The 52,965-nt window shown below is 74.4% G+C and carries 57 protein-coding genes and 1 pseudogene; 26 read left to right on the top strand and 32 right to left on the bottom strand.

Annotated elements, in window-relative coordinates:
- On the bottom strand, window positions 1–1,535 hold a 1,535-nt coding region (locus ABD944_RS37360; protein WP_345185319.1), incomplete at its 3' end, for a hypothetical protein.
- A gap of 155 nt (window positions 1,536–1,690) precedes the next feature.
- Between ABD944_RS37360 and ABD944_RS37355 the strand changes: the two genes are divergently transcribed.
- Window positions 1,691–2,743, top strand: coding sequence for an EamA family transporter (locus tag ABD944_RS37355; RefSeq protein WP_345185316.1), 1,053 nt, complete (start codon window positions 1,691–1,693; stop codon window positions 2,741–2,743).
- A gap of 21 nt (window positions 2,744–2,764) precedes the next feature.
- Here the strand turns inward: ABD944_RS37355 and ABD944_RS37350 are convergent, their stop codons facing one another.
- Both ABD944_RS37350 and ABD944_RS37345 read right to left on the bottom strand, forming a co-directional pair.
- Window positions 2,765–3,607 carry an ABC transporter permease gene (locus tag ABD944_RS37350; protein ID WP_345185314.1) on the bottom strand — a complete coding sequence of 281 codons (843 nt, stop codon included), beginning with the start codon at window positions 3,605–3,607 and terminating at the stop codon, window positions 2,765–2,767.
- Between the two features lie 16 nt (window positions 3,608–3,623).
- The gene (locus tag ABD944_RS37345; protein ID WP_345185312.1) at window positions 3,624–4,571 is read right to left on the bottom strand and encodes an ATP-binding cassette domain-containing protein; all 948 of its coding nucleotides are present in this window, start codon (window positions 4,569–4,571) and stop codon (window positions 3,624–3,626) included.
- A 94-nt stretch (window positions 4,572–4,665) separates the two neighbouring features.
- Here ABD944_RS37345 and ABD944_RS37340 point away from each other — a divergent pair, with 94 nt between their 5' ends.
- The 3 genes from ABD944_RS37340 (at window position 4,666) to ABD944_RS37330 (ending at window position 7,908) form a co-directional block, all read left to right on the top strand.
- Window positions 4,666–5,403: a TetR/AcrR family transcriptional regulator gene (locus tag ABD944_RS37340; protein WP_345185309.1), complete on the top strand. Its 738-nt coding sequence runs from the start codon at window positions 4,666–4,668 to the stop codon at window positions 5,401–5,403.
- 55 nt (window positions 5,404–5,458) lie between these two features.
- Complete coding sequence (locus ABD944_RS37335; protein ID WP_345185307.1) at window positions 5,459–6,805, top strand: hypothetical protein; 1,347 nt, start codon at window positions 5,459–5,461, stop codon at window positions 6,803–6,805.
- Window positions 6,806–6,894: 89 nt separating this feature from the next.
- Window positions 6,895–7,908, top strand: a complete 1,014-nt coding sequence (locus ABD944_RS37330; RefSeq protein ID WP_345185304.1) for an ARPP-1 family domain-containing protein — start codon at window positions 6,895–6,897, stop codon at window positions 7,906–7,908.
- A 256-nt stretch (window positions 7,909–8,164) separates the two neighbouring features.
- Here the strand turns inward: ABD944_RS37330 and ABD944_RS37325 are convergent, their stop codons facing one another.
- Window positions 8,165–9,583, bottom strand: a complete 1,419-nt coding sequence (locus ABD944_RS37325; protein WP_345185301.1) for an APC family permease — start codon at window positions 9,581–9,583, stop codon at window positions 8,165–8,167.
- 55 nt (window positions 9,584–9,638) lie between these two features.
- Between ABD944_RS37325 and ABD944_RS37320 the strand changes: the two genes are divergently transcribed.
- From ABD944_RS37320 to ABD944_RS37310, 3 genes are all read left to right on the top strand, one after another.
- On the top strand, window positions 9,639–10,424 hold the full coding sequence (locus tag ABD944_RS37320; RefSeq protein ID WP_345185300.1) for an arsenate reductase/protein-tyrosine-phosphatase family protein: 786 nt from the start codon (window positions 9,639–9,641) through the stop codon (window positions 10,422–10,424).
- Window positions 10,421–10,798, top strand: a complete 378-nt coding sequence (locus ABD944_RS37315) for a VOC family protein (protein WP_345185298.1) — start codon at window positions 10,421–10,423, stop codon at window positions 10,796–10,798. The genes ABD944_RS37320 and ABD944_RS37315 overlap by 4 nt, the downstream gene beginning before the upstream one ends.
- 96 nt (window positions 10,799–10,894) lie before the next feature.
- Entirely contained in the window at window positions 10,895–11,269 is a 375-nt protein-coding gene (locus ABD944_RS37310) for a YybH family protein (protein ID WP_345185295.1), read from the top strand.
- Here ABD944_RS37310 and ABD944_RS37305 read toward each other — a convergent pair.
- Window positions 11,266–12,408 (bottom strand): alkene reductase, encoded by a 1,143-nt coding sequence (locus tag ABD944_RS37305; protein WP_345185292.1) that lies wholly within the window; start codon window positions 12,406–12,408, stop codon window positions 11,266–11,268. The genes ABD944_RS37310 and ABD944_RS37305 overlap by 4 nt on opposite strands.
- A 69-nt stretch (window positions 12,409–12,477) precedes the next feature.
- Between ABD944_RS37305 and ABD944_RS37300 the strand changes: the two genes are divergently transcribed.
- The 5 genes from ABD944_RS37300 to ABD944_RS37280 all read left to right on the top strand — a co-directional run bounded on the left by ABD944_RS37300 (window position 12,478) and on the right by ABD944_RS37280 (window position 15,544).
- Window positions 12,478–13,338, top strand: a complete 861-nt coding sequence (locus ABD944_RS37300) for a sigma-70 family RNA polymerase sigma factor (protein WP_345185289.1) — start codon at window positions 12,478–12,480, stop codon at window positions 13,336–13,338.
- Window positions 13,339–13,385: 47 nt separating this feature from the next.
- Window positions 13,386–13,655 carry a helix-hairpin-helix domain-containing protein gene (locus ABD944_RS37295; RefSeq protein WP_345185285.1) on the top strand — a complete coding sequence of 90 codons (270 nt, stop codon included), beginning with the start codon at window positions 13,386–13,388 and terminating at the stop codon, window positions 13,653–13,655.
- A gap of 67 nt (window positions 13,656–13,722) precedes the next feature.
- A complete protein-coding gene (locus ABD944_RS37290; RefSeq protein ID WP_345185278.1) occupies window positions 13,723–14,940 on the top strand; it encodes a helix-turn-helix domain-containing protein in 1,218 nt (405 codons plus the stop codon).
- 110 nt (window positions 14,941–15,050) lie between these two features.
- Window positions 15,051–15,290, top strand: a complete 240-nt coding sequence (locus tag ABD944_RS37285; RefSeq protein ID WP_345185276.1) for a hypothetical protein — start codon at window positions 15,051–15,053, stop codon at window positions 15,288–15,290.
- Window positions 15,287–15,544 carry a hypothetical protein gene (locus ABD944_RS37280; protein WP_345185273.1) on the top strand — a complete coding sequence of 86 codons (258 nt, stop codon included), beginning with the start codon at window positions 15,287–15,289 and terminating at the stop codon, window positions 15,542–15,544. Before ABD944_RS37285 ends, ABD944_RS37280 begins: the two co-directional genes overlap by 4 nt.
- Window positions 15,545–15,636: 92 nt before the next feature.
- Here ABD944_RS37280 and ABD944_RS37275 read toward each other — a convergent pair whose 3' ends face one another.
- From ABD944_RS37275 to ABD944_RS37250, 6 genes are all read right to left on the bottom strand, one after another.
- Complete coding sequence (locus ABD944_RS37275) at window positions 15,637–16,872, bottom strand: RNA polymerase sigma factor (RefSeq protein WP_345185271.1); 1,236 nt, start codon at window positions 16,870–16,872, stop codon at window positions 15,637–15,639.
- Window positions 16,869–17,192, bottom strand: coding sequence for a YciI family protein (locus tag ABD944_RS37270; protein WP_345185270.1), 324 nt, complete (start codon window positions 17,190–17,192; stop codon window positions 16,869–16,871). Before ABD944_RS37270 ends, ABD944_RS37275 begins: the two co-directional genes overlap by 4 nt.
- Before the next feature lie 53 nt (window positions 17,193–17,245).
- Complete coding sequence (locus tag ABD944_RS37265; RefSeq protein WP_345185269.1) at window positions 17,246–17,866, bottom strand: dihydrofolate reductase family protein; 621 nt, start codon at window positions 17,864–17,866, stop codon at window positions 17,246–17,248.
- 169 nt (window positions 17,867–18,035) lie between these two features.
- Window positions 18,036–18,548 carry a DinB family protein gene (locus ABD944_RS37260; RefSeq protein WP_345185267.1) on the bottom strand — a complete coding sequence of 171 codons (513 nt, stop codon included), beginning with the start codon at window positions 18,546–18,548 and terminating at the stop codon, window positions 18,036–18,038.
- Complete coding sequence (locus tag ABD944_RS37255; RefSeq protein ID WP_345185263.1) at window positions 18,549–19,586, bottom strand: NADP-dependent oxidoreductase; 1,038 nt, start codon at window positions 19,584–19,586, stop codon at window positions 18,549–18,551.
- Between the two features lie 16 nt (window positions 19,587–19,602).
- Window positions 19,603–20,196, bottom strand: coding sequence for a TetR/AcrR family transcriptional regulator (locus ABD944_RS37250; RefSeq protein WP_345185260.1), 594 nt, complete (start codon window positions 20,194–20,196; stop codon window positions 19,603–19,605).
- A gap of 224 nt (window positions 20,197–20,420) precedes the next feature.
- Here ABD944_RS37250 and ABD944_RS37245 point away from each other — a divergent pair, with 224 nt between their 5' ends.
- Both ABD944_RS37245 and ABD944_RS37240 read left to right on the top strand, forming a co-directional pair.
- On the top strand, window positions 20,421–20,888 hold the full coding sequence (locus ABD944_RS37245) for a YqeB family protein (protein WP_345185258.1): 468 nt from the start codon (window positions 20,421–20,423) through the stop codon (window positions 20,886–20,888).
- A 104-nt stretch (window positions 20,889–20,992) separates the two neighbouring features.
- Complete coding sequence (locus tag ABD944_RS37240; protein WP_345185253.1) at window positions 20,993–21,244, top strand: hypothetical protein; 252 nt, start codon at window positions 20,993–20,995, stop codon at window positions 21,242–21,244.
- 78 nt (window positions 21,245–21,322) lie between these two features.
- Here the strand turns inward: ABD944_RS37240 and ABD944_RS37235 are convergent, their stop codons facing one another.
- Window positions 21,323–21,778, bottom strand: a complete 456-nt coding sequence (locus ABD944_RS37235; RefSeq protein ID WP_345185250.1) for a MarR family winged helix-turn-helix transcriptional regulator — start codon at window positions 21,776–21,778, stop codon at window positions 21,323–21,325.
- Between the two features lie 95 nt (window positions 21,779–21,873).
- Between ABD944_RS37235 and ABD944_RS37230 the strand changes: the two genes are divergently transcribed.
- Window positions 21,874–22,053, top strand: coding sequence for a hypothetical protein (locus ABD944_RS37230; protein WP_345185247.1), 180 nt, complete (start codon window positions 21,874–21,876; stop codon window positions 22,051–22,053).
- Between the two features lie 11 nt (window positions 22,054–22,064).
- Entirely contained in the window at window positions 22,065–22,262 is a 198-nt protein-coding gene (locus ABD944_RS37225) for a hypothetical protein (RefSeq protein WP_345185244.1), read from the top strand.
- A gap of 28 nt (window positions 22,263–22,290) precedes the next feature.
- On the opposite strand, the gene ABD944_RS37220 is transcribed toward ABD944_RS37225, so the two are convergent.
- Window positions 22,291–22,785 carry a DinB family protein gene (locus tag ABD944_RS37220; protein WP_345185242.1) on the bottom strand — a complete coding sequence of 165 codons (495 nt, stop codon included), beginning with the start codon at window positions 22,783–22,785 and terminating at the stop codon, window positions 22,291–22,293.
- 161 nt (window positions 22,786–22,946) lie between these two features.
- On the opposite strand from ABD944_RS37220, the gene ABD944_RS37215 reads away from it, so the two are divergent.
- A complete protein-coding gene (locus ABD944_RS37215) occupies window positions 22,947–23,444 on the top strand; it encodes an aldo/keto reductase (protein WP_345185240.1) in 498 nt (165 codons plus the stop codon).
- A gap of 24 nt (window positions 23,445–23,468) precedes the next feature.
- Here ABD944_RS37215 and abc-f read toward each other — a convergent pair whose 3' ends face one another.
- A complete protein-coding gene (gene abc-f / locus ABD944_RS37210) occupies window positions 23,469–25,103 on the bottom strand; it encodes a ribosomal protection-like ABC-F family protein (protein ID WP_345185324.1) in 1,635 nt (544 codons plus the stop codon).
- A gap of 41 nt (window positions 25,104–25,144) precedes the next feature.
- A complete protein-coding gene (locus tag ABD944_RS37205; RefSeq protein WP_345185236.1) occupies window positions 25,145–25,966 on the bottom strand; it encodes an SDR family NAD(P)-dependent oxidoreductase in 822 nt (273 codons plus the stop codon).
- A gap of 117 nt (window positions 25,967–26,083) precedes the next feature.
- Here ABD944_RS37205 and ABD944_RS37200 point away from each other — a divergent pair, with 117 nt between their 5' ends.
- From ABD944_RS37200 to ABD944_RS37185, 4 genes are all read left to right on the top strand, one after another.
- Window positions 26,084–26,677, top strand: coding sequence for a TetR/AcrR family transcriptional regulator (locus tag ABD944_RS37200; protein ID WP_345185231.1), 594 nt, complete (start codon window positions 26,084–26,086; stop codon window positions 26,675–26,677).
- 62 nt (window positions 26,678–26,739) lie between these two features.
- A complete protein-coding gene (locus ABD944_RS37195) occupies window positions 26,740–29,925 on the top strand; it encodes a DUF4132 domain-containing protein (protein WP_345185229.1) in 3,186 nt (1,061 codons plus the stop codon).
- A gap of 118 nt (window positions 29,926–30,043) precedes the next feature.
- Complete coding sequence (locus ABD944_RS37190; protein ID WP_345185226.1) at window positions 30,044–31,255, top strand: AI-2E family transporter; 1,212 nt, start codon at window positions 30,044–30,046, stop codon at window positions 31,253–31,255.
- Between the two features lie 131 nt (window positions 31,256–31,386).
- Window positions 31,387–33,225: a glycoside hydrolase family 3 protein gene (locus ABD944_RS37185; protein ID WP_345185224.1), complete on the top strand. Its 1,839-nt coding sequence runs from the start codon at window positions 31,387–31,389 to the stop codon at window positions 33,223–33,225.
- A 96-nt stretch (window positions 33,226–33,321) separates the two neighbouring features.
- Here ABD944_RS37185 and ABD944_RS37180 read toward each other — a convergent pair whose 3' ends face one another.
- Both ABD944_RS37180 and ABD944_RS37175 read right to left on the bottom strand, forming a co-directional pair.
- Window positions 33,322–34,362: an alpha/beta hydrolase gene (locus tag ABD944_RS37180; RefSeq protein ID WP_345185221.1), complete on the bottom strand. Its 1,041-nt coding sequence runs from the start codon at window positions 34,360–34,362 to the stop codon at window positions 33,322–33,324.
- A gap of 130 nt (window positions 34,363–34,492) precedes the next feature.
- A complete protein-coding gene (locus ABD944_RS37175) occupies window positions 34,493–35,257 on the bottom strand; it encodes an alpha/beta fold hydrolase (protein ID WP_345185214.1) in 765 nt (254 codons plus the stop codon).
- Between the two features lie 81 nt (window positions 35,258–35,338).
- Here ABD944_RS37175 and ABD944_RS37170 point away from each other — a divergent pair, with 81 nt between their 5' ends.
- Window positions 35,339–36,301: a helix-turn-helix transcriptional regulator gene (locus tag ABD944_RS37170; RefSeq protein ID WP_345185212.1), complete on the top strand. Its 963-nt coding sequence runs from the start codon at window positions 35,339–35,341 to the stop codon at window positions 36,299–36,301.
- 22 nt (window positions 36,302–36,323) lie between these two features.
- Here the strand turns inward: ABD944_RS37170 and ABD944_RS37165 are convergent, their stop codons facing one another.
- The 8 genes from ABD944_RS37165 to ABD944_RS37130 all read right to left on the bottom strand — a co-directional run bounded on the left by ABD944_RS37165 (window position 36,324) and on the right by ABD944_RS37130 (window position 43,321).
- Window positions 36,324–36,893, bottom strand: coding sequence for a GNAT family N-acetyltransferase (locus ABD944_RS37165; RefSeq protein WP_345185210.1), 570 nt, complete (start codon window positions 36,891–36,893; stop codon window positions 36,324–36,326).
- 81 nt (window positions 36,894–36,974) lie between these two features.
- Complete coding sequence (locus tag ABD944_RS37160) at window positions 36,975–37,991, bottom strand: YihY/virulence factor BrkB family protein (protein WP_345185208.1); 1,017 nt, start codon at window positions 37,989–37,991, stop codon at window positions 36,975–36,977.
- A gap of 8 nt (window positions 37,992–37,999) precedes the next feature.
- Window positions 38,000–38,410: a DUF3618 domain-containing protein gene (locus ABD944_RS37155; RefSeq protein WP_345185204.1), complete on the bottom strand. Its 411-nt coding sequence runs from the start codon at window positions 38,408–38,410 to the stop codon at window positions 38,000–38,002.
- Entirely contained in the window at window positions 38,407–38,892 is a 486-nt protein-coding gene (locus tag ABD944_RS37150) for a phage holin family protein (protein WP_345185202.1), read from the bottom strand. The genes ABD944_RS37155 and ABD944_RS37150 overlap by 4 nt, the downstream gene beginning before the upstream one ends.
- Before the next feature lie 132 nt (window positions 38,893–39,024).
- Window positions 39,025–40,149, bottom strand: a complete 1,125-nt coding sequence (locus ABD944_RS37145) for an AAA family ATPase (protein WP_345185200.1) — start codon at window positions 40,147–40,149, stop codon at window positions 39,025–39,027.
- Complete coding sequence (locus ABD944_RS37140) at window positions 40,136–40,921, bottom strand: RNA ligase family protein (RefSeq protein WP_345185198.1); 786 nt, start codon at window positions 40,919–40,921, stop codon at window positions 40,136–40,138. Before ABD944_RS37140 ends, ABD944_RS37145 begins: the two co-directional genes overlap by 14 nt.
- Before the next feature lie 9 nt (window positions 40,922–40,930).
- Entirely contained in the window at window positions 40,931–42,367 is a 1,437-nt protein-coding gene (locus tag ABD944_RS37135; RefSeq protein ID WP_345185195.1) for an MFS transporter, read from the bottom strand.
- 63 nt (window positions 42,368–42,430) lie between these two features.
- Window positions 42,431–43,321: a Vgb family protein gene (locus ABD944_RS37130; protein WP_345185192.1), complete on the bottom strand. Its 891-nt coding sequence runs from the start codon at window positions 43,319–43,321 to the stop codon at window positions 42,431–42,433.
- Window positions 43,322–43,438: 117 nt separating this feature from the next.
- On the opposite strand from ABD944_RS37130, the gene ABD944_RS37125 reads away from it, so the two are divergent.
- Window positions 43,439–44,056: a TetR/AcrR family transcriptional regulator gene (locus ABD944_RS37125; protein ID WP_345185189.1), complete on the top strand. Its 618-nt coding sequence runs from the start codon at window positions 43,439–43,441 to the stop codon at window positions 44,054–44,056.
- A 24-nt stretch (window positions 44,057–44,080) separates the two neighbouring features.
- Here the strand turns inward: ABD944_RS37125 and ABD944_RS37120 are convergent, their stop codons facing one another.
- Window positions 44,081–44,926, bottom strand: a complete 846-nt coding sequence (locus ABD944_RS37120; protein WP_345185186.1) for an alpha/beta fold hydrolase — start codon at window positions 44,924–44,926, stop codon at window positions 44,081–44,083.
- A 108-nt stretch (window positions 44,927–45,034) separates the two neighbouring features.
- Here ABD944_RS37120 and ABD944_RS37115 point away from each other — a divergent pair, with 108 nt between their 5' ends.
- Window positions 45,035–45,487 (top strand): MarR family transcriptional regulator, encoded by a 453-nt coding sequence (locus ABD944_RS37115; protein WP_345185184.1) that lies wholly within the window; start codon window positions 45,035–45,037, stop codon window positions 45,485–45,487.
- On the opposite strand, the gene ABD944_RS37110 is transcribed toward ABD944_RS37115, so the two are convergent.
- On the bottom strand, window positions 45,484–46,761 hold the full coding sequence (locus tag ABD944_RS37110) for an RNA polymerase sigma factor (protein WP_345185181.1): 1,278 nt from the start codon (window positions 46,759–46,761) through the stop codon (window positions 45,484–45,486). The two genes, ABD944_RS37115 and ABD944_RS37110, sit on opposite strands and share 4 nt — an antisense overlap.
- Complete coding sequence (locus tag ABD944_RS37105) at window positions 46,758–47,168, bottom strand: YciI family protein (protein WP_345185322.1); 411 nt, start codon at window positions 47,166–47,168, stop codon at window positions 46,758–46,760. The genes ABD944_RS37110 and ABD944_RS37105 overlap by 4 nt, the downstream gene beginning before the upstream one ends.
- A 184-nt stretch (window positions 47,169–47,352) precedes the next feature.
- Here ABD944_RS37105 and ABD944_RS37100 point away from each other — a divergent pair, with 184 nt between their 5' ends.
- Window positions 47,353–48,897, top strand: coding sequence for an MFS transporter (locus ABD944_RS37100; protein WP_345185177.1), 1,545 nt, complete (start codon window positions 47,353–47,355; stop codon window positions 48,895–48,897).
- A gap of 9 nt (window positions 48,898–48,906) precedes the next feature.
- Here ABD944_RS37100 and ABD944_RS37095 read toward each other — a convergent pair whose 3' ends face one another.
- The 4 genes from ABD944_RS37095 to ABD944_RS37080 form a co-directional block, all read right to left on the bottom strand.
- Complete coding sequence (locus ABD944_RS37095) at window positions 48,907–49,461, bottom strand: carboxymuconolactone decarboxylase family protein (RefSeq protein ID WP_345185175.1); 555 nt, start codon at window positions 49,459–49,461, stop codon at window positions 48,907–48,909.
- Window positions 49,462–49,472: 11 nt separating this feature from the next.
- Window positions 49,473–50,075 carry a TetR/AcrR family transcriptional regulator gene (locus tag ABD944_RS37090; protein ID WP_345185173.1) on the bottom strand — a complete coding sequence of 201 codons (603 nt, stop codon included), beginning with the start codon at window positions 50,073–50,075 and terminating at the stop codon, window positions 49,473–49,475.
- Window positions 50,076–50,173: 98 nt separating this feature from the next.
- On the bottom strand, window positions 50,174–50,836 hold the full coding sequence (locus ABD944_RS37085; protein ID WP_345185171.1) for a response regulator transcription factor: 663 nt from the start codon (window positions 50,834–50,836) through the stop codon (window positions 50,174–50,176).
- Window positions 50,824–51,984 carry a sensor histidine kinase gene (locus tag ABD944_RS37080; protein ID WP_345185166.1) on the bottom strand — a complete coding sequence of 387 codons (1,161 nt, stop codon included), beginning with the start codon at window positions 51,982–51,984 and terminating at the stop codon, window positions 50,824–50,826. Before ABD944_RS37080 ends, ABD944_RS37085 begins: the two co-directional genes overlap by 13 nt.
- A gap of 366 nt (window positions 51,985–52,350) precedes the next feature.
- Between ABD944_RS37080 and ABD944_RS37075 the strand changes: the two are divergent.
- A pseudogene (locus ABD944_RS37075) lies at window positions 52,351–52,965 on the top strand (DNA-directed RNA polymerase subunit beta); the annotation flags it as partial.

Raw genomic sequence — 52,965 nt, 5'->3', positions numbered from 1 at the left:
GGCGGAGCGGCCGGGGGCGGCGCGGGCGCCACCGCGGGCGGCGGGCCCGGGGCCTCCTGCGCGGGCTCGGGGCCCGGCGCGACCGGCTGGTCGGCGCCCGTGGCGGCGCGCTCGGCGGCCATATGGGCGCGGGCCGCCTTGATGATGTCCCACGCCGACAGCTCGTCGGTGGAGGGCGGGGTGTGCATGGCCGGGGACGTCAGCTCCGCCGCGACCGCCTGCGGCACCGCGAACCCCGTCGCCGGAGGCGGCACCTGCGCCAGCCGGCACCAGGTCAGCCCGAGGGTGTAGCTGGTGGCCAGCAGCGCGGCCAGGGCGTCGGAGTCGTCGCTGCGCAGCGCGTCGGGCAGCCGCCCGTCGCGCGGCCACAGCGACCGCAGCGGGTTGGCCGGATCGGTCAGCACCGCCTGCAGCGTGCGGGCGCTGTCGGCGTCCAGCCAGTGCTGCAGCGCCGGCAGCGCGCCCGGCGCGGCCTGCAGGTCGGCGGCCAGCACCGCGATCCCGGCGCGGCGGACCTCGTCGTGGCTGCGGCCCGCCGCGGCCGGGCGCGGCCCGGTCAGCTCCGCGACGATCTCCTGCAGGTCGTACAGGGCCAGGCGCAGGTACTCGCCGGGCGCGGTGTCGCGGACCATCGGGGTGGCGAACTCGGCGGGGCAGCGGCGCCGCCACTCCTGCAGGATCGCCTCCGGCCCGTACCGGACGGTGGCCATGTCCTGGTTGACCATGCGCAGGGACGCCGCGGTCACCGCGGCCAGCGCGTCGGCGCCGGGCCGGAACCGGGGGTCGGCCTGCAGCCCGGCGGCGACCTCGTACATGACGCGGGCGATGTGCGCGGCGCCGCCGCCGTCGCCGGCGCCGAGCCGGTGGACGTAGTAGCCGGCCAGGGTGGCGAAGTCCGGCGGCATCATCCAGTGCAGCTGGTCGGCCGAGGTCGTCAGGAACGGGATGAACGACTCGATCAGCGGGTGCTCGGTCAGCACCACCGGGGACCCGGCGCACCACAGCAGCGCGCCCCACGCGGCGGCGACGGTGCTGGGCGTGCCGGGCTGGAACATCGGGTCGCGCTGGGCGAACTGCTGCGGGTTCACCGCCAGCGCGGTGGTCAGCGCCTGGGAGATGCGGGCGACGACGGCGGTGTCGGGGACGGGCCCGAGGAACCCCAGCGGCGCCACGCGCCCGGCCGACAGGTCCGGGCCGGTGGGGAACAGCTGCGGCGGGACGGGCGGCGTCCCGGCGCCCTGGGGCGCGGGGACGGCGACGCGGCGGTCCTCGAACTGCGCGGGGGGCGGGCAGGGGTGCCAGGTGCCGTCCAGGCCGCACCGGTACCAGCGTCCCCACGCGCCGTACAGCCACCACTCGCCGGCGCCCCACAGCATCCGCGCGGCGATCTGCGCCGCCCGGTCGGCCGGCTGGGCGCTCTGCCACCACGGTGAGGCCACCAGCTCGCGCACGTTGCCCTCGACCGAGGCGAACAGGTCGCCGCTCGGGCCCCCTCCGGTTCCACCGGGCCCCGCCCCGGCCGACTGCCAGCTCATCCGGCGAATAGTAGTGGCCGCGGGTGTCGCGTCCGGCATCGCCCGCATTAAAGGCCGGTATCCCGCCATCGACGTGTAAGGAGTGTTATGGCAGGATGCTCATTAGTCCGCCGGGAGCGGGCTCTGCGGCACACCGCACGACCCGGGGGGTGAGGATGGACGGCGCCGCGCGGACCCGCGCCGGGGGACTGGGCCTGGCGGTGCTGTCCTCGGTGTGCTTCGGCGCGTCCGGGCCGCTCGGCAAGGCCCTCATCGAGGCCGGAATCGGCCCGTTGCAGGCGGTGTGGCTGCGCATCACGGTCGCCGCGCTGGTCCTGGCGCCGCTGCCGTTCCTGCTGCGCGGGCGGGCCGCCGCCCGCGGCCTGCGCCCCCACCTGCCCGCCCTGGCCCTCTACGGCCTGACCGGCGTCGCCGGCTGCCAGGCCTTCTACTTCGTGGCCGCCTCGCGCCTGCCGGTCGGGGTGGCGATCCTGCTGGAGTTCAGCGGCCCGGTCATCGTGCTGGCGTGGCTGCGGCTGGTGCGCCGCGCGCCCGTGCACCGCAGCGCCGCCGCCGGCGTCGCGATCGCCATGGCCGGCCTCGCCCTGGTGGTGCAGGTGTGGACGGGGCTGTCGCTGGACCCGGTCGGCCTGGCCGCCGGGCTCGGCGCCGCCGCCTGCCAGGCGAGCTACTTCCTCATCGTCGACCGGCTGACCGGCGAGGTCGACGCCCTCGTCATCACCTCCGCCGGCGGTGTCGTCGCCGCCCTCGCCCTGACCGCCCTGGCCGCGCCGTGGACGCTGCCCTGGCAGGTGCTGCCCGCCCCGGTGGCCGTCGCCGGGCACGCCGCGCCCGGCTGGGCGCTGGTCGCCTGGATCGGCCTGGTCAGCACCGTCCTGGCCTACCTCACCGGCGTCGCCGGGCTGCAGCGCCTGTCGGCGCAGGTCGGCGGCGCCATCTGCTACACCGAGGCCGTCGCCGCCGCCCTCATCGCCTGGGCCGTCCTCGGGGAGCGCCTCACCGCCGCGCAGATGACCGGCGGCGCGATCGTGCTGGCCGGCGCCTACATCGCCCAGCGCGCCACCGTCACCCACCCCGAGGTCCTGCACGTCACCGCCCCCGCCCCCGCGGACCGCCCGCAGGACGGCGCCGCGAAGGGCGGTGCACGCGACTCCGCGCAGGGCGGCGGGACGGGCCCGCGGCCCAGCCCCGCCTCCCTGCGCCCCTGACCGGCCTCTGGCCGGCCCCGGTCAGGCGTTCTCGCGGCGGAACCGGCGGGCGCCCAGCGCCACCGACGCCGCCACCAGCGCGACCGCCACCAGCGCCCCCTCCGCGACCGCCGCCGTCGCGAAGTCGCCGAGGAACGCCGCCCGCGCCGCGTCCACCATGTACCGGAACGGGGTGAACCGCGACACCGCGTCCAGCCACCCCGGCGCCAGGCTCATCGGCAGCAGGATCCCCGACAGCAGCATCAGCGGCAGCGTCACCGACGTCAGGATCGGCGCGAACGCGTCCTCGCTGCGCGTGCGCAGCGCCACCACGTAGGACAGGGACGCCACGCTCACCGCCAGCGCCACCACCAGCGCCAGCCCGACGGCGATCCCGCCCACCGGGGCCCGCAGCCCCAGCGCCAGCCCGACCGCCACCACCACCACGCCCTGGAACCCCACCACGGCGGTGTCGCGCAGGACCCGCCCCAGCAGCAGCGCGGTGCGGCTGGCCGGGGTGACCCGTAGCCGGTCCACCACCCCCGACCGCAGATCCGCGATCAGCCCGAACCCCGCGAACCCGGCGCCGAACAGCGCCAGCTGGATCAGCACCCCGGGCACGAACACCTGCCAGGCGCTGCCCGCGCCGAACCCGCGCACGTCCACCAGATCCGTCAGCAGCGGCCCGAACAGCACCAGGTACAGCAGCGGCTGCACCGCGCCGAACACCACCGCGACCTTGCTGCGCAGCGTCTGCCGCATGTACCGCAGGAAGATCAGGCGCGTGTCGGAGGCGACCCGCGCGGCAGCGGCCGCCCGACCGGTCGCCGCGGTCGCTCCGGTCGTTTCGGTCGCTTCGACGGAAGCGCTCTGTTCACCAGACATGGGGGGACTCCTCGGTTCAGGCCGCGTCGCGCAGCGAGCGGCCGGTGAAGGTGAAGAACACGTCGTCCAGCGTGGGGCGGGCCAGGTTCAGCGACGCCAGCTCCACCCCCGCGCCGTCCAGCGCGCGGATCAGGGACATCAGCGCCGTCTCGCCGTCCTCGACGGTCAGCCGCAGCGTCCCGCCGGACACCGCGGCCTCGCGGACGGCCGGATGCGCCGCCAGCGCCTTGCGGGCGCCCTCGACGCCGGCGGCCTCGGCCAGCTCCACCGTGACCACGTCCCCGGCGACGCGGCGCTTGAGCTCGGCGGGCGTGCCCTCGGCGACGATGCGGCCCCGGTCGATGATCAGCAGCCGGTCGCACAGCGCGTCGGCCTCGTCCAGGTAGTGCGTCGTCAGGAACACCGTCGCGCCCTCCCGGTCGCGCATGGCGCGGATGTGGTCCCACAGGTTGCCGCGGCTCTGCGGGTCCAGGCCCGTGGTGGGCTCGTCCAGAAACAGGAGCGGCGGACGGTGCACCAGCCCGAGCGCGATGTCCAGGCGGCGGCGCTGCCCGCCCGACAGCGACCCCGCCGGACGCGGCCCGAGGCCCTCCAGGTCCAGGCGCGCGCACAGCTCGGCGATCCGCGCGGACCGGTCGCGCACCCCGTACAGGCGGGCCTGCAGGTCCAGCTCCTCGGCCACCGGGACGCCCGGGTCGGTGCCGCCGCCCTGCGCGACATAGCCGATCCGGCGCCGCACCGCCGCCGGATCGGCGCGCAGGTCGTGGCCGGCGACGGTCGCGGTGCCCGCGGTCGGCGCCAGCAGCGTCGTCAGCATCCGCAGCGTGGTGGTCTTGCCGGCCCCGTTGGGGCCGAGGAACCCGACGACCTCGCCGGGCGCGACCGACAGGTCCACCCCGCGGACGGCCTCGACCGTCCCGTGCCCGCCGGTGAAGGTGCGGGCGAGCCCGCGAGCCTCGATCACGATGACCTCCTTGAGAACGACGGCCGCTAGCGTAACCCCAATTTTGCAGTCACTCCAAGTTTTCAGTGACACCAGGGAAGGTATATTTCCGTGCATGGGTGAGGACCACGTCCCCGGCGTCGAACCGGAACTGGGACTGCGGGAGCGTAAGAAGCGCGAGACGCGGCGCCGCATCGCCGACATCGCCACCGGCCTGTTCATGACCCGCGGGTTCGACAATGTCACCATCGCCGACGTCGCCCGCACCGCCGACGTGTCGGTCAACACCGTCTTCAACTACTTCAGGACCAAGGAAGACCTGTTCTTCGACCGGCAGGACGAGATCATCGAGGCCGCCGGGCGCGACTTCCGCGACCGCCGCCCCGGCGAGGGCGCCGTGGCCCTGTTCCGCCGCCGCTTCTTCGAAGGCCTGGACGCCCGCGCCTACCAGACCGCCTTCCACGAGGGCTCGGAGGTCTGGACCCGCACCGTGCGCGCCAGCCCCGCCCTCATGGCCCGCCAGCGCGAGATCGGCCGCCTCGCCCAGGACCGCCTCGCCGACCTGCTCGCCGAGGCCACCGGCGCCGGCCCCGACGACATCGCCCCCCGCGCCGCCGCCGCCATGATCTTCGCCGTGCAGAACACGCTCGTCGAGCAGATCGCCGACCGCAAGAGCGCGGGGGAGACCCTCCAGGAGATGGCCGAGGACGTCTATGCCGCCGCGGCCCGCGCCTTCGACCTGCTCGAACACGGGCTCGGCCGCTACGCCGCCGCACCCGCCGCCCCGCCCGCCACCGAGCCCCTCGCCGAGCCTCCCGGCACCGCCGGCCAAGCCCCGGCCACCGGAAAATGAGTGTCGACCCACCGCAGATCATTCCTAGACTCCAGGGTTGCGGAGGCCGACAACCATGGACACCCCCACGCTCCTTGCCCACCTGCACCACCACGACACCGCCCTGACCCTGCCCCGGGGCGCGCACCTGCGCTGGGACGACGCGGACCTGCACCGCGCCGCGCACACCGGCGACCCCGAGGGCTACGCCCTGCTCGGCGTGGCCCCCGGCGTGCGGCCCTGGCAGCGCGCCCGCGTGCTGCTGCAGGTCCTCGCCGCCTCCCAGGCCGGCCTGGACGACCGCGCCCGCGCCGTGCAGGCCCGCGTCGCCCGCGTCCTGACCCTGGGCCTGCCGCCCGCCCACGTCATCACCGTCCTGCTCGCCCTGCGGCGGCTGCGCGCCAACCACAAGCACACCACCCGCGCCGCGCTGCGGTTCGTCCTGGAGCACCCCGCCGCCGACGCCCTCATCGCCGCGCGGCGCCCCGCCCTGCGCGACTGCTTCGAGCACGCCCTCGGCACCGCCACCGCCCGCGGCTGCGCCGGCCGCATCGCCGGCGGCGACACCGCCTCCGACTACCTCCAGCGGCGCCTGCTGCGCTTCCTCACCGACCCCGCCGCCGCGCCCGACCGCGTCCAGGCCCTCTACCACGCCGACGACCCGGCGACCCGGCCCACCGCGGGCGACCCCGCCGCGGTCGACCGGCCCGTCCTGTCCGTCGACACCGTCCGACAGCGGCCCGCCACCATCACCGCCACCAACCGCGGCGACATCGCCGCAACCCTCGTCCACCTGTACCGGGGCGGGCCCGCCGAGGACCTCTACGCCGCCCTCGGCCGCCAGGTCGGCGCCGCCGCCGCCGAGTTCCCCCGCTTCACCGGCACCCTCGCCCTGGTCATGGACGCCTCGGCGTCCATGCGCGGCTACGGCGACCGCGAATGGGCCGCCCTGTCCCAGGCCGCCGCGCTGCGCATGGTGCTGTCGCAGGTGTGCGCCCGCCTGGAGGTCATCGAGACCGGCGGCGACGAGCGCGCCCCGCGCGGCGCCACCGACCTGGCCACCGGCGTCCTGGACGCCCTGGGCGCCGAACCCGACCTGGTCGCCGTCGTCTCCGACGGCTACGAGAACGTCTACCCCGGCGACCTGGCCAGGGTCGTGGCGAGCCTGCCGCACGCCGGCATCACCACCCCGGTGGTGTTCTGCCACTCCCAGTTCACCGGCAGCGACGACCTGACCCTGCGCCGCCCCGCCCCCTCCCTGCCGCAGCGCGGCTTCTGGCACCAGGACGACTTCGCCGAACTGCTGCCCTGGATGTTCGGGCACTGCGCCGCCGGCGCCCCCTGGCTGCGCGCCGCCCTCCACGACCGCCTGGACGCCCTCGACCGGCAGGCCGACACCCTCACCGCCCGCATCGCCGCCTGAACCGCCGCCCGAACCGGCCCTCCGCGTGCACCCCGCGCGCCCGCCACGCGCCTGCGCCCGCGCACGCCCAGACCCGAAGGGAGCACCGCATGACCAGCATGACGGCGCTCGACACCCTCGTCCCCGGCCCCCTCAGCCTCGCCGGACACCGCCTGGGCACCCCCCAGCAGGCCGGCGCGCTCACCATGGTCCCCATCGCCGGGCCCGCCCTCCCCGGCTTCGCGCCGCCCCGCACCGGCCTCAAACTGACCCGCGTCGCCGGCTACGGGCAGGTCGAACTCGCCAACCGCGCCGACTCCGGCGTCGCCATCGTCCCCCTGCACATCGGCTACATCCAGGACCGCGCCCAGAACCACGCCCTGTGCCGCTCGGCGTTCCTGGCCGCCGGGCAGACCGTCCGCTTCGACGACGCCTGCTGCGTCCAGCAGAGCCAGGGCGGCTACCTCAGCGAACGCGACCAGTGGTTCTTCGTCCTGCCGCTGGAGCTGCGCGCCCGCGCCCTGGACCTGCGCGGCGTCGCCGGCTACAGCAAGCTGTGGGACGACATCGCCGCCCTCAACGCCCGCCACGGCCTGCCCCGCCGCGGCCACCTGGAGCAGATCCTGTCCCGAAAGCGCGCCGTGCTGACCCAGTTCCAGTCCCGCCTGGAACCGCAGCCCGGCCAGCTCGGCGCCCTGTTCTTCGTCTCCGGCCGCTTCGCCGGCCTGGAGATCGCACCCGACCCCCGCTACTTCGCCGAGATGTGGACCGCGCTGGTCTGCTTCGCCTACGGCGTCGCCGCCTGGCACGCCGAACCCGCCCCGCCCGGCCCCGGCGCCGCCGCCCCCTACGACGGCGTCCAGCACGGGGCGGACCAGCGCCAGTCGGACCAGCACGGGGCGGCGGGGCTCGCCGGGCTGCGCGCCGCCCTGGACCGCGACCGCTCCGCCCGCCTCACCGAGATCGGCGGCTGGCTCGCCGACCTCCCCACCGGCCCCGTCGAACTCCGCGAGGAGGAGCGCTACCTCGACCTGCGGCTGTCCACCGTCACCGGCCCCCACCTGGCCGGGCAGATCGTCACCGACGGCGACCGCACCGTCTACGCGTCCCTGTTCGCCCGCTGACCGCCCGCCCCGTGGGGCGCCCCCCTTGAGAAAAAGGGGTTGCCCCCGGGGCGCGGCGCCCGGTTGAATCAGAACCGCGGGAACTGTGCCGGGCGCGTCAGGCCGAAACCCCGATTCCAAATCCGGGATAACGCGCGATGCTCGAGACATCGTCAAGGCGATTGCAGACCTGACGAGGCGCCGGCCGCCTGTCCCGCCACTCCGTCCAGGTAAGGCTCCCGAACCGACCTCACCTGCGGCGGCGTCTCCCTCATCCTCACCCGCCGTCGGGTACGCCGCCGGACGCGCCCCGGCCCCGCCGCCGCAGCGCCAGCCACCGGCCGCCCAGCCCCACGGCGAACATCACCGCCCCCGCCAGCACCGACGTCCACGGCAACGTCGCCGCCAGCACCACGCACCCCGCGCCGCCGAGCACGTTGAGCGCCCGCGGCCAGCGGCGGTCGGCCGCCGGCTGGGTGAAGGCGCTCGCGTTGGCGACCGCGTAGTACACCAGGACGCCGAACGAGGAGAACCCGATCACCCCCCGCAGGTCCGCGGCCGTCACCAGCGCGCACACCGCCACCGCCACGGCGACCTCGGCGTGGTGCGGCACCCGGTGCCGGGGATGCACCGCCGCCAGCCACCCCGGCAGATCCCGGTGCCGCGCCATGGCCAGCGCCGTGCGGCCGATCCCGGCGATCAGCGCCAGCAGCGCGCCCAGCGACGCCAGCGCCGCGCCCACCCGCACCACCGGCGCCAAAGCCCCCGCTCCCGCCGCCTCGTCCGCCGCCGCCACCGGCGCGGCCGCGTCCGCCAGCACCCGCGGACCCGCCGCCAGCAGCGCCGCCGCCCCCACCACCAGGTACACCGCCACCGCGATGAACAGCGCGACCGGGATCGCCCGGGGGATCGTGCGGGACGGGTCGCGCACCTCCTCACCCATCGTCGCGATGCGGGCATAGCCCGCGAAGGCGAAGAACAGCAGCCCCGCCGCCTGCAGGACGCCGTACAAGCCGCCCTCGCCCACCGCCGCCCACCCGCCCAGGTGCGCCGCGCTCGCCCGCCCGCCCACGGCGATCCCCGCCACCACCACCGCCAGCGCCGTCAGGCTCGCGACCACCAGCACCCGCGTCAGCAGCGCCGTCCTGGTCACGCCCCGGTAGTTCAGCGACGCCAGCGCCGCCACGGCCGCCGCCGCGACCGCGCGGCGCGCCCACCCCGGACCCGGCACCGCGTAGGAGGCGAAGGTCAGCGCCATCGCCGCGCACGAGGCCGTCTTGCCCACCACGAAACCCCAGCCCGCCGCGAACCCCCACCACGGGCCCAGCCGCTCGCGGCCGTACACGTAGGTGCCGCCGGACGTCGGGTACGCCGCCGCCAGCTGCGCCGAGGCGACCGCGTTGCAGTACGCGACCACCGCCGCGACCACCAGCCCCACCAGCAGCCCCGTGCCCGCCACCCGCGCCGCGGGCCCGAACACGGCGAACACTCCCGCCCCGACCATCGACCCGAGCCCGATCAGCACCGCGTCCCCGGTGCCCAGCCGCCGCGCCAGCCGCTCACCTCCGGCGGGCCCCGCGCCCGACTCGGCCCCCGCCGCCCCGGACGCCGCCGTCCCAGACCCGGCCGCTTCGGCCCCGGCCGCTTCGGAGGCGGTCGCCGAAGGCCCGCCCCGGTTCCGGCGCCGGAACGCCATCGCCCACCCCCTCGCCCGCCTACTCCATCAAACTCATTTGATGTATCGTCCGGGCATGGCGTCACCGAGTCAAGCCGCCCCGGCGTTCGTGCGGCTGGCCGCCCACCCGCTGCGCTGGCGGCTGCTGACCGCCCTCGCCGACGGCGACCTGCGCGTCCGCGAACTCACCGACCTGGCCGCCGCGCCGCAGAACCTCGTCTCCTACCACCTGCGGCTGCTGCGCGACGGCGGCCTCGTCACCGCCGCCCGCAGCAGCCACGACGGCCGCGACAGCTACTACCGCCTGGACCTGGACCGCTGCGCCCACGCCCTCGCCGAAGCCGGTACCGCCCTGCACCCGGCGCTGCGGTCCGCCCCCGCGCCCCCGCGCCTCCCCGACGGCCCGCACGATGGAGCCGCCCCGGCCGTGCTGTTCGTGTGCACGGGCAACAGCGCGCGCTCGCCGATCGCCGAAGCCCTCCTGCGCCACCACGGCGGCGGCCGCGTCACCGCCGCCAGCGCCGGCACCCGCCCCAAAGCCGAGATGCACCCCCGCGCCGTCCAAATTCTGCGCGAGCGGTACGGCATCGACATCTCCGCGCAGCGCCCCCGCCGCCTGGACGCCCCGCACCGCCGCTTCGACCGCGTCATCACCCTGTGCGACAAGGCCCGCGAAGCCTGCCCCGACTTCGGCGACCACGCCCGGCACGCCCACTGGAGCACCCCCGACCCGGCCGCGGCGCCGGACGCGCCCGCGGCCTTCCACCAGGTGGCGGCCGACCTCGACACGCGCGTGCGCCACCTGCTGCCGCTCCTCGCCCACACACCACAGCCAGCACCTAAGACGGAGGAACACCCATGACCGGACACGACACGCACGCAGGCGTCCGCTACCTCGTCGACGACGTCCAGGCCGCCGTCGAGTTCTACACCGCCCACCTCGGCTTCACCCTCAACCTCGACGCGGCGCCCGCGTTCGCCGATGTCGTGCGCGGTCCCCTGCGCCTCCTGCTGTCGGGGCCCGCCAGCTCCGGCGCCCGCGCCACCCCCGCGGACGCCGCCGTCGCCGGAGGCAACCGCATCCACCTGACCGTCGACGACCTGGACGCCGAGATCTCGCGGCTGCGCGGCGCGGGCCTGACCTTCCGCAGCGACCTCGTCACCGGCCCCGGCGGCCGCCAGATCCTGATCGCCGACCCCGCCGGGAACCTCGTCGAACTCTTCCAACCCGCATAAGCATCGCTTCTGCAAACCAGAAGAACCATCTCTTGGACTTCTCGGCCTGGGGCGACCACGATGAGAGGTGAAAGCACCAACGACCTGGGGGAAGCCATGACGCAGTACGAGAAGGCCATGCGGCCCGAGGACATCACCCGCCTGTTCGTCGAACGCTCCAACGCCGGCGACGCGGCCGGCGTCGCCGCCCTCTACGAGGAGGACGCGGTGATGGCCTACCCGCCCGGCTCCCAGACCGTGGGGCGCCAGGCCATCCGCGAACTGTGGGAGAAGGTCCTGGCCGCGCGCCCCCGCTTCACGCCCGAGGAGCCGCTGCCCACCCTGATCAGCGGCGACCTCGCCCTCACCTCCACCCCGCCCAAGGACGGCGCCGGCGCACGCGCGCAGGTCGTCCGGCGCCAGCCCGACGGCAGCTGGCTGCGCGTCCTGGACCAGCCCGAGTTCGTCACGCCCCCCGCGGCCGGCGCCTAGGACCCCGCCCACACCGGATAGTCGACATACCCCCGCGCGCCTCCGCCGTAGTGGGTGGCCTCGTCGCCGCCCGCCACGGCGAGGCCCAGCGCGAACCGGGCGACCAGATCCGGATTGGCGATGAACGGCCGCCCGAACGACACCGCGTCGGCGATCCCCGCCTCGACCACCGCGTTCCCCGACTCCCGCCCGAACCCGTGATTGGCGACCAGCGCCCCGTCGAACAGCTTGCGGTAGCGGGCGAACTCGTCCAGGTCCGGCACCGCGCCCGGCCCGGGCAGGGCCCGACCGCGCAGATGCAGATAAGCCAGGGGACGGGTGCTCAACTCCGCCACCAGGGCGTCGTAGGCGGCGAGCGTCGCCTCGCCCGCCGTGTAGGGGTAGTCGGCGCGGCGCGCCTGGGCCGAGGTGTCGCCCACGCTCCACCACGGCGACAGCCGGACCCCGGCGCGCCGCCCCTCCCACGCCGCCGTCACCGCGTCCACGACCTCCAGCAGCAGGCGGCCCCGGTCCGCGCCGTAGGCGTCGGCGCGGCGGTTCAGGCGCGGGTTCAGGAACTGCGCGAGCAGGAACGTGCCGTTCGCGGCGACCTCCACCCCGTCGAACCCCGCCCGCCGCGCCCGCTCGGACGCCGCGCCGTACGCGGCGACCGTCTCCTCGATCTCCGCGAGCGTCATCTCCCGGGGCGTGACCGTCGCCCTCGGGCCCGCCGCCGTCCAGCACACCTCGCCCGGATCGACCGCCGACGGCCCCGCGGGCCGCGCCCCGCCCCGGTGGTCGGGATGGGCATGGGCGCCGGTGTGCCACAACTGCAGCACGATCCGTCCGCCCAGCGCGTGGACGAGACCGGTCACGCGCCGCCACGCCTCCACCTGCGCCTCCCCGTAGATGCCGGGGACGCCGGGGAACCCGATCGCGCGCTCACCCACCCACGCCGCCTCGGCGACGATCAGCCCGGCCGTGGCGCGCTGCCCGTAGTAGACGGCGTGCAGGTCCGTCGGCTCCAGGCCGGGACCGGACGCGCGCGACCGCGTCAACGGGGCCATCACCACCCGGTTCGGCAGCTCCAGATCCCCCAGCGCCACCGGCCGCAGCAGCGGCTGCCCTCCCGGCTCGCTACCCTCGTCGTGTCGGAGCATCTGTCTCCCCACCGTCGTCGTCTCTCGGATGCCACGAAGCAGACGCACCACGGAACGGAAAGGTGACCGATGCACGACCAACTCGCCGAACGCTTCGAGGCGCACCGCGCCACCCTGCGCGCCGTCGCCTACCGGATGCTCGGCAACCCCGGCGAGACCGACGACGCCGTCCAGGAGGCGTGGCTGCGGCTCACCCGCCACGGCCCCGCCGGAATCGACGACCTGGAGGCATGGCTGCGCACCGTCGTGGCCCGCATCTGCCTCGACATGCTCCGCGCCCGCACCTCCCGGCGCGAGGAACCCTACGGATGGCACTCACCCGTCCAGCCCGAGGACGGCGACCCCGAGACCGAGACCGTCCTCATCGAATCGGTCGGCCGCGCCATGCTCGTCGTCCTGGATACCCTCGGCCCCGCCGAACGCGTCGCGTTCGTCCTGCACGACGTGTTCGCCGTCCCCTTCGACCAGATCGCGCCCATCGTCGAGCGGACCCCGGCCGCCGCCAAGAAACTCGCAAGCCGCGCCCGCCACCGCGTCCGCGGTGCCGCCTCCCCGCCGCCTCCCGAACGCGCCGAACAGCGCCGCGTCGTCGAGGCGTTCCTCGCCGCCGCCCGTAGCGGCGACCTCGACGCCCTCCTCGCCGTGCTGGCCCCCGACGTCGTCCGCCGCGCCGACCACGCCGCCCTCACCCCCGGCCGCCCCGCCGTCCTGCACGGCGCCGGCCCCGTCGCCCGCGAGATGCAGATCTTCGGCCGCCGCGCCAGGTACGCCGCGCCCGCCCTCGTCGACGGCACGATCGGCGCCGTCGTCGCCCCGCACGGCCGCCTCCTGCTCGCCCTGGCCGTCACCGTCCACGACGGCCGCGTCACCGGCTACGAGATGATCGCCGACCCCGCCCGCCTCACCGCCCTCGACCTCGCCGTCCCCTGACCGATTCCTACAAGACCGCCCCGCCCCGCCGCGCCTACGTTGGCCCTATGAGCAGCGAACCGTCCGAACTGGCCAACGTGGGACCGGCCGTCGCCGCCTACTTCGACCGCATCGGCATCACCACCGTCGCCCAACTGCCGGGCCGGGACCCCGTCGAACTGTACGAGCGGATGTCGGCCGCCCACGGCCGCCGCCTCGACCCCTGCCTGCTCGACACCGTCATGTCCGCCGTCGACCAGGCCGAAGGAAAGCCCGCCCGCCCCTGGTGGCACTACACCCCCGAACGCAAACGGCTCCTCGCCGACGCCCGCCCCTGAATGCCCGCCGCACCCCGGCGCCGGGCCGTAGCCTGGAGGGCGGGAGCCTCACGAGGAGGTGCGGGCGATGCACCAGGAGACCACCATCGGCGCCCGACTGCGCGCCCTGCGCCGCTGGCGCGGCATGACCCTCGACCAACTCGCCGGACAGGCAGGCTTATCCAAATCCTTCCTGTCCATGGCCGAACGCGGGCAGCGCAGCCTCGACCGCCGCTCCCACATCGCCGCCCTCGCCGACGCCCTCCGCGTCTCCGAAACCGAACTCGTCGGCGGCCCCCACCTCGGCCCCGACCACGGGCAGTCCGACCCCCACGCCGTGATCCCCCCGATCAGGCTCGCCCTGCAGACCAACGACCTGAACGACCCCGCCGTCGAGCGCGCCCGCCCTCTGCCGGAACTGGTCGCCGAGATGGCCCGCGTCGAGCCCCACCACCAGGCCTGCGACTACGTGCGCGTCGGCCACATGCTGCCCGACCTGCTGGACGAGTTGCACCTGCACGCCGCCGACCCCGCCGACGAAGCGGCCCACCGCACCGCCCTGGAGACCCTCGTCGACGCCTGCGTCGCGGCGACCTTCACCGCCAAGGACCTCGGCTACCCCGACCTGGCCCACCTGGCGGCCGTCCGCGCCGAGCAGGCGGCGACCATCCTGGACGACCCCGTCCGGCGCGGCCAGTCCGACTTCCTGCGCATCCACACCATGCCCCGCGCGGGCTCCTGGGACCGGACCCTCCGCGCCACCGAACGCTCCGCGGACCGACTGGAGCCGCACGCCGGAAGTGAACTCGGCGCCCAGGTGCTCGGCATGCTCACCCTGTCCGCCGCCCTCGCGGCGGCGGTCACCCACGACGCCGCACGCGCCACCGACTGGACGGCCGAGGCCGCCCGCCTCGCCCGCACGATGCCCGACGCCCCCGACCAGAACTGGATGAGCTTCTCGGCCAGCAACGTCGGCGTATGGAACGTCGCGGTCAACGTCGAATGCGGCGAGCGAGGCGGCGCCGTCCTCGACCTCGCCCGCGATGTGGACGAGACCAGGCTCACCGGCAGGAAGGGCAGGCACGCCGCCTTCCTCGCCGATGTCGGACGCGGCCTGGCCCGCGACCGCAAAACCAAGGACGAGGCGATCCGCTGGCTCCGCCGCGCCGAGAACACCGCCCCCCAGTGGATCCGCAACAACACACCGGTGCGGGAATCGGTCGCCGTCCTGCTCAGCCAGGCCCGCACCGACGCCGGCGGCCGCGAACTGCGCGGCATGGCCGCCCGCATAGGCCTGCCCCACTGACCCGTCACGGACCAGAGCCGGGCCGCTCGCCACGAGTTCACTCCTGTGAATGGCGTTCCCGTTCACGCCAGTGAACGCACAGTGTGCACGCTGTCTTACTTTCTGTGTTCATGGAGACGACGAACGCACTTCGGGGGCTTGCCGCCGAACTCGACGCGCGCGGATGGCGGACGGCCCTGCGCGCCGGGACCCTCACGGTCACCAACCCTGACGCGCCCCGCCTCACCGACGCCATCACCTGCGACGGGCGCGCCTTCTGGTGGACGTGGGGCCAGGAAGCCGGACCGGCCGACGACGTCGTCGGAGTGGCCGACCGCATCGTCCACGTCCTGCGGACGGTCACGCCATGAACACGGCGACCGGGCCTCGCGAGCGGACGGGCATGACCTACGGTCACCGGGGGAGTGCCCTGCCCGCACCGCGCAGTCCCCGCGTCGTCACCTGGTACGGCAGGGCGACCGGCCGCTGGTGGGCCCTGGTGCCCTGGCCCTCCGAACTCCACGGCGCCTTACTCGTCGAGGCGCCCGACCAGGCCACCCTCAACGAGCACGTCGCCCACCTCATCGCGGCCCTCCGCTCCCGGACGGCCACCCCGCGACTATGAAGGCTCCCGGGCCCTGCGTGGCATCAGGAGGACCAGCGGGGACGCTGACCGACACCGCCGCACGCGCGGGTGGTGTTCGGGATCGGCGGGGGCTACTGCAGTTGGTCGCGGCGGCGGGTCAGGTAGGCGGTCTCGGCGGTGTTGCCCGCCAGCTCGATGGCCCTGTCGTAGGCCGCGCGTGCCTCACTGCCGCGGTGCAGCCGGCGCAGCAGGTCGGCGCGGGTGGCGTGGTAGGCGTGGTAGCCGGCCAGCCTGCTCTCGAGACGGTCGACGGCTGCCAGCGCCACCTGCGGGCCGTCGAGTTCGGCGACCGCGATGGCCCGGTTGAGGGCGACGACCGGGGACGGATCGAGGCGGACGAGCTGGTCGTAGAGGGCGAGGACCTGCGTCCAGTCGGTGTCGCGGACGTCGCGGGCGGAGGTGTGCACGGCGTTGATCGCGGCGAGGATCTGGTAGCGGCCCGGAGCCGTCCCGGCGGCGGCAGCGGCGAGGCGCTCGCGCACCAGCCGGTGCCCCTCGGCGATCAGCGCCGCGTCCCAGGCCCCGCGGTCCTGCTCGGCCAGGGGGACCAGCTCGCCGCCGGCCGAGACCCGGGCGGTGCGGCGCGCCTCGGTGAGCAGCATCAGCGCCAGCAGCCCGGCCACCTCGCCGTCGTCCGGCATCAGGGCGCGGAGCAGGCGGGTGAGCCGGATCGCCTCGGCGGTCAGGTCGTGGCGCACCGGACCGGCGCCGGGGCCGGTCGCCAGGTAGCCCTCGTTGAACACCAGGTACAGGACGGCGAGCACGCCCGTCAGGCGCGCCGGGAGGTCCTCGGCGGACGGCACCCTGTAGGGGATGCGAGCCGCCTTGATCTTGGCCTTCGCGCGCGTGATCCGCCGCTCCAGGGCGGTGTCGGCGACCAGGAAGGCGCGGGCGATCTCCGGCACGGTCAGGCCGCCGACCATGCGCAGCGTCAGCGCCACGCGCGTCTGCATCGCCAGCGCCGGGTGGCAGCAGGTGAAGATCAGCCGGAGGCGGTCGTCGTCGATGGCGCCGACGGGCTCGGGCGGGTCGTCGTCGTACACCCTCTGAGCCTCCTCGTGCTTGTCGTCGCGCTTGTTCTCGCGCCGGATCCGGTCGATGGCCCTGCGGTTGGCGGTGGTGGTCAGCCAGCCGCCGGGGTTGGGAGGCACGCCGTCGGACGGCCACCGCTGCACGGCGGTCGCGAACGCCTCGGCCGCCGCCTCCTCGGCGATGTCGAGGTCGCCGAAGCGCCTGGTCAGGGCGGCGACCACCCGCGCCCACTCCGCGCGGTGGGCGCGGGTGATCGCCTCCTGGACGTCGCTCACTGGAACGGCCGCACTTCGATCTTCCGGTCGCAGACCCTCGACGCCTCGGCGGCGAGCCTGAGCGCCACGTCCAGATCGGGCGCCTCCCACACCCAGACGCCGGCGAGGTACTCCTTCGACTCCACGAAGGGCCCGTCGCTGAACACCGCCTCCTCGCCCCGGTTGTCGACGACCGTGGCCGCGTCGGTGTCCGCGAGTCCGCCCGCGAAGACCCAGTGGCCCTCGGCGATCAGCCGTTCGTTGAACGCGCTGATGGCGGGCTGCCTGTCGGTGCTGCCGGGATTGCTCTTGTCATCGATCACAGAGACCAGATACCGCATGTGAAGATCATCTCCTGTGGCGCCGTGACGGCGCCGTTCGATGGGCGGGGACTTCAGGCCGCGGCGTACTGCGGGCGCCCGGCCGGCCGGTAGACCTGGATCGTCACGCCCTTCGAGTCGACCCGCGACTCGACCAGGTCGAGGGCGAGGTCGCGCCCCGCGTCCGGGAACAGCCGCGCGCCCTGGCCGACGACCACCGGGACGGTGATCAGGGTCATCTCGTCGACCAGGTCGTTCTCCAGCAGCCACCGGGTCAGGGTGCCGCTGCCGTGCACCTGCAGCTCACCGCCCGGCCTGGCCTTCAGCTCCCGGACGGCCGCAGCGACGTCTCCGGACAGGACGGTCGTGTCCGACCACGCCGGGTCGGTGAGCCCGGTCGACGCCACGTACTTGGGCCGTGTGTTCAGGGCCTCCACGACGGACGCCCAGGCGGGGGCGTCCTGGACCGTGAGCTTCCCCCACGAGCCGGCGAACAGCTCGTAGGTCCGCCGCCCGAACAGGAACGCCTCGGCGCGCCGGTAGGTCCGGTTGATGAGCGCGTGGGTCTCGGCGTCGCCCTTCCCCAGGGCCCAGCCGCCGCGCTCGAATCCGTTCCTGCGGTCCTCGTCCGACGCGCCGCCGTTTCCCTGCACCACTCCGTCGACGGTGACCTGGGTGATGGTCGTCAGCTTCATGTTCGTTGTTCCTCGCCTCGGCGCCGCCCCTCGCGGGCGGCCTCACTCCTGCTACGAACACCTCCGCCCCGATCCGACACCGCGTCCCGGAATTCCTCGAAGAGATTTCCGGGACGCCGTCTGCCGGCGGTCCGACGACACGGCAGCTCCGCAGTGAACGGTGCGCCGGTCAGCGTCGTGCGTTGCGAATGATCAGTAGCTGGCCGATCTCGGCGGCGTTCTTCGTGAGTTCGATGTTCACCCACGCGCACATGTCGGCGACGGTGCGGCCCGCCTCTTCGGGCCAGGGGAACGCCGACGGGTCGTCGAGGCGGTCGGTGGCCGACAGCGCCGTCCGCCACGCCTCGTGGATCTCTCCCAGCCATTCGGTGATCGAGGCGCACGTGCCCGGCCAGGCGATGTCTTCGCGTGCGGGGACGTCGGTCTGCTTCAGATGAGCGAGTGCCGTGGACCACCACCAGCCGATGTGCCAGGTCAGCCAGGCGATCGTCGGGGCCGGGACGGGAGTGGGCTCGACGTCGGCGAAGTCGGGGGCCCAACCGCCCTCGACCCGGTGCATGGTCCAGTGCGACGGCGCCGGTTCCCAGAACAGGTCGTCGTCGTGCCACTGCCGCACGTGGTAGTCGAGGAGCGCCCAAGCGGTGTCGAGCTGCTGTTGGAGCACCTGCTTGACCTCGGTCATTCAGTCCACCTTGGTTTCGGCGGCTTTCACCCTGACCAACTGCTTGCCGAGGTTGGCGCCGTCGAAGAGACGCTGCAACGCGGCCGGGGCGTGGGGGAGGCCGTCGATGACGTCCTCGGCCCAGCGCAGGTCGCCCGCCGAGACCCAGCCGGCCAGACGGGAGAGCGCCTCAGGGAACACGGACTGATGATCGTAGAACACGAAACCCTCCATGCGGACGCGCCGGAACGCGAGCTGCATGTAGTTGGCGGGGCCCGCGCCGTATCCCGCGGCCGTGTAGCCGGACGAGATCGACCCGCACAGCGCGATGCGCGCCCGGAGAGCGAGCCGATCCAGCGCGTTCTCCAGCAGCGCGCCGCCCACGTTGTCGAAGACGGCGGTGAGCCCGTCGGGCGCGAACTCGCGCAACGCGTCCGGCACGCTCTCGGCGCGGTAGTCCACACAGGCGTCGAACTTCGCGACCTCCCTCACCCAGGCGACCTTCTCGGCCGAGCCGGCGGTGCCGATCACCCGGGCGCCCAGAAGCCGCGCGATCTGCCCGGCCAGGGAGCCGACGCTGCCCGCCGCGCCCGTGACCAGCACCGTGTCCGCGTCGGTGACGTCCAGGACGGCGGACATGCCGACGAACGCCGTCAGCCCGCTGACGCCGAAGACGGTGAGCATGTGACGCGGATCGATCCCCTCCGGCACCGGGTTGACCCCGAACAGGCCGCCCTCGCGCGCCACGACGTACTCCCGCCAGCCGAGGTCGCCGTAGACCCACTGCCCCTCCGGCAGCGCCGGGTTCCGTGAGGCCACCACACGCCCGACACCGCTGCCGCGCATCACCTCGCCGATGCCGACCGGCGCCGTGTAGGTGGCGCCGGGGTTGAGCCACGTGCGCTGAGTGGCGTCGATACCCAGCCAGACGACCTCGACCAGGGCCTCGCCGTCGTCGAGTACCGGCATGGGGCTGCGCCGCTCAGCGAACGTGCCCGGGGTGATCCCGCCCGTCGGGCGTTCACGGAGCACCATTTCGCGGAAGGTCCGCACGGGCATGACTTCAGCCTCTCGATCAGGGGGCCGAGCGCGTCGCTCGGACGAATGTGGCGATCAGCTCGTCGCCGACGGCGTCGACGGGAGCGCCGTGGGCCACCCGCAGTCCTTCGGCATCGAGGGTGCGGCGCAGCATCGAGGCCATCATCACCAGGTCGAAGCGGCGCAGCTCGCCGCTGCGCTGCCCCTCCTCCAGGAGCGCGACGACGTCGGAGAGCGACGCCGCCACGAGCTCCTCGTAGCCCCCGGCCGCCGTCGCGGTGCGGTGCGCCACGACCGCGACCAGGGCGCGCGTCTCCACCGGCCGCCGCGCGCAGTACAGAAGGAAGCCGCGGACATAGGCCGCGAGCCGGTCCAGGACACCGCCCTGGCCGCGCAGCACGGCGACCAGCTCCGGCCCCACGCTCCCGACCACGTGGGCGACGACGGCGTCGAGGATCTCGTCCCTGGTCTCGAAGTTGCTGTGGTAGGCGCCCCGGCTGTACCCGGCCGCCTCCGCGATCGCCTCGACCGAGGTCGAGGCGACGCCGCGCTCGGCGAACAGCCGCATCGCCGACTCCACCAGCTCCCCGCGCGTGCGCTGCCGGCGCTCGGCGCGCGTCTCCCGTGCCATGCTGCCAAGATACATCACCGTATCCGCATACATCGCCGTATGTGAAAAATCCATGATCCCCTGTCGGCCGAAGCGCTGCCGGAGGGCCGCTGACCGGTCGGATCGGCCGCGACTTTGGTCGCGGGGGAGTCGACCATCGGAGGCTCCGCGGCTCCGCGGACGACGGCAGGCTTGCCGGTATGGACTCCCGTCAACGCCCGACGTCTCCCACGACCGATGTCAGTGTGGTCGCCGATTCCCCGCTGGTCGTCATGCTGGTGTGCATCGTCGGCGGGACGGTCATCGCGGGGCTCGTCGAACTGGTCTGGGAATGGACCGCGGCCCATACCTGGCTGCCGCGAATAGGGCCGATCAAACTCCTGGCCATGCTCCCCGGTCCCTGGTCCGCCGTCGTCGCGGCCGCCGCGGGCGCGGCGGCCGGATTCGTGGTGGGCGCCATCGCCTGCCACGAGGCCCTGACGGTGACCGTGTCGGACGAGCGCGTGATCCTGACCAGCAAAGACGAGCGACAGGAGTTCGCGTCGGAGGAGATCGGCCAGGTGCTCCTGGCCGGCGGGAAGCTCATCCTGCTCGACCGGGACGGGCAGGAGCTCGCACGCCACGACTGCGACCTGGACCGCCGGCGGCTGGTCGACGCCTTCGACCGGCACGGCTACCCGTCCTCGGGCCGCGCGCCCGACGGCACCACCTGAACCGATGCCACCGGCGGGACGTCGGGTCAGCTGCTTGAATTGGGGACGGTCGGATGAACCGACATTCCGACCCTGAGGTGCGAGCTGACCAGTCTGGAGAACGGATGTCCCACGACGAACCGCTGCGCGCCGTCTTCATGCCGGCTCTGGTGGCGGTGCTGCGTGCGGCTGAGCAGGAGAAGAACGCGCCGCTGACGGAAGCGGAGGTGCTCGCCGTCCGCGACAACGCGGTATGTATGACCGTCCCGCTCAGCGTCGCGCACGGCCTTGACCGGTCCCGGGGGTACCCCGATATCTCGCCTGAGGATTGCTGGAAAGAGTGGCGGTCCTTCAGGGAACAGATCACGGCTGAGTGAGCCCGGATCGGCCGGTGCCCGCCGGGCGACGGACCTGACAGATCCGCCGCGGCCGCGCACCGCCCGCGGTGTGCGGCTCTAGTCCTGCTCGCCGGCGGCGGCGATGACGCGGGTCAGGGTGCCGTGGAGGTCCCGCAACTCGTCCATGCTCATGCCCAGGCGCTCCATGATGGTGGCGGGGATCTTCTCGGCCCGCTCCCGCAGGGCCTGCCCGGCGGGGGTGACCGTGACCGCCAGCAGGCGCTCGTCGCGGCTGTCGCGCTCGCGGCGGATGAGGTCGGCGGCCTCCAGCCGCTTGAGCAGGGGCGACAGGGTGCCGGGGTCGAGCTGGAGCAGGGCGCCGAGTTCCTTGACCGACAGCTGCCGGTGCTCCCACAGCGCCAGCATCACCAGGTACTGCGGATGGGTCAGCCCCATCGGCTCCAGGATCGGCCGGTAGTGCGCCAGCACGGTGCGCGAGGCCACCACCAGGGCGAAGCACACCTGGTTCTCCAGTGCCAGCGGGTTGGCGATGTCGCGCAGATCACTGGCCACGAGTCCTCCAGAGGGATGTCTTCGGGGGCACCTGCCAGTTATAAAGAGTACAGCAATGGTTTGTGTACCAACTGTTGGTAGGCAATGGAGGTGTCGTGTTCCGCCGAGCCCCGCTGGAAGAGCGCATCGCCCAGCGTCAGGCCGAGCTCGCGCCGGTGCGCGAGCGCGGACAGCTCGGGCACCCCACCGCGCGGTACCTGTTCATCGCCCTGCTGGCGCTGACCGTCGCCGGTCACGTCATCGGCGGGGTGCTGTTCGCGATCCTGGCGCACTGAAGGAGAGGCCGATGGCCATCAAGCGACCGTCCTTCCTGCCCTCCATCGACGAGCTGGAGCAGCAGGCCCTGAGGAACTCCGACCGGCGCGGCCCGCGCGGCTCCCAGTTCGATCACCCCGTGGCCAAGAACCTGCTCATCGTCGCGCTGGTGGTGACCGTCGCCGCGCACGTCATCGGCGGGGTGCTGTTCGCGATCCTGGCGCTGTGAGCCGCGGTGCGACGGCGCCGGCGGGGCGTCAGCGCCCGGTCGCGCCGTCGATCTGCTCGCGGAGGATGTCGGCGTGGCCCGCGTGCCGGCCGGTCTCCTCGATCATGTGGACCAGCGCCCAGCGGACGCTGGGGGCGGGACGTCCCGGCCGGGGAACGGGCGCGCCGAGGTCGGCGCACCCGTCGAGCACCTCGTTGGCGCGCTCGACGGCCTCCCGGTAGCGGGCCACGATCTCGTCCACGCCGTCCGAGGCCGCGGCCCGGAACGTCGCCTGCCAGTCGGCGACCTCCTCCCCGAGGAACATCGACCGTTCGACGAAGGTCAGGTGGTTGAGCAGGCCCAGCAGGTTCGTGCCCGAGGGCACCGCGGCCGCCCGCACCCGCGGCTCGGGCGCGCCCTCGACCTTCGCGGCGACCGAGGCCCGCAGGTAGTCGAGGAATCCGCGCAGGGTCTCGGCCTCGCCGCCTCCGGTGCGGGGCGGCGGGGTGTCGCGGCGGCGGGCGCGGCGCGTGGTGCTGGGCACGGTGATCTCCTTCTTCGCCGGGGCGGCGGGCCCGCGGTGGGCCCGCCGCCAGTCTCGGCAGGGGCGCCGCGACTCGGCACGAAACCTTGCGGTTCCGGCAAACAGCGGGCGGTCAGGAGGGGCGGGTGTCGTAGACCTCGCGGTTCTCGAGGACCTGTGTCATGTGCGTCTGCGCCCAGGCCGGCCCCCGGCCCGGCTCGCTCGCCGAGGCGTTCGGCGCGCTCGTCGAACTCCAGCGGGAGGGCCTGATCCGCCATCTCGGCGTCAGCAACGCCACCGAGGAGCAGGTGACCGAGGCGCGGGGCGTCGCGCCGATCGTGTGCGTACAGAACATGTACAACCTCGCCCACCGCCACGACGACGCGCTCATCGACCGGCTCGCCGCCGACGGTGTCGCGTACGTGCCCTTCTTCCCCCTCGGAGGCTTCACCCCGCTTCAGTCCTCGGCGCTCTCGGCGGTCGCCGCCCGGCTGGAGACGGCGCCGATGTCCGTCGCACTGGCCTGGCTGCTGCGGCGATCACCGAACCTCCTGCTCATCCCCGGCACGTCATCGACGGCGCACCTGCGCGAGAACGTCGCCGGCGCGGGACTCTCCCTCTCTCCCGAGGACCTGGCCGAGCTGGACGAGATCGGAGCGGGGTCGGCTCCCGCGAACTGAGCCGGACCGCTCGTCCGGCAGGGCCTAGCCGACCGGTGAGGCCAGGCGTCCTTCGGCCAGTTCGAGACGGGCGCCGGTGAACGCGGCGCGCAGGCGCCGGTCGTGCGTGACCACCACGAGCGCGCCCCGGTAGGAGGCCAGCGCCTCCTCCAGCTGCTCCGTGAGCATGGGCGACAGGTGGTTGGTCGGCTCGTCGAGCAGCAGCAGGTCCCGGGGCTCGCTCACCAGCCGCGCCAGCTCGACCCGGCGCCGCTGCCCATGGGACAGCTCCCCGAGGCGAAGGCCCAGGTCCGACGACCGGAACAGGCCCAGGGCGAGAAGGGCGTCCGCGTACTCGTCGGGAGCGCCCGGACGTCCGTGCGCGTAGGCCTGGAGCACGGTCCGGTGCCCCGCGCCGACCGGCCCGTCCTGCCGGAGGAACCCGACCCGTCCGGTCCGGCGCACCTCGCCCGCGTCCGGGCGCAGTTCTCCGGCGATGACCCGCATCAGGGTGGTCTTGCCCGCTCCGTTCGGGCCGGTGACGAGAAGCCGCTCACCGGCGCGGACGGTCAGGGACTCCAGGCGGAGCCGCCCCGGCACCACCACGCCGTCGAGCGCGACCACCTCGCCCCCGGCCGCGCTCGGGGCGGCGGGGACGGCGGTGAAGCGCAGCGGCTCGGGCGGGGGCGCCGCGGGGTGGTCGGCGAGCCACCGCAGCCGCTGCCGGGACTGCCGGATGCGCCCGGCGGCGCCGTGGGTGCGCGAGCGCGCCCGCCAGGCGCCGGTGCCCATGCCCGCCTTGGCCGTCCTGCGCGGGATCTCGGCGAGCCGGCCCGCGTTGGCGGTCACCAGCGCGGCATGCCGGTCCAGCTCCGTCCTCCATTCCTCGTGGGCCCGCGCCTGCGCGGCGCGTTCGGCGGCCTTGGCGGCGAGGAAGCCGGCGTACCCGTCGCCGTAGCGGCGCGCCCGCCCTCCGTCGACCTCCACGACGGCGGTGGTCACCCGCTCCAGGAACATGCGGTCGTGCGTGATCGCCACGACCGTGCCCCGGTGGGCGCGCAGGCGCCGTTCGAGCCAGGCCGTGGCCTGGTCGTCCAGGTCGTTGGTCGGCTCGTCGAGCAGCAGCAGCTCGGGGGAGGACGCCAGCGTGGCGGCGAGGGCGAGCCTGGAGCGCTCGCCGCCGGACAGCGTGCCGAGCGGGCGGCCCCGGTCGAGTCCGGGCAGCCCGAGACCGTGCAGCGCGAGGTCCACGCGGACGTCGGCCTCGTAGCCGTCCCGCGCCTCGAACTCCGCCACCAGTTCCGCGTAGGCGTCCAGGCTCGCCCGCTCGGGCGAGCCCGGTGCGCCGAGCGAGCGTTCGGCGGCGCGCATCCGGGCTTCGAGATCGCGCAGGCCGGCCAGCGCCAGGTCGACGGCGTCGGCGACGGTGGCCTCCGGCGGAAGCGCGAGCGACTGCGGCAGGTATCCGATCCCGCCGGGCGCGACGGCCACGACCTCGCCGCCGTCCGGACGCTCGACGCCCGCCATGAGCTTGAGCAGCGTGGACTTGCCGGACCCGTTGTCGCCGATGACGCCGAGCCGCTCGCCGGGCCTGACGGTGAGCGAGACGCGGTCCAGGACGGCGCGGGTCCCGTAGCGTTTGGTGATCTGGTCGAGGGAGAGTTGGGCAGGGGCGCGCAGAGCGCCACCTCCTTCCGGTCGGTGCGGGCGGGGAGCGGGAGTCAGCCTGGGGCCTTGCGGCTGAGGTGCTCCCAGGCCCGGTACTGCTCGGTGCGTTCCCGGTCCATCTGCTGGACCATGTCGTAGGAGGCGGAGCCGACGATCAGCCGCAGCGGCGGTTCGTCCAGACCGGCGAGCTCCATGACCACCGGGGCCGCGGTGCTCGGGTCGGGTCCGGCGTCCTCGCCCCACATCTCGGCCAACCTGACGCGCAGCGGCTCGTACTCAGGGAGCGGCCGGGTGGCGGTGGTGCCCCGCGTGAACAGCTCCGTGCCGTACCCGCCGGGCTGCACGATCGTCACCTTGATCCCGAAGGGCGCCACCTCCATCGCCAGGGCCTGGCTCAGCGAGTCGAGCGCGCTCTTGCTCCCCGCGTAGAACCCGGCGGACGCGATCCCGCCGCCCGTCCCCATCGTGGTGACCTGCAGGATGTGGCCGGATCCCTGCCTGCGCAGGTGCGGCACCACGGCCTGGGCCACCCAGACCGCGCCGAAGAAGTTGACGTCGAACTGGTCGCGGATCTGCTCCTCGGTGGCCTCCTCCACCATGCCGAACAGCATGGCGCCGGCGTTGTTCACCACGACGTCCAGCCGCCCGAAGGCCGCCGCCGCCCGATCCACCACCGTCCGCACGGCGGCGCGGTCGCGGACGTCCAGCGGCAGCAGGACGAGGCGGTCCGGATGGCCGGCGGCCAGGCCGTCGAGAGGGGAGAGGTCGCGCGCGGCCGCCACGACGCGGTCCCCGGCGGAGAGCGCCGCCTCGGTGAAGGCCCGGCCCAGGCCTCTCGACGCACCGGTGATGAACCATACGCGGGCGGTCGTCATGCACCCCTCCTCGATCACAAGAGACGAGACGGTTCGTCTCGTCGTAGCGAGTATGGGGGCGGACCGCCTCGTTGTCAAGACGGACCGTCTCGTCTCGTTAGGGGTATACTCCCGCCCGTGTCCAGTACCAGAACACCCGATCCCGCACGGCGCAGCGAGCGGTCCCGGCAGGCCGTCCTGGCCGCCGCGCGCGAACTGGTCTCCGAAGTCGGGTACCCCAAGGTGACGATCGAGGCCATCGCCGCGCGGGCGGGCGTCGGCAAGCAGACCATCTACCGCTGGTGGCCGTCCAAGGGCGCGGTGGTCTTCGAGGGGTTCCTCGCGCTGAGTGAGGGGGAGGAGGGCGTCCGGCTGCCCGACACCGGCGACGTCGAGGCCGATCTGAAGACCGTCATGCGCGCGACGGTCGCCGAGTTCGCCGACCCGCGGTTCGAGGCGCCTCTCCGCGCGCTGAACACGCAGATCATCGAGGACCCCGAGCTGGCCGCCCTGTACCGCGAGAAGCTGGCCGACCCCCTCGACCGGGCCAAGAAGGAACGGCTGCGCAGTGCCCAGCGGGCGGGCCAGCTGCGCGCGGACGCCGACCTCGACCTGGTGCTGGAGGTGCTGTACGCCCCGCTCACCCAGCGCTGGCTGCACCGGTCGGGGCCGCTCACCCCCGAGTACGCCGACGCGCTCGTCGACGCCGCCCTCCGCGCCTTCGCCCCCTGATCGGCGTCGGAGCGGCGATGGGCGCCCAGGCCTGTCGGAGCCGGGTCCTACGGTGAGGCGCCATGGACGAGGAGACGTTGGTCATTCCGGCGGCGTGGCGGCGCAGGCTGCATCCGCGGCGGGGCGGCACGCCCGGCACCGCGCTCAGACTCGACCCGGCGGCGGGCGACGCGCTCGCCGGGAAGATCCGCGCGCAGTCGGCCGACATCGACGACGTGCTCCGCACTCCTCAGAGCGAACCCGCACTCGTCGCGGCGGCCCGGCGGTATCTGAGCGGCGGTGACGACCCGCTCGGCGCCGCGGTCGTCGGGCAGATCGCCGTCCGCAAGGAGCCCTGGAAGAAGGATCCCCACACCTGGCTCGTGGACGCGTGGTGCGCCGAGCGCGGGGCCGCGTTCGCCGCCGCCGCCGTCACCGGTCTCATCAAGGCCGAGCCCACGTGGCGGTGGATCGAGAACGGTGAGCGGAGCGAGGCGTGGATCCGGCTGCGGGATCCGCAGGAGCAGTACGGCCATTGGTGGGTGACGCGCGGTGCGCTGCTCCGGATGCGGGCCGTTCTCGCAGCCGCGGATGACGCCGAGTACGAGCGAGCCGTCGCGCGCATGGGGGAGTGCCGCGACAACGCCCTGCTCCGCTCCGTCACCGCCTACCTCGCGCCCACCCGCCAAGACTGGGTCGAGGAGTCTCTGGCCGAACTCGGCGCCCTCCCGGCCCACATGTACTCCTGGATGTTGTGGTGCTCCGTCGCCTCCCCGGCTCAGCTGGCCCGCCTCGGCGACCTGGGCTGGCAGGCGGGGAACGCCGAACTGGTGACCACCGCCGTGGACGGCGTGGGCGCGGCCCTCGCGCCGCTGCTGGTGCACGCCTACGACACCGTGTCCAGCGCAAAGGTCCGCAGGAACACCGCCGAGGCGCTGGCGGTCCTGCCCACCGACGAGGCGTTCCAGGCCCTGGTGGAGCGCGCCGACCAAGACCGCGTCAGGCCCGCGCTGGCGGCTGCGGCGGAACGGTTCCCCGCGCGGGCGGCGCGGCTGCTGAGCGACGCGGCGGCGGGCGCCGGCAAGCCCGCCAAGGTCGCCGCCGAACTTCTGGAGGAACGCCTGCTCACCCGCGAGGGGAAAGCACGCCGGGCGCGCGTCCCCGACGCGCCGGCGCGGGAACTGCCCGCATGCTTGGCCGACCCGCCCTGGAGCCGCCGCCCCCGCGAAGACCGCACCGTGGTGATCGAGGGTCTGGTGCCGCCCGACGTCGACGCCGTCCGCTGGGCGCGCGGCGAACGCGAGTCGTGGTCCGCCTCCGGCATGCGGCGGAACCAGGACGACTGGGCCGCCAGGATCCTGGACCACAAGGCGGGGCGGCTCGCCTACTGGCAGACGCTGGAGCTGTTCTCCGAGGGCCCCGAGGAACTGGTGCGGCCCCTGTTCGCCGAGTGGGCCGCCGGCGACCCGCCCCTCACCTGGCACAAGAAGCAGATCGCGGCCCGCTACGAACTGGACGCCGTCCCACTGCTGATCAAGACCGCCGCGGATGCGCCCGCCTCCGACGGCGAAGTCCTGCTGCCCTTCCTCACCCCGGCCGTCGCCGCGCTCATGGCAGACTGGGCGCTGCGGCTGAAGTCGGCGCGGCCCGTCGCGCACGCCTGGTTCGCCCGCCACCGGACCGCCGCCGCGCTGCTCCTCGTCCCCGCCGCGCTGGGCCCGGCCGGACGGAAGCGCGGCGCGGCCCGGCTCGCGCTCCTGCACATCGCCGGAAACGAGGGTGCGGACGCGGTCGTCGAGGCCGCCCGCGTCCACGGCGACCACGCCGCCGCCGCGATCGCCGACCTGATGACCGCCGACCCGCTCGACCTCGTCCCGCCGCGCCCCCCGACGATCGGCGGCTGGGCCGACCCGGCGCTGCTGCCGCAGATCCTGACCGTCCGGCGCGACCGGGCGCTTCCGGCCGCCGCGACGCGCGCGCTGCTGCTCACGCTCGCGCTGGAGGTCCCCGGCGGCGGGCGCCCCGACCTCGCCGAGGTGCGGAGCGCCTGCGACTCCGAGTCGCTCGCCGCCTTCTCCTGGGCGGTGTTCGAACGGTGGGAGGCGGCCGGGCACCCGGCCAGGGACGGCTGGGCCCTCACCCAGCTCGGCCTGCTCGGCGGCGACGAGGCCGCCCGCCGCCTCACCCCGCTGATCCGCGAGTGGCCCGGCCGGAGCCGCCACAAGAACGCCGCCGCCGGCCTGGACGTCCTCGCCGAGATCGGCACCGACGTCGCCCTCATGCACCTGCACGGCATCTCCCAGAAACTGCGGTTCAAGACCCTCAGGGAACGCGCCCGCCAGAAGATCGACCAGATCGCCGACGGGCTCGGGCTCACCCAGGACGAACTCGCCGACCGCCTCGTGCCCGACCTCGGGCTCGACTCCGCGAGCGCCCTCGTCCTGGACTACGGGCCCCGGCGCTTCACCGTCGGCTTCGACGAGCTGCTCCGGCCCTACGTCCTGGACGACACGGGCAGACCACGCAAGACCCTGCCCAAGCCAGGCGCCAAGGACGACCCTGACCTGGCGCCCGCCGCCTACAAGCGGTTCGCGGCGCTGCGCAAGGACGTGCGCGCCGTGGCGGCCGGGCAGGTGCGCAGGCTGGAGACCGCCATGGTCCAGCGGCGTGAGTGGACCGCGCCCGACTTCCAGCGGCTCCTGGCCGGCCACCCGCTGCTGCGCCACATCGTCCGGCGGCTGGTGTGGCTCACCGGCGACGGCACGGCCTTCCGGGTCGCCGAGGACGGAACGCTCGCCGACTGCGCCGACGACGTCCTCGTCCTGGACGACGCCGCCCACGTCCGCGTCGCGCACCGCCTCGACCTGCCCGCGCGTGACCTGGCCGCCTGGGCGCAGGTGTTCGCCGACTACGAGATCGCCCAGCCGTTCCCGCAGCTGGACCGCCCCCTGCACGCCCTCACCGAGGACGACCGCCGGACAGGGCACCTGGCCCGCTTCGACGGCGCCGAGGTCCCGCTCGGGCGGCTGCTGCGCCTGGAGCACGACGGCTGGGAGCACGAGATGCCCGCCGACGCGGGCATCGTCTGCGGGATGTCGCGCACGCTGCCCGGCGGAGCCACCGCCTGGCTCGGCTTCGAGCCCGCGGTCGCGATCGGCCACCGGGACCCCGACCAGATCGTCACGATCGGCGTCCACGTGACCGGCGCCCTCGACGCCGTCCAGGCCAGCGAACTCCTCACCGAACTGACCGCGGTCACCGAGAAATGACGGCGCGCCGGCATGAGCGGGGGCCTGGGCGCGCCGGGGCTGAAATCCCGGCAAAGCTTGCCCATGCCGCGGTGCGGGACGCCCGGAATGCCCGCCCGGACGCCGTTAACGTGCAGGAATGCCGCAGACGCCCGGCGAGCCGCCCGGCGCCACGCCCGCCCACGAACCGGCCGCCGACCCTCCCCACGACCCCGCCGCCGACCACGACGCCGAGCCCGCCGCGCAGCGGTCGCGCCAGATGCCGCCGTGGCTGCCCCGGGCGTTCGCGCTCGCCGGCGGGAGCGTGCTGGCGTTCCTGGCGGGCCTGTGGCTGCTGGAGCGGCTGCGCGGACTGCTGCTGCTCCTGCTGATCTCGCTGTTCCTGGCCTTCGCGATCGAGCCGGCGGTGAACTGGCTCGCCGCGCGCGGATGGCGCCGCGGCGTGGCCACGGCGGCGATGTTCGCGGTCGTGGGGCTGCTGCTGGCCGGGTTCCTCGGCGGCATCGGATCGCTGCTGGCGGCCCAGGCCAACCATCTGATCAGCGGATTCCCCGGCTACGTCCGCCGGTTCGTCGGATGGGTGAACGCCACCTTCGGCACCCACCTGTCCCAGCGCACCGTCTTCCAGCGGCTCCCCACAGTCACCGACGCGCTGTCGCGGCACCTGTCGGACCTCGCCGCGAACGTGTGGGGCTTCGGCACGACCGCGGTCGGCGTCGTCTTCAACGCCCTCGGCGTCCTGCTGTTCACCTTCTACCTGTCCGCCGAGGGCCCCCGGTTCCGCCGGACGGTCTGCTCCCTGCTGCCTCCGCGACGCCAGCGCGAGGTCCTGCGCGCCTGGGAGATCGCCGTCGACAAGACCGGCGGCTACATCTACTCCCGGGGACTGCTCGCCCTCATCTCCGGCATCGCCCACTACGCCGCCATGGCCGGGCTGGGCGTCCCGTACGCGGCGGCCCTGGCGCTGTGGGTGGGCGTGGTCTCGCAGTTCATCCCCGCCGTCGGCACCTACCTCGCCGGCGCCGTGCCGGTGCTCATCGCCCTGACCAAGTCGCCCAGCACGGCCCTGTGGCTCCTGCTGTTCATCATCGCCTACCAGCAGTTCGAGAACTACCTGCTGCAGCCGCGCATCACCGCCCGGACCCTCGACATGCACCCGGCGGTGGCGTTCGGGCTCATCCTGGCCGGCGCCGCCGTCGGCGGGCCCATCGGGGTGCTGCTGGCGATCCCGTTCGGCGCCAGCCTCCAGGCGTTCGCCGGCGCGTACGTGCGCCGCTACGAGGTGGAGGAGCACCCCCTGACCAAGCCGGACGCGCCCCCCGGCCGCTGGTGGCGGTGGCTGCGGCGCTGACGCTTTACCGGATCGGGGCCGCGTCCTGGACGGATCGTCGAGCATTGCCGTGGACGGGAGCCGCCCGCCGCGGTTACCGTGCCGGGAGGAACCTTGATCATCAGCCAGCTCGGGGGCGGGAGGGAGCCGTCATGTACCGTCCCCGCACGCGCCGCCGCCGGTGGCTCGCCGGCCTCGCGGCCGGAGCCGTCGCGGTGACCGGCCTCGGCGGCGTGGACGCGTCCGCCGCGCAGGCCGCGCCGCACGCCGGCAAGGATCCGCGGCTGATGCGGATCCTGCGGTCGATGTCGCTGCAGGACAAGGCCGCGCAGCTGTTCGTCCTGCAGGTCTACGGCAAGAGCGCCACCACGGCGGAACCCGCCGACGTCGCCGCCAACCGCAGGCTGTACGGGGTCGACAACGCCGCGCAGGTCGTCGCCCGCTACCACCCCGGCGGCTTCATCTACTACGGCGACAACGTCACCGACCCGAAGCAGCTCGCCGCGTTCTCCAACGGCATCCAGCGCGCCGCCGCGGCGCAGCCGCTGCGCGTCCCCGCCACGATCGCCATCGACCAGGAGGGCGGCATCGTCGCGCGCGTCCAGCCGCCCGCGACGCAGTCGCCCGGCAGCATGGCCCTGGCCGCCGGGCGCAGCACCGGCGACGCCCGCGCGCTCGCCCGCATCACCGGGAGCGAACTGCGCGCCGTCGGTGTCAACCAGGACTACGCGCCCGACGCCGACGTCAACGTCAACCCGGCCAACCCCGTCATCGGCGTCCGGTCCTTCGGCTCCGACCCCGCCCTGGTGTCGGACATGGTGACCGCGCAGATCGGCGGCTACCGGGCCGGCGGAGTCACCCCGACCGTCAAGCACTTCCCCGGGCACGGCGACACCACCACCGACAGCCACACCGGCGTCCCGCACATCGACCACACGCGCGCCGAATGGGAGCGGCTCGACCTGCCCCCGTTCCGCGCCGCGATCAAGCAGCGCGTCGACTCCATCATGACCGCGCACATCGTCGTGCCGTCGCTGGACCCCTCCGGCGACCCCGCCACCCTCTCGCGGCCCATCCTCACCGGCATCCTGCGCGACCGCCTCCACTACCGCGGCGTGGTCGTGACCGACGCCCTGGACATGCAGGGCGTCCGCGACAAGTACGGCGACGAGAACATCCCCGTCCTGGCCCTGAAGGCCGGCGTGGACGTCCTGCTGAAGCCGCCCGCCGACGCGCAGGGCAACGGCGTGTTCCCCCGCCAGCTCGCCGCCGTCGTCAACGCCGTCAAGTCCGGCGAGCTGACCGAGAAGCGCATCGACGAGTCGGTCTACCGGGTGCTGGAGCTCAAGCGGCGGCGCGGCCTGTTCCGCGACCCCTACGCCGACGAGTCGAGGATCGGCCAGGTCGTCGGGACCCCCGAGCACCTGGCCGCCGCGCAGCGCGCCGCCGACCGCACCACCACCCTGGTCAAGAACGGCGCCGGCATCCTGCCCCTGCGCCCCGGCGGACGCAAGGTCCTGGTCACCGGATGGGGCGTGTCCACCACCGCGTCCCTCGGCACCGAGATCGCCCGCCGCGGCGCCGTCACCACCATCCGGCAGACCGGCCTCAGCCCCGGCCAGGCCCAGATCGACGAGGCCGTGGCCGCCGCTCGGGACCAGGACCTGGTCGTCGCCGTCACCAACCGCGCCTGGGACGTCAAGCAGGAGCCCGGCCACAACGGGCCCGGGCAGAGCGACCTCGTCAAGGCGCTCCTCGCCACCGGCAGACCGGTCGTCGTCGTCGCCGTCCGCGACCCCTACGACATCGCCTGGTTCCCCGAGGTCACGACCTACCTGGCGACCTACTCCTACACCGCCGAGGCGCTGCGGTCGGCCGCCAAGGTCCTGTTCGGCGAGCTCGACCCGCGCGGGCGGCTGCCCGTCGCCGTCCCCGCCCGCGACGAGCCGGGCACCGTCCTCTACCCGTTCGGGCACGGCCTGGGCTACTGACCCCCGGACCGGGCCGCACGCGCGGCGGCCCGGTTCCGAGGCGGCAGCCGCAGCCGCACCGGAACCGGGCCGGGTTCGTTCCAAGGGGCGCCCGCGTCACACCTTGCGCGCGCCGATCGACTTCATCAGCGTCGGCCACACCGCGCTCGCCTCCCGCACCCACGCCGGCCAGTTGTGCCGGCCGTCGCCGTAGATGTGGGCGGTGTAGGGGATGTTCAGCTGGTCCAGGCGCTTCTGGAAGTCCCGGTTGTTCGCGCCGACCGCGATCTCGCTGAGCAGGCCGATGTCCCACGGCGCCACGTCGGGGTCGCCGGGGCCGGGGCGCCCGGTCGTGCCCGCGGAGAAGAACAGGCCGGTGCCGCGCAGCTTGGGCGCCAGCGAGTACGGGTCGTGCGCCGCCCAGTTGGCGTCGTCGGACCACGGGACGCCCCAGATCGCGAACGGGTCCTGGCCGTTGCCCGCGTTGGTGAACATCAGCAGCGCCGGCATCCCGATCGAGCGCATCGACAGGATCCCGCTCAGCGACGCCGCGTACTTGAACATCCCCGGGTGCCGCGCCGCGTAGGACATCGCCCCGGCGCCGCCGGAGGAGTTGCCGATCACCGCGCGCAGCGCGCCCACGTGGTAATTGCGCTCCATCAGCTGGCGCACCTCGGCGGTGTGGAACGTCTCCCACTTGGGCGTCCCGCCCTTGCCGTAGTTGTACCAGTCGGTGTACGAGCCGTTGTCGCCCTCCGGCATGACGACGATGACGTCGTACTTGGCCGCCCACGCCTCGATGTCGGTGTTGCGCGTCCAGGAGGTGTAGTCGTCCTGGCCGCCGTGGTAGGCGTACAGCACCGGCCACGTCGCCGTCGAGTTCCGCGTCCAGTTCTTCGGCAGCAGGATGCGGGTCTTGACCGCCCTGCCGAGGGCGGGGGAGTCGATGGCGACGTCGACCTCTCGGGAGGCGATCTTCTTCTCCGCGGTGATGCGCGCCCCGTCGTCCGCCCGGACGGGCCCCGCGAGCGCCTGGGCGGGGCCGGCGCCGACCGCGCCGAGGCCGGCCGCCAGGACGACCGTGATCGCCCCGGAGGCCAGCGAGCGCCGCCAGGCCACCCGGTGCGGTCGGCGGCGGACGGTCGGTGTCGTGTGCAAGGCTCACCTCGCGGATCAGGCCCGACCCCCGCGGCCGCGCGACTTCCGCAGAGTGTCCTCGCCCCGGCCGAAATGATCTACGCGGGCGGGTTACAAGATTTCCCGGCGCGGCTGTGGAGAAGTGAGTGATTCAGGCCCCGTCGGCGGCGGCCCCGGCCAGCAGCGCGGCCAGATCGCGGGGCCGGGAGAACATCGGCCAGTGCCCGGTCGGCAGCTCGTGGTAGGTCCAGCCGGGCCCGGTCATCATCGAGAAGACCGGGTGGCCGCCCTCGCCCATCTGCTTGACCGCGGCCAGCGGGATCGTGGAGGCGATGAGCGTGCGAGGCGTGGCCGGCACCGGGTCGGGGCGGGTGAGCGCCTGCGTCACGGTGCCGAACGGCTGGGGCGTCCCGCGCTCGCGCATCGCGGCCAGGTGCTCGCCGGTCAGGCCCGCGAGGTTGGCCGGATCCTGCTCCGGATCGAACGCCGGCACCGGGAGCTTCCAGCCGTCGCCGCGCTCGGCGACGGCCTTCTCCAGTTCCGCGCGCGAGGCGGGGTCGTGGAAGTCGATGCCGGCCAGGCCGGACGGCATGGGGCCGGTGTCGACGTAGACGACCCGGGCGATGCGCTCGGGGATCCGGTCGGCCGCGCCGGTGACCGCCATGTTCGCGCCGCTGTGCGCGACGAGCACGACCCCGGTCAGATCGTCGTCCTCGATGAGCCGCACCAGGTCGTCGACCTGCCCGCCGACGTCGGTCCCGGGCGCGGCTTCGGCGGCCCGCTCGGCCTGCCCGGCCGGCGTCACCGCGCGCACCTCGTGGCCCGCGGCCCGCAGGTCCGCCGCCACCTCGTCCCACGCCCAGGCGCCGAGCCAGTGCCCCGGGACCAGTACGAACGTCGCCTTGCCAGCTGCCATGTTCAGCCGTCCTCTCGGTGGATGTGATCCCACGCTAGGGTCGATACCGGACAAGAACCGCCCGGATTGAGCGAGTGACCCGTGCCACACCCCGCGCCGTCCCATCCGACGACCCGCGTCCTGGCCATGCTGGAACTGCTGCAGGCCAACCCCCGCATGAGCGGGACGGAACTGGCGCGGCGGCTCGGCGTGGACGAGCGGACCGTCCGCCGCTACGCCGCCCGCCTGGACGATCTCGGCGTCCCGGTCGTCGCCGAGCGCGGCCGGTACGGCGGCTACCGGCTCATGCCCGGCTACAAGCTGCCGCCGCTCATGCTCACCGACGACGAGGCCACCGCCGTGGTGCTGGGGCTGCTGGCCGGACGGCGGGTGGGGCTGCCCGGCCAGGCCACCGAGAGCGCGCTCGCCAAGGTGCAGCGCGTCCTGCCCGCGACCCTGCGCGACCGCGTCCAGGCGCTGCGGGACACGCTCGGGTTCACCCTCGCCGCCCGGGACTCCGCCGCGCCCGACACCGGCGCCGTCCTGACGCTCGCGGCGGCGGCGCGGGAGAAGCGCCGGGTCCGCATGCGCTACCGGTCCTGGCAGGGCGCCGAGACCGAGCGCGACCTCGACCCCTACGGCCTGGTCTTCCACTCCGGACGCTGGTACGTCACCGGCCACGACCACCGCAGCGGGGAGATCCGCACGTTCCGCGTCGACCGCGTCGCCGCCGCCGAGCCCGGCACCGCCCGCTTCGAGCCCCCCGACGACCTCGACCCGGTCCAGCACGTCACCCGGTCACTGGCGCGCGTGCCCTACGCCCACGAGGTCGAGGTGCTGCTGGAGACGACCCTCGGCGAGGCGCGGCGCCGGATCCCCGCCACGACGGCGACGCTGACCGAGGCCGCCGGGGGAGTGGTGATGACCACGCGCGCCGAACGCCTGGACGGGATGGCGCGCATGCTGGCGGGGCTCGGCTTCCCGTTCGTCATCCGGCGGCCCGAGGAACTGCGCGGCCATGTCCGCGACCTGGCCCGGTCCCTGGAAGAGCAGGCCGGGCGGTGACCGCCGCCCCGGCGGGGGCCGGTCAGGACCTGCCGGCGCGGGCGTCCCACTCGCGGCGGAGCATCGCGTAGACGACCTCGTCGCTCCACTCGCCCTTCACGATCTCGTTCTGCACCAGGTGCGCCTCACGGCGCATCCCGAGGCGCTCCAGAACGCGGGCGGACGCGGCGTTGCGGCCGTCCAGCCGCCCGCAGACGCGGTGCAGGTCGAGCCCCTCGAAGCCCAGCCGCAGCACCACCTCGGCGGCCTCGGTGGCGAACCCCTTGCCGTGGTAGGCGGGGTTGAAGATGTAGCCGATCTCGCCCTGCCGATGCTCGCGGCTGCGCCACTGGAGGTTGACCTCGCCGATCAGCTCGCCCGTCTCGCGCCACTCCACCGCCAGGACCAGCCAGTCGCCTTCCTTCTCCACGGTGGAGGCGCTCATCTTCTGCTTCAGGAACGACCGCGACTCCTCCAGGGAGCGGGGTTCCCAGTACAGGAAGCGCGCGACCTCGGGCAGGGACTGGTAGGCGTACAGGCCCTCCAGGTCGGTTTCGCGGAACGGCCGCAGGGTCAGCCGCTCTGTCTCGATCGGGTAGGCGGGACGGAGCATGCGATGATCCTATTCAGGGGGTTCGGTCTTGTGCGACCCGTAATTCCCCGGTAGCGCACGCCCGTCCCGCCGTCCCGCGGCCTACAGCCGGTGCGCCCCGTGCCGGTCGTCGGCTTCGTTCTCGGCGCCGCCCTCGGCACCGTCCTCGACGCCGTTCTCGCGGCGCTCCTCCTCGTCGAACGCGCGGGTGTCGCGGAACTCGACGTACGGCTCCTCCTTGGGGGGCTGCCCGCCGGCGATGGCGCGGCTGCGTTCGAGTTCGGCGTCCAGCTCGGCGCCCAGCAGGATCGCCAGGTTCGTGATCCACAGCCACACCAGGAAGATGATGATCGCGGCGAGGCTGCCGTAGGTCTTGTTGTAGGAGGCGAAGTTCGCCACGTACAGCGCGAACAGCCCCGAGGCCACCAGCCACAGCAGGATCGCCAGCGCGCTGCCCGGCGTGACCCAGCGGAAACCACGCTTGGCGTTCGGGGAGGCCCAGTACAGCAGCGAGAACAGGAAGCCGACCACCACCACCAGGATCGGCCACTTGGCGATGCCCCAGACGGTGACCGCCTGCGAGCCGACCCCGAGCATGTCGCCGGCCTTGCGAGCCAGCGGCCCGGACACCACCACCGCGATCACCGACGCCGACAGCAGCACCAGCGTCAGCAACGTGACCCCGATGCGCAGCGGCACCGTCTTCCAGAACGGGCGGCCCTCGGGGACGTCGTAGACGGCGTTGGAGGCGCGCATGAACGCCCCGACGTAGCCCGACGCCGACCACACGGCGGCCGCGAGGCTCAGCACCGCGACGACGCCCGCTCCTCCGGCGCCCCCCTCCAGCTGCCTGATCGAGTTGACGAGCAGGTCCCGGACGGCGCCCGGCGCCAGGCTCCCGACGTTCTGGACCAGGCTGTCGGTGGCCGACTGGCCGGCCAGGCCCACCAGCGACACCACCACCAGGATCGCCGGGAAGATCGACAGGATGGAGTAGTAGGTGAGCGCGGCGGCCCAGTCCGAGAGGTTGTCCTTCTGGAACTCGCCGAGGGTGCGCTTGAGCGTCTGCCACCACGACCGCGCGGGCAGGTCGGTGGGCGCTTCGGGCCGTTTGCTCATGTGCGTCCTCACCGGCGGGTGCGGTGTACCGTGACGGCGCGCTTCTGGCCGGTGCGCATCCGCACCTGCACCGGCGCCTTGCGACCGCGTCCCAGCCGCAGCTGGGGCCTGCTCCGCGAGGTGCGGCGGCGGCGCAGCCAGACCGCGCCCAGCGCGACCGCCCCGGCCGACGCGATGACGACGCCGCCCTGGCGCGCCCTCGCCTTGCCCTCCTCCGAACTCGCGGCCTCCCACGCGGACGCCGCCGTGTCGCGCGCCCTCTCGCGGGCCTGCCCGACCTTCTCCCGCGCCATGGCCTTCACGTCGGCCTTGGCCGCGAGCTGCTCCACCGTCTCACCGAGCTCGTGCCGCGCCCGGTCGACCTCCTGACGCAGTTCCTCGGTGCCCGCCTCGGCGCCGTGCTTGCCCTGCATCGTCATCGGTGCGTCGCCCTCTCCTTCAGTTCGGCCACGGCCAGCTTGGCCTCGTCCATGGCCTGCTCGGGCTTGGCCGGGGTGGCCCGCCTGGTCTGCGCCCGGCCCATCAGCGCCAGGACGCCCGCCACCGCCAGCAGCACCGCGCCGACGATCAGGGCGGCCGCCCACACCGGCAGCGCCACCGCGATCGCGGCCACGACCGCCGCGAGCAGGACCGCCACCCCGTAGAGCGCCACCAGCCCGGCGCCGCCGAACAGGCCGGCTCCGGTGCCGGCGTGGCGGCCCTTGTCCTTCAGTTCGGCCACGGCCAGGCGCATCTCGGCCCGCATCAGGTCCGAGACCTGCTGGGCGGCCTGCCGGACCAGCTCGCCCGTGCCCGCCTCGTGGTGCTCGGCCCGGAACTCCGGTGCGCGCCCGACGTCCTGCCGGTGCACGCCCGTCGTCCCGGCCTGGCCGTCGCCGTGTTGCTGCCGCACGATGCTCATGCCTCCAGGCCCCCTCCATGTTTCGAAACCTGGAAAAGGGCGTTCCCCGTGCGCATGGGCTAAACGTGGCGGTAGCCCGACACGCGGTGACCGGGCGGGGCCCGGGCGGGCCGGACGGCTCCGCCGGGCGGCTCAGGCCGTGCTGAGCCAGTCGACCCGGTGCGCCTCGGTCGGGTCGGGGGTCTCCCACCGCCGCACGAGCCGGTCGATCACCGCGTCCGGGACGGGCGAGGGACGCTCCCGGTTGCGGCCCCGCAGGACCCGCGGCGGCGCCTCCAGCGCGACGATCTCGACCCGGCCCCGGTACCCGGCGACGAGGCCGGTGCACAGCTCGCGCTGCTGGCGGGACACGTTGGTGGCGTTCCACACGAACGACCGCCCGGCGCGCAGGTGGTCGCGGGCCTGCTCATGGGCGGCGGACGCCACGGCACGCTGGTCGCCTGCCGGGTCGACGCCCATCTCGGCGCGGAGCCGGTCGAGGCTGACCACGGGCACATCCGGCCGGTGCGCGGCGATCCAGTGGTCCTTGCCGACGCCCGGCAGCCCCGACAGGACGGTCACGGTGCAGCGCGTGTCGTCGTAGGCGGCGTAGCCGGGGTCGCGGTCGGGCTTGCGGAAGAACCAGAACCGCGCGTGGTCGGAGGGGAACGCGCGCGGCCCGTCCAGGCAGTCCTGCTCGGCGCAGTACTCCCCGTACAGGGCGACGTTCTCCAGGAGCTCCTCGGTGTCGGGGCAGATCCGGCCGAGGATGTCGGCGGACGCCAGCAGGACCAGGTCGTCGTTGCGGGCCAGCAGGCTGACGCGGAACGCGATCTGCCGCAGGTCGGGGCGCTCCAGGGCCCAGAACGGCACCTGGTGGTGGCGGATCAGCGCCGCCACGTGCTCGCGCCAGGCGACCGGCGCGCCCAGTTCCCACAGGATGCGCCGCACCATCAGGTCGCCGCGGCGCGAGTGGCCCCGCGCGGTGATGCGCCCGTCGTCGTCCAGGGCGGTGCAGTGCGGCTTGGCGATGTCGTGCATCAGCACGGCGGTGAACAGGCGGACCCGCTCCCGCGCCGGGCGGGCGCGCCACTGCGGCAGCGCCGCCAGCGCTTCGCACGCCATCCGGGTGTGGGTCTCGACGTCGCCTTCACCGTGGTAGACGGCGTCCTGGGGAACGCCCGCCATGTCGCGCACCCAGCCGAAGGCGTCCCGGATCCGCTCCCACGGGACGGTCCAGTGCGGCGGTGCCGGGCACAGTTCCTCAAACACCCGCATACAGCACCTCCGGGTCGGCCAGGCCGTTGGCGACGATCGGCCGCTCCTGCCAGTGGGTGCCCGAATCGAGGATCGCGGTCAGGAAGCTCGGCCGGACCCACTTGTAGCGGTCCACCGTGTTCCCGTCCTCCTCCACCTTGATGTAGAGGCCCTCCATCTCCTCGGAGGCGTCGGTCTCCTCGACGACGCGGGCGGGGTCGGCGCCGCCGGCCTCGGCCGCCGCGCGCAACGCGTCCCGCCACTGCGGGGTGCGGCAGGTGGAGGGGCCGGCCAGTTTCGTCAGCGCGGCCACGTCCGGCAGCGGGCCCTCGTGCAGGACGGGCACCGACACCACCGGCGTCCCGGCGAGCAGCTCGCGGCGCCGCTCGGTCGACAGGAACGTCCCGTCGGTCTGGTCGAGGACGTCGAACTCGCAGAAGTAGTGGGGGAGCGCGTCGTAGAAGACCGTGTGCTTGGCGTACAGCCATTCCCCGTACAGGACGTACCGGTCCTGCAGGCGCTCGCGGAGGACGTGCTGGACCGACGCCGCCCACGCCTTCAGCGGCCCGAACTGGCGCTCGCGCGGCCCGCCCGTCAGGTAGTGGCCGCGGCTCTGCAGCCGCAGCTCGCCGCCGGAGGAGAAGCTGATGCCGGCGTTGGCGCCGTCGAGCTTCTCCTCCACCACCAGGTACCGCCCGGCGATCGCCCGGAACGGCACGGCGGCCAGGTCGTGGTCGCCCGGTTGGAGCCGGGAGCCCGCGATGTGCCGGGTCCGGGGGTACTTGCGCAGCATGCGACTGTTCTAGGGCTGGACCGCCGGTCCTGCCAACCGGTTTTCCGTCCGCCCGCGGGCCGGGACGACGCGGACGAGGGCCAGCGCGGACAGCCACAGCGCCACGCTCGCCCAGGCCAGCACGTGCAGGCCGGCGGCGAAATCCGGGTGGAGCGCCGGACCGGCGACCGCCCCGTAGACGGCCACGCCGAGCGCCGTCCCGACCTGCCGGGCGGTGTTGTTGAACCCGCCGGCCAGCCCGGCGTGCGCCGGGGGCACGGCGCGCATCGCGGCGGCGACCACCGCGGTGACGATCAGGCCGTCCCCGATCCCGATGCCGAGCAGCGCCGGGAGCAGCGCCGCGTAGCCCCCGCCGGGACCGGGGCCGAGCAGCGACAGGGATCCGGCCGCGGCCACGGCGGCGCCCGCGGCGAGCGGCACCCGCGGTCCGAACCGGGCGGTGAGGCGCCCGCTCACCGGGGCCAGCACCGCCAGCGGCACGGCCATCGGCAGCAGCATCGCCCCGGCGACCAGCGCGGAGCGGTCCCCGGCCTGCTGGAGCCGCAGCGTCGCCACGAACAGCACCCCGTTGGTGACCAGGTTCATGATGAGCGCGATGGCGCCGGCGCCGAGGAACGCCGGGGCCCGCAGCAGCCCGCCCGGGACCATCGGCGCGGCCGCGCGCCGCTCGGCCAGGACGAACGCCGTCCCGGCGGCCAGCGTGAGGACGGCGGTGGCGGCGGCGCCGTCCCGGTGGCCGTGGCCCGCGGCGATGACCGTCCAGACCAGGCCGCCGAGGGTGAGCGGCGCGAGCACCATCCCCGCCCGGTCCGGGGCCGCGCCCGGCCGGGCACGGCGGGGCTCGCGCACCAGCGCGCGGACCCCGCCGATCGCCGCCGCGGCGATCGGCGCGTTCAGCAGGAAGATCCAGCGCCAGCCGATCGTGTCGACCAGCAGCCCGCCCAGCAGCGGCCCGGCCGGCAGCGCCGTGGAGGAGATTCCGGCCCACACCCCGAGGGCCCGCGCCTGCTCGGCCCGTCCGGGATAGTGGGCGGTGATCAGGGCGAGGCTGCCGGGCAGCAGCAGCGCGGCGCCCGCCCCCTGCGCGACGCGCGCGGCGATGAGCGGGCCGGCGCCGGGTGCGGCCCCGCAGGCCAGCGACGCCAGCCCGAACAGCGCGAACCCGGTGAGCGTCGTCCGGCGGTGCCCGACCCGGTCGCCGAGGGCACCACCGCCCAGCAGCAGCCCCGCGATCGCGACCGCGTAGCCGTCCACGACGCCCTGCAGGCCGGGCAGGCCGGTGCCGAGCGCCCGGCCGATGCCGGGGAGCGCGACGTTGACGATCGTCACGTCCAGCAGCACCAGGAACATCCCGGCGCACAGGATCGCGAGCACCGCCCCGCGCCGGGACGCGGGGCCGGTCGGCGGGGCGGCGGGGGGCTCGGTGGCGTGCGTTGGGGAACCCATGCCGCCCACGGTCGCCCCCGGACGCTTCGGCGGGGATCGAACCGTCCGGCCCGCGGCGGCGGGTCAGGCGACGGCGACGCGGGCGAGCGCGCCGATCTCCAGCGCCACCCACAGGGCGCCGTCCGGTCCGACCGCGATGCCGTGCGGCTCGCATCCGGGCGTCGGCAGCGGGTGCTCGTCGATGCGGCCGTCGGGGCTGATGCGGCCGACGTGGGCGGTGGCCCACTCGGTGAACCACAGGTCCCCGCCGGGCCCGGCGACGATGGCGTGCGGGCGGGCTTCCCGGTCGGGCAGCGGGAACTCGGTCACCTTCCCGTCGGTGGTGATCCGCCCGATGTGCCCGGCGCCGATGCCGGTGAACCACAGCGCGCCGTCCGGCCCGGCGGTGATGCCGACCGGCGCGGAGCCCTCGGTGGGCAGGGGATGGACGGCGACCTCCCCGTCCGGCGCGATCCGCCCGACGGCGTTGCCCTGGTTGAGGGTGAACCACAGGGCCTCGTCGGGACCCGCCGCGATCATCGAGGGCATCGCGCCCTCTCCCGGCACCGGAAAGGCGCTGACCTGGCCGTCCACGGTGATCCGGCCGACGTCGCCGGCGTGCATGCGGGTGAACCACAGGGCGCCGTCCGGCCCGGCCGCGATCCCGCACGGCCCCGACCCCGCGGGCAGGGCGAACCGCGCGACCTCGCCCTCGGGGGTGATCCGGCCGATCGCGTCGCCGTGGAACGCGGTGAACCACAGCGCGCCGTCCGGGCCCGCCGTGATGATCATCGGTCCGGCGGGGACGGGCCCGTGCACGGTCAGGCCCCCGTCCGGCGCCAGCCGCGCGATCCGGCCCTCGTGGACGAGCGTGCACCACAACGCCCCGTCCGGCCCGGCGGCGACGCTGTAAGGCCCCGCGTCCGGGCCGGACACCCTGAACTCCTCGATCGTGGCGTGCGAACCCTCTGTCATGGATCTCGTCCCCCCTCGTCCCTCCACTGCTGTTTCCGCCCGAGGACAAAGTTAACGCAATCATTGTTGCGTTAGCATCGGTTGCATGGACAACAGCAGGAACCGCAGGACCGCGCGGTGACCGCCGCCGGGCCCGGGACCGTCCGCCCCGGCGGCCGCACCGCGCGGGTGCGCGACGCCGTCCGGGAGGCGACCCTCGCCGTGCTGTCCGAGCACGGCTACCAGGGGCTCACCGTCGAAGCGGCGGCGGCCCGCTCCGGGGTCCACAAGACCACCGTCTACCGGCGGTGGAAGAACGCCGACGGCCTCATCGCCGACGCCCTCGGGATCGCCTCCGCCGAACCGTGGCCGATCCCCGACACCGGCACCCTCGCGGGCGACCTGCGCGCCCTCGCCCGGCTCGTCGCGGCCGGCTTCGCCGATCCCGTCGAGGGCCCCGTCGCGCGCGCCTTCGTGCTGGCCGCGGCCCAGAGCGGCGACGCCGCCCGATCCCTGCACGCGTTCTTCGCCCGGCGCCATGAGCAGTCCGCCGTCATCGTCCGGCGCGCCGTCGAGCGCGGCGAGGTCCCCGCGGGCACGGACGCGGTCGAGGTCGTCCGGCTCGCCGTCGCCCCCCTCTACTACCGGCTGTTCATCACCGGGGAGCCGGTCGACGAGCGGACGGCCGACCGGGCCGCCGCGTCCGCGGACGCCGCCGCCCGCGCCGGCGCCCTCACGGCCGCGCCGAGCCCGTGACCGCGGCCGGGCCGGAGCGGGAGATCAAGGGGCGCTGAGGGCGGCGCGCAGAGCGGCGGCGTAGGCGCGGGGGTGGGTGGTGTTGCCGTTGTGGCCGCCCGGGAACTCCCGGGGCGCGGTGCCGACGAGGTCGGCCAGCGCGAAGGCGCACCTGCTGTCGAAGACCGTGCGCGGGGTGGTCCGCCCGAAGGCCGGAACGATCCGGGTCGGGGTCCCGGTGAGCGCGGCGACGTCGAGGGTGTCGTTGATGACGGCGGTGAAGTCGTGCTCGACGAAGAAGTCGAAGTTGCGCGCTCGCTGGGGCGTCATGGGGTGCCGGGTGAGGCCGGGCTCGACGTCGGGGCTGGCGGGGTCGATGCCCAGCACGCCGGCGATCGCCGCGAACGTGGCGGCGAGCCCGTCGCGCCGGTGGACGCGCTGGATGTGGGCCAGTTCCCGCTCGTGGCGGGCGCGCTGGTCGGCGGGCAGCAGCCGCGGGGTGACCGGCTCGTGGGCGACGAGCACGCTGATCTGGCCGGGGTGGTCGGCGGCCAGGTGGAGCCCGATGGAGGCGCCGAGGCTGCACCCCAGCATGAGCACCGGCTCGTCCGACAGTTCGGCCAGCAGGCGGTGGACGTCGTCGGCGTGGGCGGCCAGGCTCACCCCGGCGGCGGGGTCGTCCGGCACGCTGCGGGACAGGCCGCGGCGGTCGTAGGTCACCACGGTGTGGTCGGCGACGAGCCGGTCGACCAGGTCCGTGCTGCGCCCGGCGTCCCCCTCGCCGCTCTGGGAGATCAGCAGCATCGGACCGGTGCCGCGCACCTCGTAGTAGAGCTCGGCGCCGTCGGTCCGGAGCATGCCCGCGGTCGTCGGGGTCGTGGCGGTGTCCATCGCAAGGTCCTCTCGGTCGGGGGGCGGTTCCGCCCGTCCGAGACGACCGTAAAGCATCAAATTTGATACATCAAGTCTGATGCATCAAATCTGATGTAAGTTGGCGGCATGGACGGAGTCGAGCTTTTCCTGCTGGGACGGACCCTGATGAAGATCGGCGAGGAGGCCCTGCCCACCGAGGGCATCGGCCGGCACTCCACCAGCGTCCGGACCGTCCTGATCGTCGTGAGCGACGTGCGCGCGCACCCCGGCAGCGCCGTCGGAGAGATCGCCGACCGGACCGGCCTTCCGCAGAGCGCGGTGTCGGCGGCGGTCGCCCGGCTTCGCGACACGGGCGCCGTCGTCACCGAGCCCGATCCCGACGACCGCCGCCGGGTCCGCGTCCGCCCCGCCCCGAAGCCCTCCGCCAGAGTGGAGGAGGTCCGGTCCAGCACCGTCGACGCCGCCCTCGCGGCGGCCCTGGACACCGACGACCCGTACCGGGTCGCCGAGATCGTCGGCCTGCTCGAAGAGCTCGCGCGGCACCTGACCCCGCAGGCGGTCACCCGCCTGCGCGGCTAGCGGCCCGCCGGACGCTCGGGCGCCGCGGCCATCCGCGCCAGGCGGGCGGCGCGGCCATGGAGGTAGCGCTGCTCGGGAAGGCTGTGGGTGCGCTCGGCCGCCGCCAGGTAGCACGCCCGCGCGGCGGCGGCGTCGCCGGACATCTCCAGCAGGTGGGCGCGGACGGCGTGCAGGCGGTGGTGCCCGGCGATCCGCGCGTCGTCCCGCAGCCCCTCCAGCAGGGCGAGCCCGGCGGCCGGCCCGCGAGCCATCGCGACCGCCACGGCGTGGTTGAGCGCCGCCATCGGGTTGGGCGACAGCTCCATCAGCACCCCGTAGAGGGCGGCGATCTGCGGCCAGTCGGTGTCCCGCGCGGTGGCGGCCTCGTCGTGGAGCGCGGCGATCGCGGCCTGCACCTGGTAGGGGCCGGCGGGCCCGTGCGGCAGCGCCGCCGACAGCAGCTCCACCCCCTCGGCGATGTACTCGGCGTTCCACGCGCTCCGGTCCTGCTCGGCGAGCGGGACCAGGACCCCGCCCGGACCCGTCCGAGCGGGACGGCGCGCGTCGGTGAGCAGCATGAGCGCGAGCAGACCGGTCGCCTCGGCGTCGCCGGGCAGCAGCCGGTGCACGATCCTGGCCAGCCGGATCGCCTCGGTCGCCAGCTCGCCCCGGTACAGGTGCGGCCCGGCCGTGCTGGCGTACCCCTCGGTGAAGACCAGGTAGAGGACGCGCAGGACGGCGGCGACCCGGGCCGGCCGCTCGTCCGCGCCGGGCATCCGGAAGGGGACGCGGCTGTCGCGGACGCGCCGCTTCGCGCGGCTGATGCGCTGCCCCATGGTCGCCTCGGGGACGAAGAACGCGCGGGCGATCTCGGCCGTCGTCAGCCCGCCGACCGAGCGGAGCGTGAGCGCGATCTGCAGGTCCGGCGCCAGTACCGGATGGCAGCACATGAACAGCAGGATCAAGGTGTCGTCGCCGTCCTGCGGCGGACGGTCGGCGCCGGGAGCGAGCCAGGCGTCCCGCGGCGTCCACGCGGCCAGGGCGTCCTCCCGTCGCCGGCGGGCCCGCTCGGCGCGCAGCAGGTCGGTCAGCCGGCGGGACGCCACCGTGATCAGCCAGGCGCGCGGGTCGGCGGGAAGCCCCTGCTCCGGCCACTGCGAGGCGGCGGCGGCCAGCGCCTCCTGGACGGCGTCCTCTGCGGCGTCGAAGTGCCCGTACCGGCGCACCAGCGCGCCGAGGACCTGCGGCGCTAGCGGGCGCAGCAGGTCCCAGGCCTCCTCCGGCGGCGCGGTCACGGTTCCAGGTCGGCGCGCCCGTCGACGATCGGCCGCAGGTCCACGTACGCCCGCTCCCGTGCCGCCCGCGGGCCGGGGCACTGCGCGAGCCGTGCGGCGATCTGTGAGGCGCGGTCGAAACCGTCGCACTCGATGACGGTGTATCCGGCGAGGACCTCGGCGGTCTCGGGGTAGGGGCCGTCGGTCACGGCCGGGGCCCCGTCCTTCATGTGGAAGCGACGGGTGTGGACGGGCGCGGCCAGCCCCTGGGCGTCCACGAACTCCCCGGACTCGACCAGGTCCTGGTTGAACCTCTCCATGAACGCGTGCATCCCGGCCAGTTCCTCGGCGGACCAGACGGCCTCGCCCTCGGGCACGTTGCCCGCCATCTCGTCGTAGGCCCGCTGCGACGCGTACAGCATGAGCATGTACTTCACGGTGGTCTCCCCTCCGCCCCGGCGCCCCGGCGGCGCCTCGCAGGGGAGACGTCGGAGCCGTTCAGCCGCCTTCGACACACCTTCCCAGTTTTTTCCCGCGGACCGATGTCGAGAACCGCGCGCCCGCTCCGATCACCCCGTGACACGTGATCCCACTCCGAAGAGGAAGAACGACATGGAGCACAACGGGCAGGACGCCGGGACGCGCCGGTGGCTCGCGCTGGCCGTCCTCGCGCTGCCGTCCCTGGTGATGGCGATGGACATGACGGCGCTGCTGCTGGCGCTGCCGCAGCTGAGCACCGACCTGGGGGCCGGCGGCACCGAGCAGCTGTGGATCAGCGACGCCTACGGCTTCATGGTCGCCGGCTTCGTCATCACCATGGGGACCCTGGGCGACCGGATCGGACGCCGCCGCCTGCTGTTCGCCGGCGCCGCCGCGTTCGCCGTCCTGTCGGCCGTCGCCGCCTACGCCCCCAGCCCGGGCACGCTGATCGCCGCCCGGGCGCTGCTGGGCGTGGCGGGCGCGACGCTGATGCCCTCGACGCTGGCGCTGATCACCAACATCTTCCGCGACGAGCGCGAGCGCGGGAAGGCCATCGCGATCTGGGCCACCTGCCAGTTCGCGGGCGGGGCCTTCGGCCCGGTGCTGGCCGGGCTGCTGCTCCAGCGCTTCTGGTGGGGATCGGTGTTCCTGGTCGCGGTCCCGGTCATGGCGCTGCTGCTGGCGGCCGGGCCGTTCCTGCTGCCGGAGTTCCGGGACCGGTCGGCCGGACGGCGCGTCGACCCGCTCAGCGTCGGGCTCTCCCTGGCCGCCGTGCTGCCGATGGTCTACGGGTTGAAGCAGCTGACGCTCGCCGACGGCCGCGGCGCCGTCCCCGCCGCCGCGCTCGCCGGCGGAGCGGTCGCCGGCGCCGTGTTCGTCCGGCGCCAGCTCCGGCTCGAACACCCCCTGCTGGACCTGCGGCTGCTGCGCAGCCGCCCGCTCAGCGCCGTCCTGGTATCGCTGGTGCTCGCGGGCGTCGCCATGGCGGGGACGGGCCTGATGGTGACCCAGTACCTGCAGGACGTGCTGGGCCGTTCGCCGCTGGCCTCGGCCGTGCTGTTCGCGCCGATGGGGCTGGGCGTCGCGGTGGGGACGATGGCGGCGCCCGCACTGGCCAGGCGGATCCGCCCGGCCACCGCGATCGCCTCCGGACTGGCGGTGTCGGCGGTGGGCTGCCTCCCGCTGACGGTGTCGGACGGGGCCGCGGCCGTCATCGCCGGCATCACCGTCCTGGCCCTCGGCACCGGCCCGCTGTTCGCGCTGGGCACCGGCCTGGTGGTCGGGTCCGTCCCGCCCGAACGCGCGGGTTCGGCGGCGTCGATGTCGGAGACCGGCAACTACCTCGGCGGATCGCTGGGCCTGGCGGTCATCGGCGTGATCGGCGCCTCCGTCTACCAGGCCCGGATGGACCACGTCGGCGGGGCCGCGGCCCGCACCCTGGCCGGCGCCGTCGCCGCCGGCGGCCACCTGCCGCCCGCGCGGGCCGAGGAGCTGCTGGACGGGGCCCGCGCCGCGTTCACCGCCGGCCTGCACCTCACCGGCGCCATCGCCGCCGCGATCTTCGTCGTGCTCGCCGTGCTCGTGGCGGCGTCGGCCCGCAGCGGCGCGGTCGCGAAGCCCGCGCCGGCCGCGGAGACGGCGTCCGGGGAAGCCGGGGCCCGGACCGCCGCGGTGTGAGCGGCTCCGTCAGGAGGGAGCCGTCCACTCCTGCTCCTTCCAGGCCGGGTCGAGCGGCGTGTGGGCGATGTGGTTGGTGTAGTTGGACAGGGTCTTCATGCCGACGCCGAGGACGACGTCCAGGACGTGGCGGCGGGTGTGGCCGGCGGCCAGGAACGCCTCGACGTCCGCGTCGTCCACCCAGCCGCGCCGTGTGACCATGGCTCCGGTGAGGCGGCGGACGGCCTCCAGCGCGGGATCGTCCAGGGCCCGCCCCGCACGCAGCGCCTCCACCACCTCGGCGGGGACGCGGGCCCGCAGCGCCACCGTGGAGTGCGCGGCCACGCAGTACTCGCAGCCGTTCAGCACGCTGGCGGTGATCAGCACGGTGTGCTTGGCGTGGCCCGGCAGCGACGACTTCATGAACTGCTCCGACAGGGCGTTGTAGCCGGCGAGCAGCTCCGGCGACTCGGCCATCACCCCGTTGAGCGTGGTGACGAACCCCATCCGCTTCTTGGCGGCCTCCAGTTGCGGGCGGGCGTCGGCGGGAGCGTCGGTCTCGTCGTAGACGCTGAACTCGGCCATCGTCGTCTCCTTCACGGCTGGTCAGGTGCGGGGGAGAGGGAGCGCAGGGCGGCGTCCACGGTGTCCGCCAGCTCGCCGGGGCCGGCCCCGGCGCGAGAGCGCAGGTTCACCCCGTAGGCCAGCAGCGCCAGCATCTGCGCGGCGGATCCCACGTCCACGTCGTCGCGCAGCTGCCCGTGCTCGCGGGCTGCGAGAAGGGCGGAGCGCATGGCGGTGCACAGTGCCTCATGGTGGGCGTCGAGCACCTCCCGCTCGTCGGGGTCGTCCCCGTCCTGCGCGGCGTGGGCGTTGGAGACCATGCAGCCCCAGCGGGCGTGCTCGCCGGAGCACCGCGCGGCGACGAGCCCGTCGAAGAACGCGGCGATGCCCGGCAAACCCCGCCCGTCGGCGGCGAGCCGGTCGAACACCGGGCGCGACTGCCGCTCGGTGTAGCGGCGCAGCGCCGCCACGTACAGGTCCCGCTTGCCGCCGAACGTCGCGTACAGGCTCGACCGGTTGACGCCGGTCTCGGCCACCACCTCGGCGATGCCCGTCGCGGCGGCGCCGCGACGCCAGAACAGCCGCACCGCCCGGTCCAGGACGGCGTCGGGATCGAAGTGCTTGACGTCCGGCACCGGTCCGCCTCCCCAACTTGGAATGATCGTTCCAAGATTGGCATGCGGCTGCGGCGGCGCGCAAGGGGGGACGGTGCGAAGGTGAGCGGGCGAGCCGGTCAGGCGAGGCCGGCGTCGTGGGCCAGCAGAGCGATCTGGGTGCGGTTGTCCAGGTCGAGCTTGGTCAGGACGCTGGAGACGTGCGCCTTGACCGTGGCCACGCTCATGAACAGCTCGGCGGCGATGTCGGCGTTGGAGCGACCGCGGGCGATCGCCAGGACCACGTCGTTCTCGCGGGGGCTCAGCCGGGCGAGCGCCGCGCGGGCGCGCTGGTAGGCGCCGGCCTCGACCGCGGCGCGGTCCATGAGGCGCCGGGTGACGCGCGGCGACAGGATCGGGTTGCCGGCGGCGACCTGCCGCACGGCGTGGACGATCTGGTCCGGCGGGGTGTCCTTCAGCAGGAACCCGCTGGCGCCCGCGCGCAGCGCGTGCAGGATGTTCTCGTCGGAGTCGAAGGTCGTCAGCACGATGACCTCCGGGGGGCTCGGGCGGGCCCGCAGCCTGCGGGTCGCGGTGATGCCGTCCACGCGCGGCATCCGCAGGTCCATCAGCACGACGTCGGGGGCGTGCGCGTCGGTGGCCGCGGGCACCTCGTCGCCGTCGGCGGCCTCGCCCGCGACGGCGATGCCGCCCGTCCCGTCCAGCATCATCGACAGACCGGCGCGGACGAGGGCGTCGTCGTCCACGATCAGGACGCGCAGGGGACGGGTCACGCGGGCCATGGTAGCCAGGCGCGCAGCCGGAACTCGCCCTCGGCGGCCTGGTGGTCGAGCCGCCCGCCCGCCAGGCGCACCCGCTCGGTCAGTCCCACCAGGCCCGTCCCGCTGCCGGGTGCGAGCGGCCCCGCGCCGTCCTCGGGCAGCGGGTTGCGGATGTCGACCACGAGCCGGGCCCCGGGCCGCCCCTCCAGCACCACCCGGACGGGACGTCCCGCGGCGTGCTTGCGGGCGTTGGTCAGCCCCTCCTGCACGATCCGGTACGCGGTGCGCCCGGCCGCCGCCGGAAGGGCGGACGCGCCGACCGTCTCGTCGCGCAGCTCCACCCGCCCGCCCGCGTCTCGGGACTCCTCCACCAGCCGGGGCACGTCCCGCAGGACGGGCTGGGGCCGGTCCTCCTCGTCGGCGTCCTCGGCGCGCAGCAGCAGGATGACCTCGCGCAGCTCGTCGAGCGCCTGGTGCACCCCGGCGCGGACCACCCCGGCCGCGTGCGACAGCTTCTCCGGCGGGGCGTCCGGCCGGTACTCCAGCGCGCCCGCGTAGGTCGCCAGCAGCGACAGCCGGTGGGCGAGCACGTCGTGCATCTCCCGGGCGATCCGGGTCCGCTCGGCCATGCGCGCCTCGGCGACCCGCCGGCCCTGCTCGGCCTCGGCGCGCCGGGCCCGCTCGCGCAGCGACACCAGCAGCTCCCGGCGCGCCCGCGCCAGCGCGCCCCAGCCGACCAGCGCGCCGTAGCCGAGGGCGATGAGCAGCAGCCACCAGCCGAAGGAGATGCCCCGGTTCGGCTGCCACAGCCCCTGCGCGACGTGCGCCGCGACTCCCGCCGCGCCGACCAGCGTCGCGACCCGGAACGGGCGCCGCTGCGCGACCTGCAGCACGCCGATGCTGGCCGCCGGGGTGGCGGTGGGGGACAGCGCCGCGAGCACGGTCAGCGCCATGGCGACGCCCACCGGCCGCCAGAGCAGAAGCGGTGACAGCAGCCAGCTCGCCAGGGCGACCGCGATGTCGAGGGTCAGGACGGCGCCGGTCACGTCCGCGCTGAAACGGCCCCACAGCGTCAGCGCGCCCAGCGCGCCGGCCGCCGCGGCGACGCAGGCCGCGGACCACAGCAGGCGCCGCGCGCCGTGCCCCGCCTGGTGGAACGTCTCGCTCACGGGCCGAGGCTAGCGGCAGGGGCCGCGCGCCGACACCGACCAAAGTCGGTGCCCGCCCGTACCGTGGACGGACCGGCTCCCATCGGGAATTTCATCCGCGTGGCAGGCGTACTTCTGACCGCGAACTACCCGAACGTTCCTTTCATGGGTCTTCTCCGGTGTGCGGCTTGACGGGGGAGAGGGAAGCGTGTCATCCTGGTCCCGGGATCGAGGTTGACAATTGAAGTAGGTGTGGACATCTGTCTGCATTCTGCTCTATGCTGCCCTTCCGCGCTCGCCTCGACGTCCCCTCCTCCCGTATCGGCCGTGAAGTCGTCCGGCGTGCGCGCCGCCAGTCCGCCGCGAGCCCTCGGAAGGACACACCTGTTGGCAGCCTCGCGCACCGCTTCCGCCGTACCCGCCGGTCCCCGCCGCGTCTCCTTTTCACGCATCCACGAGCCCCTCGAGGTTCCGGACCTCCTTGCCCTGCAGACCAACTCGTTCGACTGGCTGGTCGGCAACGAGCGCTGGAAGGCCCGGGTCGAGGCGGCTCACCAGGCCGGGCGCAGGGACGTTCCCACGCAGTCGGGGCTGGAGGAGATCTTCGAGGAGATCAGTCCGATCGAGGACTTCTCCGGGACCATGTCCCTGTCGTTCCGGGACCACCGGTTCGAGCCTCCGAAGTACTCCGTCGAGGAGTGCAAGGAGAAGGACATGACCTACTCCGCCCCGTTGTTCGTCACGGCGGAGTTCATCAACAACACCACCGGTGAGATCAAGAGCCAGACGGTGTTCATGGGCGACTTCCCGCTGATGAGCCCCAAGGGGACGTTCATCGCCAACGGCACGGAACGGGTGGTGACGTCCCAGCTCACGCGTTCGCCGGGGGTGTACTTCGACCGGGCGCTGGACAAGGCGTCGGACAAGGACATCTACGGGTGCCGGGTGATCCCGAGTCGGGGTGCCTGGCTTGAGTTCGAGATCGACAAGCGCGACAACGTG

It is taken from the genome of Actinomadura verrucosospora, assembly GCF_039540335.1.
In the GTDB taxonomy this organism is placed as follows: Bacteria; Actinomycetota; Actinomycetes; order Streptosporangiales; family Streptosporangiaceae; genus Spirillospora; species Spirillospora verrucosospora.
Note: the sequence above shows the minus strand (reverse complement) of the source record. Positions and strands in the feature narration are given on the sequence as shown.

What these genes read in the sequence shown, in the direction of transcription:
- ABD944_RS37310 (WP_345185295.1), top strand. Translation starts at nt 10,895, where the DNA reads ATGACGCAGTACGAGAAGGCCATGCGGCCCGAGGACATCACCCGCCTG.
- ABD944_RS37260 (WP_345185267.1), bottom strand. Translation starts at nt 18,548, where the DNA reads ATGACCGAGGTCAAGCAGGTGCTCCAACAGCAGCTCGACACCGCTTGG.
- ABD944_RS37270 (WP_345185270.1), bottom strand. Translation starts at nt 17,192, where the DNA reads ATGCGGTATCTGGTCTCTGTGATCGATGACAAGAGCAATCCCGGCAGC.
- ABD944_RS37285 (WP_345185276.1), top strand. Translation starts at nt 15,051, where the DNA reads ATGGAGACGACGAACGCACTTCGGGGGCTTGCCGCCGAACTCGACGCG.
- ABD944_RS37135 (WP_345185195.1), bottom strand. Translation starts at nt 42,367, where the DNA reads ATGGGTTCCCCAACGCACGCCACCGAGCCCCCCGCCGCCCCGCCGACC.
- ABD944_RS37295 (WP_345185285.1), top strand. Translation starts at nt 13,386, where the DNA reads ATGAGCAGCGAACCGTCCGAACTGGCCAACGTGGGACCGGCCGTCGCC.
- ABD944_RS37160 (WP_345185208.1), bottom strand. Translation starts at nt 37,991, where the DNA reads ATGAGCAAACGGCCCGAAGCGCCCACCGACCTGCCCGCGCGGTCGTGG.
- ABD944_RS37315 (WP_345185298.1), top strand. Translation starts at nt 10,421, where the DNA reads ATGACCGGACACGACACGCACGCAGGCGTCCGCTACCTCGTCGACGAC.
- ABD944_RS37290 (WP_345185278.1), top strand. Translation starts at nt 13,723, where the DNA reads ATGCACCAGGAGACCACCATCGGCGCCCGACTGCGCGCCCTGCGCCGC.
- ABD944_RS37325 (WP_345185301.1), bottom strand. Translation starts at nt 9,583, where the DNA reads ATGGCGTTCCGGCGCCGGAACCGGGGCGGGCCTTCGGCGACCGCCTCC.
- ABD944_RS37300 (WP_345185289.1), top strand. Translation starts at nt 12,478, where the DNA reads ATGCACGACCAACTCGCCGAACGCTTCGAGGCGCACCGCGCCACCCTG.
- ABD944_RS37205 (WP_345185236.1), bottom strand. Translation starts at nt 25,966, where the DNA reads ATGACGACCGCCCGCGTATGGTTCATCACCGGTGCGTCGAGAGGCCTG.
- ABD944_RS37195 (WP_345185229.1), top strand. Translation starts at nt 26,740, where the DNA reads ATGGACGAGGAGACGTTGGTCATTCCGGCGGCGTGGCGGCGCAGGCTG.
- ABD944_RS37105 (WP_345185322.1), bottom strand. Translation starts at nt 47,168, where the DNA reads ATGCTCATGCTGTACGCGTCGCAGCGGGCCTACGACGAGATGGCGGGC.
- ABD944_RS37165 (WP_345185210.1), bottom strand. Translation starts at nt 36,893, where the DNA reads ATGCTCCGTCCCGCCTACCCGATCGAGACAGAGCGGCTGACCCTGCGG.
- ABD944_RS37250 (WP_345185260.1), bottom strand. Translation starts at nt 20,196, where the DNA reads ATGGCACGGGAGACGCGCGCCGAGCGCCGGCAGCGCACGCGCGGGGAG.
- ABD944_RS37145 (WP_345185200.1), bottom strand. Translation starts at nt 40,149, where the DNA reads ATGCGGGTGTTTGAGGAACTGTGCCCGGCACCGCCGCACTGGACCGTC.
- ABD944_RS37095 (WP_345185175.1), bottom strand. Translation starts at nt 49,461, where the DNA reads ATGGCCGAGTTCAGCGTCTACGACGAGACCGACGCTCCCGCCGACGCC.
- ABD944_RS37190 (WP_345185226.1), top strand. Translation starts at nt 30,044, where the DNA reads ATGCCGCAGACGCCCGGCGAGCCGCCCGGCGCCACGCCCGCCCACGAA.
- ABD944_RS37155 (WP_345185204.1), bottom strand. Translation starts at nt 38,410, where the DNA reads ATGACGATGCAGGGCAAGCACGGCGCCGAGGCGGGCACCGAGGAACTG.
- ABD944_RS37175 (WP_345185214.1), bottom strand. Translation starts at nt 35,257, where the DNA reads ATGGCAGCTGGCAAGGCGACGTTCGTACTGGTCCCGGGGCACTGGCTC.
- ABD944_RS37115 (WP_345185184.1), top strand. Translation starts at nt 45,035, where the DNA reads ATGGACGGAGTCGAGCTTTTCCTGCTGGGACGGACCCTGATGAAGATC.
- ABD944_RS37280 (WP_345185273.1), top strand. Translation starts at nt 15,287, where the DNA reads ATGAACACGGCGACCGGGCCTCGCGAGCGGACGGGCATGACCTACGGT.
- ABD944_RS37100 (WP_345185177.1), top strand. Translation starts at nt 47,353, where the DNA reads ATGGAGCACAACGGGCAGGACGCCGGGACGCGCCGGTGGCTCGCGCTG.
- ABD944_RS37085 (WP_345185171.1), bottom strand. Translation starts at nt 50,836, where the DNA reads ATGGCCCGCGTGACCCGTCCCCTGCGCGTCCTGATCGTGGACGACGAC.
- ABD944_RS37225 (WP_345185244.1), top strand. Translation starts at nt 22,065, where the DNA reads ATGGCCATCAAGCGACCGTCCTTCCTGCCCTCCATCGACGAGCTGGAG.
- ABD944_RS37255 (WP_345185263.1), bottom strand. Translation starts at nt 19,586, where the DNA reads ATGCCCGTGCGGACCTTCCGCGAAATGGTGCTCCGTGAACGCCCGACG.
- ABD944_RS37140 (WP_345185198.1), bottom strand. Translation starts at nt 40,921, where the DNA reads ATGCTGCGCAAGTACCCCCGGACCCGGCACATCGCGGGCTCCCGGCTC.
- ABD944_RS37340 (WP_345185309.1), top strand. Translation starts at nt 4,666, where the DNA reads ATGGGTGAGGACCACGTCCCCGGCGTCGAACCGGAACTGGGACTGCGG.
- ABD944_RS37330 (WP_345185304.1), top strand. Translation starts at nt 6,895, where the DNA reads ATGACCAGCATGACGGCGCTCGACACCCTCGTCCCCGGCCCCCTCAGC.
- ABD944_RS37215 (WP_345185240.1), top strand. Translation starts at nt 22,947, where the DNA reads ATGTGCGTCTGCGCCCAGGCCGGCCCCCGGCCCGGCTCGCTCGCCGAG.
- ABD944_RS37335 (WP_345185307.1), top strand. Translation starts at nt 5,459, where the DNA reads ATGGACACCCCCACGCTCCTTGCCCACCTGCACCACCACGACACCGCC.
- ABD944_RS37350 (WP_345185314.1), bottom strand. Translation starts at nt 3,607, where the DNA reads ATGTCTGGTGAACAGAGCGCTTCCGTCGAAGCGACCGAAACGACCGGA.
- ABD944_RS37130 (WP_345185192.1), bottom strand. Translation starts at nt 43,321, where the DNA reads ATGACAGAGGGTTCGCACGCCACGATCGAGGAGTTCAGGGTGTCCGGC.
- ABD944_RS37265 (WP_345185269.1), bottom strand. Translation starts at nt 17,866, where the DNA reads ATGAAGCTGACGACCATCACCCAGGTCACCGTCGACGGAGTGGTGCAG.
- ABD944_RS37150 (WP_345185202.1), bottom strand. Translation starts at nt 38,892, where the DNA reads ATGAGCATCGTGCGGCAGCAACACGGCGACGGCCAGGCCGGGACGACG.
- ABD944_RS37355 (WP_345185316.1), top strand. Translation starts at nt 1,691, where the DNA reads ATGGACGGCGCCGCGCGGACCCGCGCCGGGGGACTGGGCCTGGCGGTG.
- ABD944_RS37240 (WP_345185253.1), top strand. Translation starts at nt 20,993, where the DNA reads ATGTCCCACGACGAACCGCTGCGCGCCGTCTTCATGCCGGCTCTGGTG.
- ABD944_RS37305 (WP_345185292.1), bottom strand. Translation starts at nt 12,408, where the DNA reads ATGCTCCGACACGACGAGGGTAGCGAGCCGGGAGGGCAGCCGCTGCTG.
- ABD944_RS37320 (WP_345185300.1), top strand. Translation starts at nt 9,639, where the DNA reads ATGGCGTCACCGAGTCAAGCCGCCCCGGCGTTCGTGCGGCTGGCCGCC.
- ABD944_RS37185 (WP_345185224.1), top strand. Translation starts at nt 31,387, where the DNA reads ATGTACCGTCCCCGCACGCGCCGCCGCCGGTGGCTCGCCGGCCTCGCG.
- ABD944_RS37120 (WP_345185186.1), bottom strand. Translation starts at nt 44,926, where the DNA reads ATGGACACCGCCACGACCCCGACGACCGCGGGCATGCTCCGGACCGAC.